At 58.9% G+C, this 54,301-nt stretch carries 51 protein-coding genes, 1 tRNA gene and 1 pseudogene; 27 read left to right on the top strand and 26 right to left on the bottom strand.

Going from position 1 to position 54,301, the window contains the following annotated elements; translation table 11 throughout:
* Window positions 1-103: 103 nt before the first annotated feature.
* Window positions 104-331 (bottom strand): DUF6555 family protein, encoded by a 228-nt coding sequence (locus tag AC1RO5_RS23070; protein WP_493177856.1) that lies wholly within the window; start codon window positions 329-331, stop codon window positions 104-106.
* Window positions 332-476: 145 nt separating this feature from the next.
* Between AC1RO5_RS23070 and AC1RO5_RS23065 the strand changes: the two genes are divergently transcribed.
* The 3 genes from AC1RO5_RS23065 to AC1RO5_RS23055 all read left to right on the top strand — a co-directional run bounded on the left by AC1RO5_RS23065 (window position 477) and on the right by AC1RO5_RS23055 (window position 2,519).
* Entirely contained in the window at window positions 477-1,265 is a 789-nt protein-coding gene (locus AC1RO5_RS23065; protein WP_493177854.1) for an AraC family transcriptional regulator, read from the top strand.
* A gap of 95 nt (window positions 1,266-1,360) precedes the next feature.
* Window positions 1,361-1,534 (top strand): DUF1427 family protein, encoded by a 174-nt coding sequence (locus AC1RO5_RS23060; protein WP_493177853.1) that lies wholly within the window; start codon window positions 1,361-1,363, stop codon window positions 1,532-1,534.
* 28 nt (window positions 1,535-1,562) lie between these two features.
* Window positions 1,563-2,519, top strand: coding sequence for a quinone oxidoreductase family protein (locus AC1RO5_RS23055; protein WP_493177852.1), 957 nt, complete (start codon window positions 1,563-1,565; stop codon window positions 2,517-2,519).
* Window positions 2,520-2,611: 92 nt separating this feature from the next.
* On the opposite strand, the gene AC1RO5_RS23050 is transcribed toward AC1RO5_RS23055, so the two are convergent.
* Complete coding sequence (locus AC1RO5_RS23050; protein WP_493177850.1) at window positions 2,612-3,646, bottom strand: purine-nucleoside phosphorylase; 1,035 nt, start codon at window positions 3,644-3,646, stop codon at window positions 2,612-2,614.
* A gap of 24 nt (window positions 3,647-3,670) precedes the next feature.
* On the bottom strand, window positions 3,671-4,627 hold the full coding sequence (locus AC1RO5_RS23045; protein WP_493177848.1) for a nucleoside-specific channel-forming protein Tsx: 957 nt from the start codon (window positions 4,625-4,627) through the stop codon (window positions 3,671-3,673).
* Window positions 4,628-5,095: 468 nt separating this feature from the next.
* On the opposite strand from AC1RO5_RS23045, the gene selD reads away from it, so the two are divergent.
* Both selD and mnmH read left to right on the top strand, forming a co-directional pair.
* Window positions 5,096-6,130 carry a selenide, water dikinase SelD gene (selD, locus tag AC1RO5_RS23040; protein WP_493177846.1) on the top strand — a complete coding sequence of 345 codons (1,035 nt, stop codon included), beginning with the start codon at window positions 5,096-5,098 and terminating at the stop codon, window positions 6,128-6,130.
* Window positions 6,130-7,233: a tRNA 2-selenouridine(34) synthase MnmH gene (gene mnmH / locus AC1RO5_RS23035; RefSeq protein WP_493177844.1), complete on the top strand. Its 1,104-nt coding sequence runs from the start codon at window positions 6,130-6,132 to the stop codon at window positions 7,231-7,233. The genes selD and mnmH overlap by 1 nt, the downstream gene beginning before the upstream one ends.
* Window positions 7,234-7,278: 45 nt before the next feature.
* On the opposite strand, the gene AC1RO5_RS23030 is transcribed toward mnmH, so the two are convergent.
* Window positions 7,279-7,953 (bottom strand): histidine phosphatase family protein, encoded by a 675-nt coding sequence (locus AC1RO5_RS23030; protein WP_493177842.1) that lies wholly within the window; start codon window positions 7,951-7,953, stop codon window positions 7,279-7,281.
* A 307-nt stretch (window positions 7,954-8,260) separates the two neighbouring features.
* Here AC1RO5_RS23030 and AC1RO5_RS23025 point away from each other — a divergent pair, with 307 nt between their 5' ends.
* Complete coding sequence (locus AC1RO5_RS23025; protein ID WP_493177840.1) at window positions 8,261-8,968, top strand: glutathione binding-like protein; 708 nt, start codon at window positions 8,261-8,263, stop codon at window positions 8,966-8,968.
* Window positions 8,969-8,991: 23 nt separating this feature from the next.
* Window positions 8,992-9,834 (top strand): PhzF family phenazine biosynthesis protein, encoded by an 843-nt coding sequence (locus tag AC1RO5_RS23020; protein ID WP_493177838.1) that lies wholly within the window; start codon window positions 8,992-8,994, stop codon window positions 9,832-9,834.
* A gap of 43 nt (window positions 9,835-9,877) precedes the next feature.
* Here AC1RO5_RS23020 and AC1RO5_RS23015 read toward each other — a convergent pair whose 3' ends face one another.
* The gene (locus tag AC1RO5_RS23015; protein WP_493177837.1) at window positions 9,878-11,407 is read right to left on the bottom strand and encodes an FAD-dependent oxidoreductase; all 1,530 of its coding nucleotides are present in this window, start codon (window positions 11,405-11,407) and stop codon (window positions 9,878-9,880) included.
* A 177-nt stretch (window positions 11,408-11,584) separates the two neighbouring features.
* Between AC1RO5_RS23015 and AC1RO5_RS23010 the strand changes: the two genes are divergently transcribed.
* Together AC1RO5_RS23010 and AC1RO5_RS23005 are read left to right on the top strand one after the other, a co-directional pair.
* On the top strand, window positions 11,585-12,679 hold the full coding sequence (locus AC1RO5_RS23010) for a DUF1615 domain-containing protein (protein WP_493177835.1): 1,095 nt from the start codon (window positions 11,585-11,587) through the stop codon (window positions 12,677-12,679).
* An 81-nt stretch (window positions 12,680-12,760) separates the two neighbouring features.
* Window positions 12,761-13,381 carry a glutathione S-transferase N-terminal domain-containing protein gene (locus tag AC1RO5_RS23005; protein ID WP_493177834.1) on the top strand — a complete coding sequence of 207 codons (621 nt, stop codon included), beginning with the start codon at window positions 12,761-12,763 and terminating at the stop codon, window positions 13,379-13,381.
* A gap of 78 nt (window positions 13,382-13,459) precedes the next feature.
* Here AC1RO5_RS23005 and AC1RO5_RS23000 read toward each other — a convergent pair whose 3' ends face one another.
* Window positions 13,460-13,900, bottom strand: a complete 441-nt coding sequence (locus AC1RO5_RS23000) for a CBS domain-containing protein (protein WP_007939416.1) — start codon at window positions 13,898-13,900, stop codon at window positions 13,460-13,462.
* Window positions 13,901-14,385: 485 nt separating this feature from the next.
* On the opposite strand from AC1RO5_RS23000, the gene AC1RO5_RS22995 reads away from it, so the two are divergent.
* Window positions 14,386-19,170 (top strand): NEL-type E3 ubiquitin ligase domain-containing protein, encoded by a 4,785-nt coding sequence (locus tag AC1RO5_RS22995; RefSeq protein ID WP_493177832.1) that lies wholly within the window; start codon window positions 14,386-14,388, stop codon window positions 19,168-19,170.
* A gap of 65 nt (window positions 19,171-19,235) precedes the next feature.
* Here the strand turns inward: AC1RO5_RS22995 and AC1RO5_RS22990 are convergent, their stop codons facing one another.
* A complete protein-coding gene (locus AC1RO5_RS22990) occupies window positions 19,236-21,944 on the bottom strand; it encodes an RHS repeat-associated core domain-containing protein (RefSeq protein WP_493177831.1) in 2,709 nt (902 codons plus the stop codon).
* A 189-nt stretch (window positions 21,945-22,133) separates the two neighbouring features.
* Here AC1RO5_RS22990 and AC1RO5_RS22985 point away from each other — a divergent pair, with 189 nt between their 5' ends.
* Complete coding sequence (locus AC1RO5_RS22985) at window positions 22,134-24,494, top strand: DNA polymerase II (protein ID WP_493177830.1); 2,361 nt, start codon at window positions 22,134-22,136, stop codon at window positions 24,492-24,494.
* On the opposite strand, the gene AC1RO5_RS22980 is transcribed toward AC1RO5_RS22985, so the two are convergent.
* The 3 genes from AC1RO5_RS22980 to AC1RO5_RS22970 all read right to left on the bottom strand — a co-directional run bounded on the left by AC1RO5_RS22980 (window position 24,459) and on the right by AC1RO5_RS22970 (window position 27,110).
* The gene (locus tag AC1RO5_RS22980) at window positions 24,459-24,929 is read right to left on the bottom strand and encodes a DUF1810 domain-containing protein (RefSeq protein WP_493177829.1); all 471 of its coding nucleotides are present in this window, start codon (window positions 24,927-24,929) and stop codon (window positions 24,459-24,461) included. The two genes, AC1RO5_RS22985 and AC1RO5_RS22980, sit on opposite strands and share 36 nt — an antisense overlap.
* Window positions 24,930-24,959: 30 nt before the next feature.
* Window positions 24,960-25,781 (bottom strand): aldo/keto reductase, encoded by an 822-nt coding sequence (locus AC1RO5_RS22975; protein ID WP_493177827.1) that lies wholly within the window; start codon window positions 25,779-25,781, stop codon window positions 24,960-24,962.
* Between the two features lie 180 nt (window positions 25,782-25,961).
* Window positions 25,962-27,110 (bottom strand): aldose epimerase family protein, encoded by a 1,149-nt coding sequence (locus tag AC1RO5_RS22970; RefSeq protein WP_493177825.1) that lies wholly within the window; start codon window positions 27,108-27,110, stop codon window positions 25,962-25,964.
* A 249-nt stretch (window positions 27,111-27,359) separates the two neighbouring features.
* Here AC1RO5_RS22970 and AC1RO5_RS22965 point away from each other — a divergent pair, with 249 nt between their 5' ends.
* Entirely contained in the window at window positions 27,360-28,109 is a 750-nt protein-coding gene (locus AC1RO5_RS22965; RefSeq protein ID WP_493177824.1) for a hypothetical protein, read from the top strand.
* A gap of 414 nt (window positions 28,110-28,523) precedes the next feature.
* Here AC1RO5_RS22965 and AC1RO5_RS22960 read toward each other — a convergent pair whose 3' ends face one another.
* Window positions 28,524-28,841 carry a hypothetical protein gene (locus tag AC1RO5_RS22960; protein ID WP_493177822.1) on the bottom strand — a complete coding sequence of 106 codons (318 nt, stop codon included), beginning with the start codon at window positions 28,839-28,841 and terminating at the stop codon, window positions 28,524-28,526.
* 82 nt (window positions 28,842-28,923) lie between these two features.
* Window positions 28,924-29,733 (bottom strand): GIY-YIG nuclease family protein, encoded by an 810-nt coding sequence (locus AC1RO5_RS22955; protein WP_493177820.1) that lies wholly within the window; start codon window positions 29,731-29,733, stop codon window positions 28,924-28,926.
* A gap of 251 nt (window positions 29,734-29,984) precedes the next feature.
* Between AC1RO5_RS22955 and AC1RO5_RS22950 the strand changes: the two genes are divergently transcribed.
* A complete protein-coding gene (locus tag AC1RO5_RS22950) occupies window positions 29,985-30,770 on the top strand; it encodes a sulfite exporter TauE/SafE family protein (RefSeq protein WP_493177819.1) in 786 nt (261 codons plus the stop codon).
* Here the strand turns inward: AC1RO5_RS22950 and AC1RO5_RS22945 are convergent.
* On the bottom strand, window positions 30,752-31,147 hold the full coding sequence (locus tag AC1RO5_RS22945) for a VOC family protein (protein WP_105344134.1): 396 nt from the start codon (window positions 31,145-31,147) through the stop codon (window positions 30,752-30,754). The genes AC1RO5_RS22950 and AC1RO5_RS22945 overlap by 19 nt on opposite strands.
* Before the next feature lie 164 nt (window positions 31,148-31,311).
* On the opposite strand from AC1RO5_RS22945, the gene AC1RO5_RS22940 reads away from it, so the two are divergent.
* Window positions 31,312-31,848 carry a DUF4174 domain-containing protein gene (locus AC1RO5_RS22940; RefSeq protein ID WP_493177816.1) on the top strand — a complete coding sequence of 179 codons (537 nt, stop codon included), beginning with the start codon at window positions 31,312-31,314 and terminating at the stop codon, window positions 31,846-31,848.
* 308 nt (window positions 31,849-32,156) lie between these two features.
* On the opposite strand, the gene ampC is transcribed toward AC1RO5_RS22940, so the two are convergent.
* Window positions 32,157-33,311 (bottom strand): class C beta-lactamase, encoded by a 1,155-nt coding sequence (gene ampC, locus AC1RO5_RS22935; RefSeq protein ID WP_493177815.1) that lies wholly within the window; start codon window positions 33,309-33,311, stop codon window positions 32,157-32,159.
* Between the two features lie 160 nt (window positions 33,312-33,471).
* Here ampC and AC1RO5_RS22930 point away from each other — a divergent pair, with 160 nt between their 5' ends.
* On the top strand, window positions 33,472-34,344 hold the full coding sequence (locus AC1RO5_RS22930) for a LysR family transcriptional regulator (RefSeq protein ID WP_493177813.1): 873 nt from the start codon (window positions 33,472-33,474) through the stop codon (window positions 34,342-34,344).
* A 193-nt stretch (window positions 34,345-34,537) separates the two neighbouring features.
* Here the strand turns inward: AC1RO5_RS22930 and gudD are convergent, their stop codons facing one another.
* Window positions 34,538-35,881, bottom strand: coding sequence for a glucarate dehydratase (gene gudD, locus AC1RO5_RS22925; protein WP_493177811.1), 1,344 nt, complete (start codon window positions 35,879-35,881; stop codon window positions 34,538-34,540).
* Window positions 35,882-35,904: 23 nt separating this feature from the next.
* Entirely contained in the window at window positions 35,905-37,251 is a 1,347-nt protein-coding gene (locus tag AC1RO5_RS22920) for an MFS transporter (RefSeq protein ID WP_493177810.1), read from the bottom strand.
* A gap of 283 nt (window positions 37,252-37,534) precedes the next feature.
* On the opposite strand from AC1RO5_RS22920, the gene AC1RO5_RS22915 reads away from it, so the two are divergent.
* Window positions 37,535-38,251: a FadR/GntR family transcriptional regulator gene (locus tag AC1RO5_RS22915; RefSeq protein WP_007940425.1), complete on the top strand. Its 717-nt coding sequence runs from the start codon at window positions 37,535-37,537 to the stop codon at window positions 38,249-38,251.
* Window positions 38,252-38,355: 104 nt separating this feature from the next.
* On the opposite strand, the gene trhP is transcribed toward AC1RO5_RS22915, so the two are convergent.
* On the bottom strand, window positions 38,356-39,681 hold the full coding sequence (trhP, locus tag AC1RO5_RS22910) for a prephenate-dependent tRNA uridine(34) hydroxylase TrhP (RefSeq protein WP_493177809.1): 1,326 nt from the start codon (window positions 39,679-39,681) through the stop codon (window positions 38,356-38,358).
* A 175-nt stretch (window positions 39,682-39,856) separates the two neighbouring features.
* Between trhP and AC1RO5_RS22905 the strand changes: the two genes are divergently transcribed.
* On the top strand, window positions 39,857-40,918 hold the full coding sequence (locus AC1RO5_RS22905) for an AI-2E family transporter (protein ID WP_493177807.1): 1,062 nt from the start codon (window positions 39,857-39,859) through the stop codon (window positions 40,916-40,918).
* Here the strand turns inward: AC1RO5_RS22905 and AC1RO5_RS22900 are convergent.
* The 3 genes from AC1RO5_RS22900 to AC1RO5_RS22890 form a co-directional block, all read right to left on the bottom strand.
* Window positions 40,915-41,097: a hypothetical protein gene (locus tag AC1RO5_RS22900; RefSeq protein ID WP_258669746.1), complete on the bottom strand. Its 183-nt coding sequence runs from the start codon at window positions 41,095-41,097 to the stop codon at window positions 40,915-40,917. The two genes, AC1RO5_RS22905 and AC1RO5_RS22900, sit on opposite strands and share 4 nt — an antisense overlap.
* Before the next feature lie 101 nt (window positions 41,098-41,198).
* Window positions 41,199-41,393: a hypothetical protein gene (locus AC1RO5_RS22895; RefSeq protein ID WP_493177805.1), complete on the bottom strand. Its 195-nt coding sequence runs from the start codon at window positions 41,391-41,393 to the stop codon at window positions 41,199-41,201.
* 192 nt (window positions 41,394-41,585) lie between these two features.
* Window positions 41,586-41,933 carry a hypothetical protein gene (locus AC1RO5_RS22890; RefSeq protein ID WP_493177803.1) on the bottom strand — a complete coding sequence of 116 codons (348 nt, stop codon included), beginning with the start codon at window positions 41,931-41,933 and terminating at the stop codon, window positions 41,586-41,588.
* Between the two features lie 240 nt (window positions 41,934-42,173).
* On the opposite strand from AC1RO5_RS22890, the gene AC1RO5_RS22885 reads away from it, so the two are divergent.
* Together AC1RO5_RS22885 and AC1RO5_RS22880 are read left to right on the top strand one after the other, a co-directional pair.
* Window positions 42,174-42,992 carry a shikimate 5-dehydrogenase gene (locus tag AC1RO5_RS22885; protein ID WP_493177802.1) on the top strand — a complete coding sequence of 273 codons (819 nt, stop codon included), beginning with the start codon at window positions 42,174-42,176 and terminating at the stop codon, window positions 42,990-42,992.
* A gap of 198 nt (window positions 42,993-43,190) precedes the next feature.
* Window positions 43,191-43,708, top strand: a pseudogene (locus AC1RO5_RS22880) (cupin domain-containing protein).
* 152 nt (window positions 43,709-43,860) lie between these two features.
* Here AC1RO5_RS22880 and AC1RO5_RS22875 read toward each other — a convergent pair.
* Window positions 43,861-44,508, bottom strand: a complete 648-nt coding sequence (locus AC1RO5_RS22875) for a YceH family protein (RefSeq protein ID WP_305480573.1) — start codon at window positions 44,506-44,508, stop codon at window positions 43,861-43,863.
* Window positions 44,509-44,635: 127 nt separating this feature from the next.
* Here AC1RO5_RS22875 and AC1RO5_RS22870 point away from each other — a divergent pair, with 127 nt between their 5' ends.
* Window positions 44,636-45,145, top strand: a complete 510-nt coding sequence (locus AC1RO5_RS22870; protein WP_095633963.1) for a DUF1993 domain-containing protein — start codon at window positions 44,636-44,638, stop codon at window positions 45,143-45,145.
* A gap of 76 nt (window positions 45,146-45,221) precedes the next feature.
* On the opposite strand, the gene sstT is transcribed toward AC1RO5_RS22870, so the two are convergent.
* The gene (gene sstT, locus AC1RO5_RS22865) at window positions 45,222-46,454 is read right to left on the bottom strand and encodes a serine/threonine transporter SstT (protein WP_493177800.1); all 1,233 of its coding nucleotides are present in this window, start codon (window positions 46,452-46,454) and stop codon (window positions 45,222-45,224) included.
* A gap of 334 nt (window positions 46,455-46,788) precedes the next feature.
* On the opposite strand from sstT, the gene AC1RO5_RS22860 reads away from it, so the two are divergent.
* Complete coding sequence (locus AC1RO5_RS22860) at window positions 46,789-47,943, top strand: MFS transporter (protein WP_028941214.1); 1,155 nt, start codon at window positions 46,789-46,791, stop codon at window positions 47,941-47,943.
* Between the two features lie 4 nt (window positions 47,944-47,947).
* Here the strand turns inward: AC1RO5_RS22860 and nhaR are convergent, their stop codons facing one another.
* Entirely contained in the window at window positions 47,948-48,847 is a 900-nt protein-coding gene (nhaR, locus tag AC1RO5_RS22855) for a transcriptional activator NhaR (protein WP_018925414.1), read from the bottom strand.
* Between the two features lie 162 nt (window positions 48,848-49,009).
* On the opposite strand from nhaR, the gene AC1RO5_RS22850 reads away from it, so the two are divergent.
* Window positions 49,010-49,252 carry a hypothetical protein gene (locus tag AC1RO5_RS22850; RefSeq protein ID WP_007940414.1) on the top strand — a complete coding sequence of 81 codons (243 nt, stop codon included), beginning with the start codon at window positions 49,010-49,012 and terminating at the stop codon, window positions 49,250-49,252.
* A 28-nt stretch (window positions 49,253-49,280) separates the two neighbouring features.
* Window positions 49,281-50,030: a TerC family protein gene (locus AC1RO5_RS22845; RefSeq protein WP_018925415.1), complete on the top strand. Its 750-nt coding sequence runs from the start codon at window positions 49,281-49,283 to the stop codon at window positions 50,028-50,030.
* A gap of 123 nt (window positions 50,031-50,153) precedes the next feature.
* On the opposite strand, the gene AC1RO5_RS22840 is transcribed toward AC1RO5_RS22845, so the two are convergent.
* A complete protein-coding gene (locus AC1RO5_RS22840; RefSeq protein WP_493177798.1) occupies window positions 50,154-50,324 on the bottom strand; it encodes a hypothetical protein in 171 nt (56 codons plus the stop codon).
* 174 nt (window positions 50,325-50,498) lie between these two features.
* Here AC1RO5_RS22840 and AC1RO5_RS22835 point away from each other — a divergent pair, with 174 nt between their 5' ends.
* From AC1RO5_RS22835 to AC1RO5_RS22825, 3 genes are all read left to right on the top strand, one after another.
* The gene (locus tag AC1RO5_RS22835; RefSeq protein WP_493177797.1) at window positions 50,499-51,227 is read left to right on the top strand and encodes a cysteine peptidase family C39 domain-containing protein; all 729 of its coding nucleotides are present in this window, start codon (window positions 50,499-50,501) and stop codon (window positions 51,225-51,227) included.
* A gap of 93 nt (window positions 51,228-51,320) precedes the next feature.
* Window positions 51,321-51,536 (top strand): DUF6021 family protein, encoded by a 216-nt coding sequence (locus tag AC1RO5_RS22830; RefSeq protein WP_493177796.1) that lies wholly within the window; start codon window positions 51,321-51,323, stop codon window positions 51,534-51,536.
* Window positions 51,537-51,548: 12 nt separating this feature from the next.
* Window positions 51,549-51,773 carry a hypothetical protein gene (locus AC1RO5_RS22825; RefSeq protein WP_019648403.1) on the top strand — a complete coding sequence of 75 codons (225 nt, stop codon included), beginning with the start codon at window positions 51,549-51,551 and terminating at the stop codon, window positions 51,771-51,773.
* Window positions 51,774-51,860: 87 nt separating this feature from the next.
* Here AC1RO5_RS22825 and pbpG read toward each other — a convergent pair whose 3' ends face one another.
* Both pbpG and folD read right to left on the bottom strand, forming a co-directional pair.
* On the bottom strand, window positions 51,861-52,799 hold the full coding sequence (gene pbpG / locus AC1RO5_RS22820) for a D-alanyl-D-alanine endopeptidase (protein WP_019648404.1): 939 nt from the start codon (window positions 52,797-52,799) through the stop codon (window positions 51,861-51,863).
* Window positions 52,800-53,058: 259 nt separating this feature from the next.
* A complete protein-coding gene (gene folD / locus AC1RO5_RS22815; RefSeq protein WP_007940405.1) occupies window positions 53,059-53,913 on the bottom strand; it encodes a bifunctional methylenetetrahydrofolate dehydrogenase/methenyltetrahydrofolate cyclohydrolase FolD in 855 nt (284 codons plus the stop codon).
* 275 nt (window positions 53,914-54,188) lie between these two features.
* On the opposite strand from folD, the gene AC1RO5_RS22810 reads away from it, so the two are divergent.
* Window positions 54,189-54,265: transfer RNA gene (locus tag AC1RO5_RS22810), tRNA-Arg, on the top strand.
* The last annotated feature ends 36 nt before the right edge of the window (window positions 54,266-54,301 follow it).

Below are 54,301 nucleotides of genomic sequence, written 5' to 3'. Positions count from 1 at the left end.
CCCCCCCCCCCCCCCCCCCCCCCCCCCCCCCCCCCCCCCCCCCCCCCCCCCCCCCCCCCCCCACGCCTGGCTCCTACATCTATGGTTACCCCCTTTTTAATACTCAACTCGTCGGTCGCCAGGTCACGTTCTCGACGCCGAATTTCTCCGCCACCGGTTTGCTGGTTTTTTGCACCCGCTCACGGCCAAAACGCGGGATCCGGCCCACTCCGGCGTCGCAACTTGCCCAGTGCCAAGCCTCTGCATTGTCCATTTTGTCCAGGCGGATGATGAAAGACTTGGGCTTGCCATGAAGGGTGTATTCAATGACGAAAAGTTTTGCATTGTTCATAAAGCCTGTATTCCTCCCTGTTGTAATAGAAGGATCGTTGGGCGCGCGGAAAATTCCGTCGGATTGTCAGTCGGTTACAGTGACTGGCGACACGCCGCACGCCTCGCTACCATGGAGCCTTTCCGTCCCCCAATGATCCTAGCCTATGGCCAAGGCCGCGCCGCCTGATTTGAGCGACACCGATGTGCCCGTGCAACCGCTGGCACGTACTTACCCGCGTGGGTTGTATATCGAGCCTCACGAACATGTGTGGGGCCAGTTGCTGTACGCGATGAGCGGCGTGATGTGGGTCGAGACGCCCCATGAAGCGCTGGTGGTGCCGCCGCAACGGGCGGTCTGGCTGCCACCGGGTGTGCCGCACGGGATTCGCGTGGTGTCTGATTTGCAGATGCGCAACATCTACCTGCGGCCGTCATTGGCGGCGACGCTGGACGACAGCGTGCAAGTGATTGAAGTCGGCGGCTTGCTGCGCGAACTGATCGTCGGGCTGGTGGAGCAGGGTGACGACGGTGCCCCGGATTACTACGACGCGCTGGTCGGCCTGGCATTGCTGGAGCTCAAGCGCGCCCGGCGTTCAACGCTGAAAATCCCGCTACCGGATGATTCCGACCGGCGACTGATGAACCTGTGCCAGGCGGTCATGGCCTCACCGTCGCTGGACATTTCCTTCGAGCAACATGCCGAAAATGCCGGTGCCAGCGTGCGCACCCTGGCGCGGCTGTTCAAGGACGGCTTGGGCATGGGCTTCGCCGAATGGCGGCGGCAGGTGCAACTGGCGACCGCGGCGGCCGAATTGATTCAGGGCGTACCGGTCAGCGCGATTGCCCGGGAGCTGGGTTATTCGCCGAGCAGCTTCAGCGACATGTTCCGCCGGGAACTGGGCGTCGCGCCTTCGCAGTTTTGCGTGAGCCAGCAACGGGGCGCAGGCGCGTAAAAAGCGCTTTGGCCGACATTCAGAAGTACTTGGCCGACGCCCGTGGCAACCTCTCTCTAGACTCTGCGCATACCCCTTATGCCACGGAGTCTGTCATGAACTACCTTATTTCGTTGGGTATCGGTCTGGGCGTCGGCCTGCTCTATGGCGCGCTGGATTTTCGTTCCCCCGCACCACCGGCCATCGCGCTGGTGGGCTTGCTGGGCATGCTCGCCGGTGAACAGTTGTGGCCCGTGGGCCGGCAACTGGTCGCGGGCTGGATCTCCTGAACCCTTTATCCATTTGGTGAAAATGCCCATGAAAGCACTGCAATTCGACAAAACCGGCGACCTCTTGGCCCTGCGCTACGTTGAGGTTCCCACCCCCGTTCCCGGCGCTGACGAAGTGCTGGTCCAGATCAAGGCGGCGGGGCTCAATCCCAGTGATGTGAAAAACGTACTGGGGCGCTTTCCCTACACCACGTTGCCGCGGATTCCCGGGCGCGATTTCGCTGGCGTCGTCGTTGAAGGCCCGCAGGCGCTGATCGGCCAGGAAGTCTGGGGCACCGGCCGGGAGCTGGGCTTCTTTGCCGACGGTTCCCACGCGCAATTCGTCAAACTGCCGGCCAATGGCGTGGCGCTGAAGCCGACGCATCTGAGCTTTGCCCAGGCCGCCAGCCTTGGCGTGCCGTACACCACGGCGTGGGATGCGCTGGAACGCAGCCTTGTCACCACCGGAACGCGGCTGTTGGTGATCGGCGGCGGGGCGGTGGGCAGCGCGGCATTGGCGCTGGCCAAAGTCCGGGGCGCCCAGGTACTGGCGGCGGCGCGGCGGCCGGAGCAGGTCAAGGATTTGCAGTCTCAGGGTTATCAGACACTGCAACTGGATAAACCCGAAGAGCTGGGGGCACAGGTCAACGCGGTATATACCGGCGGCGCTGACGTGATCTTCGACACCACCGGTTTCTGGCTGCCGGCCTCGGTCCCGGCGCTGGCCGCGTTCGGCCGCATCGCAATCATCGCCGCGCCGGCCGATGGGCACGTGCAATTGCCGGCCCTGGCGCTGTATCGCAAGGGCGGTTCGGTGGTGGGGATCAATTCGTTGCTGTATGGGGTTCAGGCGTGTGCGGCGATGCTCGAACAGTTCGGAAACTTTTTCGATCAGGGCCTGTTGCCGTTGCCGGAAGGGTTAGTTGAATCGCCGTTGGCCGAGGGGCTGGAACGGTATGCCGAGGTGAATCAGGGCAGCGGCGACAAAGTGATTTTGTTGCCGTAAAGAGCTTCGCGGGCAAGCCTCGCTCCTACGGGATTGGTGTCGATTTCCCCGTAGGAGCGAGGCTTGCCCGCGAAAGCGTCCTCAAATCAAACTCAAGCTTCGGGAACGCCTTTCTCCCAAGCCGACCAATTCTTCAGAATCTCCTGCACCAACGGATTCCCCGTGCGGTACAGGTTCTCCAGTGCTGGCACAAACCCGCCCTGATCGGCGTATTTGAGCAGGTTATCCACCTCGCTCTGCCCCGGCGCCGGTCGGTCGAAATCCGAACCGGCGCGCACTACCGCCAAACGCCGGACATCCACCAGACCTTCGCGACTGGCCCGCAGCAGTGCCTCGTAGGTGGAGTTGTCTTCCTGCTGAGTGGTGCAGTAGACACCTTCGTTGTTGGTCAGCAACCGGGTCCAGACTTCCGCCCGTTCACTCAAGCGCGTCCCGGAAAACCAGGTATTGCCCGCCAGTGTGTCGCACTGGGTCACCACCGGCGGCTGATTGGCCGGGGCCGACGGGTACTTCAAGCGCCACGCCGCCGATTCCTTGCTCTCGCTCAGTTCGACCTTGTGGCTCAGGGCGAAGGCCTTGGCCTGTAGCTTCGGATTGAGTTCGAAGACTTCGGTCTTGTAATCCAGCGGCGGTTTTTCGTTCGGGCCTTTGGTGTTGATGCCCAGGTAACCGGTCGGCCAGTCTTTCGGCGCGTCCCGGGAGTCCAGTTCCCACTGAGTGCCGAACTCCACCAGGTAGTGCGCCCACGCGGTGGTGCCGATGGTGCCGTGTTTTGGGCTGATGCCGGCAATCCCGGCGATCAGGAAGTAACTTTTGCGCAGGTCGAATTTTGGCGACAGCGCCAGGGCCAGGGTCGAGGCCGCCGCATTGGTCTGGCCCATGCCGGTGACCATCAGGCACACCTGTTGGGTGTTGCAGCGAATGTTCGGGTACTCGGCGGACAGGCCCGGTACGCGCACTTCTTGTTTGAGTTCCAGGCGATCGATCCAGTTCTGCGCCTCAGGGGCGAACATGGTGATCAGCATCACTTTCGGCTGGATTGGTGCTTCTACCGCCCAGACAGAGGAAGAGAGCAGGGTGCTTGCCGCAAAGCCGACAGACAGGGAAAGACGCGTCATTGCTTTCATAAAACCTCCTGATTCAAATGAGCCTTAAAACTGATAGCCGACACCGGCGTAGTAACCCCAGCCATTGGAACGGGCGCGGAAGTCGCCGTCGCCGAAATTCAACTCACTGCCGTCCTCCCAGTTGCCGCCGTTGTGGAAGTAACGGCCGACCAGGGTGAAACGCAAGTGGGTGAAGGCGTAGAGCAACACGTTGGTGGCCACGGTGGCGTTGGCGGTGCGGGCCGGGTTGTCTTTGTGCAGGTCAGAGCCGAAGTCGAAGTTGGTGAAGCCGATGTAGGTCAACGAAGCGCCGTTGCTGAAACTGCTGATGGGCACGATGTATTTGAGCTGGGCGCGGTAGCCGTCCCACGAATACTCGTTGCTGGCTCCGTAGTTTTCCCACTGGTAGCGACCGTAGAAGTTGGCCGACAGGTTGACCCGCGAATGGGTGTCGATGTCGGTGCCGAGACCGCTGTACAGCGTGTTGGCGCGGTTGGCACTGTTGCTGCCGTGATCGTAGATCCAGTCGAACGCCACGTACCATTCCTTGAACGGCCCGACGGCCAGGCTGCGGCCGGCCAGGTAGTCGATGGAAATCCGCGGTTCGTGTTCCATGAACACTGGCGAGCCGTGATCCCACACGCCTTTGTCATGGCTGTTGCCGATGTCGAAGATCTTCGGAATGTCGATGTAGCCGTACAACTCGAATGGCCCCTTGCGGCCGAAGTACTCGTATTCCAGGTAGATATCGTCAGCCGGTTGCGGGCCGAAACTGATGTCCTTGCTGCCGATGACGGTCAGGTCCTGATTGAACCAGTCCGACAGGTACGCGCCTTTTTTCGGTGGGCTGGCTTCAGGGCTGAGGGCTTCGCCCTGGGCGGATTCTTCGGCGGTGGCCGGTTGGGCCAAAACGTGGCTGCTGAGTAGTCCTGTAACGCTGACCAGCAGCAAGGAAACAGCAAAAGTGCGTGAGCGAGTCACGCGGCTGGAGGTGCAATGCATTAAAAGTCCCTTTTCGTGCGGATCCAAGTCCCGGTGGTACGGGCTTGCGCGGTTAAGTGGCGAACAGGCCGGTATCGGCGACTCGCAAACGTTTGCACAAGGCATACCAGTTTTTTCAATACGCTGAAAAATAGGAGAAATTGGCGGTTTTGCTGTCCTTTCGGTCAAGGAATTCGGGGGTAGGTAAAAGGAATGGAGTTCGGGGCGAAGGGGATCTGGACAGGACGTGCACCAAAGTGGTGTCACTTGATCTGTGGCATGAGCTTTTGTGGCGAGGGAGCTTGCTCCCGCTCGGGTGCGAAGCACCCGCAAACCTGGCGGACAGGGATTCCCTGAAACACCGTATGCAAGGTTTTGGGGCTGCTGCGCAACCCAGCGGGAGCAAGCTCCCTCGCCACAATGGATCACTGCTCCTACAAATGGGGGTTGCTGTAGAATCCAGGGCATTGACCTCACAAGGTGCATCCCATGAGCGAGCCGATTCGTCTGACCCAGTACAGCCACGGCGCAGGCTGTGGCTGCAAGATTTCACCCCAGGTGCTGGAGGTGATTCTGGCCGGCAGCGGGGCGCAGAACCTGGACCCGAAACTCTGGGTCGGCAACGCCTCGCGCGATGACGCGGCGGTGTATGCCATCGATGAAGAGCGCGGCGTGGTGTCGACCACTGACTTCTTTATGCCGATTGTCGACGACCCATTCGATTTCGGCCGTATCGCCGCCACTAACGCCATCAGCGACATTTACGCCATGGGCGGCGATCCGTTGATGGCGATTGCGATCCTCGGCTGGCCGGTCAATGTGCTGGCGCCGGAGATTGCCCGGGAAGTGATTCGTGGCGGGCGTTCGGTCTGCGATGAAGCGGGAATCCCCTTGGCCGGCGGCCATTCCATCGATGCACCTGAGCCGATCTTCGGCCTGGCCGTGACCGGGCTGGTGGAAAAGCGCCACATGAAGCGCAACGACACCGCCACCGCCGGATGCCTGCTCTATCTCACCAAACCCTTGGGCATCGGCATCCTCACTACCGCCGAGAAGAAGGGCAAGTTGCGTAATGCCGACATCGGCCTGGCCCGCGACTGGATGTGCACCCTGAACAAACCCGGCAGCCGTTTCGGCAAGCTCGACGGCGTAACCGCAATGACCGACGTCACCGGTTTCGGCTTGCTCGGGCACTTGGTGGAAATGGCCGACGGCAGCAACGTGACCGCCCGCATCGGCTATGACCGTGTGCCGCGCCTGCCGGGCGTCGAGTATTACCTCGATCAGGGTTGTGTGCCCGGCGGCACGCTGCGCAATTTCGACAGCTACGCCGGCAAGGTCGGCCGTCTCCAGGAGTTGCATAAACGTGTGCTCTGCGACCCACAGACCAGCGGCGGTTTGCTGATTGCAGTCACGCCCGAAGGCGACGCAGCGTTCCTGGCGGTGGCGGCCGAACTTGGGCTGGCCCTTCAGCCGATCGGCGAGCTGGTAGAGCGACAGACCCACGCGGTTGAGGTGGTTTGATGTCCAGAGACTTCACCGATTACCGCGACATCTTCCTCAACGACCGGGCGATGATGGATGTGCGCGCGCCGGTCGAATTCCTCAAGGGCTCATTCCCCGGCGTGGTCAACCTGGCGCTGATGAATGACCACGAGCGGCAACGGGTCGGCACTTGCTACAAGCAACACGGTCAACAAGCGGCCATCACGCTGGGGCATCAATTGGTGACCGGCGCGATCAAGGCCGAGCGCATCCAGGCCTGGGCCGACTTTGCCCGGGTGCATCCGGATGGCTATTTGTATTGTTTTCGCGGCGGGCTGCGTTCGCAGATCGTCCAGCAGTGGCTCAAGGACGAAGCGGGCATCGACTATCCGCGCGTCGGTGGCGGCTACAAGGCCATGCGTACGTTCTTGCTCGACACGCTCGAGCAGACCGTTGCCCAGTGCGATTTCGTTTTGCTGGGCGGAATGACCGGCACCGGCAAGACCGAGGTGCTCACGCAATTGAGCAACGCGCTGGACCTTGAAGGTCACGCCCATCATCGCGGCTCCAGCTTCGGCAAACGCGCCACCGGCCAACCTTCCAACATCGACTTTGAAAACCGCTTGGCCGTGGACGTGCTGAAAAAACGTGACGGCGGTATCGAGCAGTTTGTGCTCGAAGACGAGAGCCGCGCGATCGGCAGTTGCGCGCTGCCGTTGCCGCTGTATCAGGGCATGCAGCAGTTTCCGATGGTCTGGCTGGAGGACAGCCTGGAAGGGCGCGTCGAGCGGATCCTGCGCGATTACGTGGTGGATTTATGCGCCGAGTTCACCGAGGTGTATGGCGATGAAGGCTTCACGCTGTTTTCCGAGCGGATGTTGGCGAGCCTGAACAATGTCCAGAAACGCTTGGGCGGCGAACGCCATCGGCGGATGTTGAGTTTGATGGAAGATGCGCTGGCGGAACAGGCCAACAGCGGTGCGGTGGACTTGCACCGGGGCTGGATCGAAGGGTTGCTGCGCGAGTATTACGACCCGATGTATGTGTTTCAGCGGGAGAAGAAGGGCGTGCGGATCGAGTTTGTCGGGGATCGGAACGCCGTTCTCGAATATCTGCGGGAGCGGGGTAAACAGCGGGGGTGATGTTGTTTTTGCTGGCCTATCGCGAGCAGGCCGGTGCCCGACGGCTTACGTCGGACAAGTCTCCCGACCGTTATCCAGCCCTTGCTTGTAACTGTGGCTCTGCAGGCTGGCCTTGCCGTTGTGCCAGGTCAGTGTGAGCACGTACAGCGAGTCGTAGTCGCTGGATGCCCAGTCATCGGTGATGTGCTGTTTTGAGCCGACGGCTTCCCCGGCGACCTTGTTGATCAGCTCGGGCAGGTAGCCATGGGACCAGGCGGTATAGATGATCGAGTTGTGATACTTGTCGCGAAGCAGCTCATCGGCCAGGTCGCTGGTGTCGTTGGCCGAAAACTCGATGTTTACCGGCAAGCCGAGCTTGATCGCGCTGGGGCTGATGGTCATCAGGGGGCGAATGTAACTGTAGGAATTATCCAGTTCGCCTTCCTCGACATTGCGCGTCGGGTTGGCGGCAAACACGTAGTTGGCCTTGCCGAATTTTTCCGGCAGCAAGGTGGCCAGGTCGATGGCGCGGTTCAGGCCCTGGCAATTGAGCTGACCCAGGCCGCCGGCCGGTTTTTCCGCGTGACGCAAAAACACCAGCGTCTGTGTACCGTCCACCGGTTGGGCGCGGCTTTCACTGGACTCCAGCGACAAAAACAACGCGCCGGCCGCCAGCAGAGCGGGCAGGAAGATATAAGCGCAATGTTTGAAGCGGTTGGTGAATTTCAAAGGACTCATCATCGAATAGGTGTTCTTCAGCGCATTCGGTTAAGGCTGACAAACCTTGACACCGCAAGCTCCGAGCATAGGGTGTTTTCCATGTCGTTGACCCGGTCCATTTCTAACAGGGCAATGCTCAGAGTCCGCTGACGCCCTTTTGGTTCGATCCGAGCTTCGATCCGAGCGAGGTGCCTGGCACTTTAGCGGCAACCTTGAACGGATTGGGGGAAAGGTTATCGACAGGATGTTTCGGATTTATGGACACAGTACACATCGTAGCCCCGTCCCCTTTATGATCTTCACTCCGATTTTCCCGTGGAAGCTCCCGATGACCGACTTGTCTGCATTTCCCATCACTCGAAAGTGGCCGGCCCAGTATCCGGAGTGGATCCAGCTCTATTCCTTGCCAACGCCCAATGGCGTCAAGGTTTCGATCATGCTCGAAGAAATCGGGCTGCCCTACGAGCCGCATCGTGTGGGCTTCGACACCCAGGATCAGCTGTCCCCTGAGTTTCTGTCGCTGAACCCCAATAACAAGATCCCGGCGATCCTCGACCCCCACGGCCCGGGAGATCAACCGCTGGCGCTGTTCGAATCCGGGGCGATTCTGATTTACCTCGCCGACAAGAGCGGGCAACTGCTGGCCCAGGAGTCGGCGGCGCGTTACGAGACCCTTCAGTGGCTGATGTTTCAGATGGGCGGTATCGGGCCGATGTTCGGCCAGCTCGGTTTCTTCAACAAATTCGCCGGCAAGGACTACGAAGACAAGCGTCCGCGTGATCGCTACGTCGACGAAAGCAAGCGCTTGCTCAACGTTCTCGATGACCGCCTGCAAGGGCGCGACTGGATCATGGGTGAGCGCTACACTATCGCCGACATCGCGACCTTTCCGTGGGGGCGCAACCTGATCGGCTTCTACGAGGCCGGCGACCTGGTGGGCATCCAGAATTTCCCCAACGTCACCCGCGTGCTGGAGCGTTTCCTGGCGAGGCCGGCGGTGATTCGCGGGCTGGAAATCCCCAAGCAATCCTTTTGATTCCCTCATCACCAAGGCAGGCAATGAGCGCGTTCGCTTTCAAGCAAGTAGATGTTTTCAGCCACGTCGCGCTCAAGGGCAACCCGTTGGCGGTGGTGTTCGGCGCAGACAGGCTCAGCGATGAACGCATGGCGGCGTTCGCGAACTGGACCAACCTCAGCGAAACCACGTTCGTGCTCGAACCTCGAGACCCCCGGGCCGACTATCGGGTGCGTATCTTCACCACCCTGCAAGAGTTGCCGTTCGCCGGTCATCCGACGCTGGGCACGTGCCATGCCTGGCTCGAGGCCGGTGGCGTGCCCAAGGGTGAGGAGATCATTCAGGAGTGCGGTGTCGGCCTGGTGCGGGTGCGTCGGCAGGGAGCGGAGCTGGCGTTTCTCGCGCCACCGCTGCTCAGGTCCGGCCCGGTGGACGCCGAGCTGGTCGAGCGCGTGCGGCTGGGCCTCGGATTGGCGCAGGGCGCAATTGTGTGCACGCAATGGGTCGACAACGGTGCCGGTTGGCTGGCGGTGATGGTCGAAGACCGCCAGCAGGTGCTGGGCTTGCAACCGGATCATTCGCAGATGCTCGGCCTCGCCGTCGGTGTCATCGCGCCGTGGCACCCCGAGCGCGATGGTGCTGACGTGCAGTTCGAAGTGCGTGCATTCATCTCCGGCGACGGCATGCCGGAAGACCCGGCCACCGGCAGCCTGAACGCCGGCATCGCCCAATGGTTGCTCAGCGAAGGGCTGGCCCCGGCGTCTTATGTCGTCAGCCAGGGCCTGACCATGGGCCGCGCCGGGCGGATTCGGGTGGAGCAGGTGGGGGATGAAATCTGGATTGGCGGTTCTGTGGCGACGTGTATCACAGGGACGCTGACGATCTAACGATGGACCTGGCCCTGGCCGGGATCTAAAAATCAAAAGATCTTCAGACGATAAAAGGCCGTATCCCATGATCGCGGAAATACCGTTCGATCACCTTCGGATCGGCGCTGTAATCGGCGATCGCCACATAGGTATCCGGCCGCAGCAGGTAAAACCCGTTGCGCGCCAGCCCCACGGTTTCAAACACCGGTCGCCAGTCGAACACCTGTAATGGCAGGCGATGCTCGTTGCACCAGGCGATCATCTCGTCGCTGGTGTCGCCATACACATGCACCTGCCAGGTCAGGTATTTCAGCGATTCGAAGTTATCCCATTCTCCGTCGTGGGCCCAGGGCAGGCGATCACCGCCGTGAATATGGCCGGTAACGCCCTCGCTCAAGGGCATGCCACGATAGTTGAGGGTGGTTTGCGACACCGTGCGAAACATGAACTCTCGGACCGCCTCGAACGAGATCATTTTCGGGATCAGAAAGGGTGCCACACGCATGCGCATCACGTCGGCAATTGGCCCATCGGCCGTGACGAAGTTGAACACCCGGTCAGTGGTCGCCACCAGACGCAGGGCAAAGGCGATGCGTTCGGTTTCATAACTGTCGAGCAGTTTGGGCGTGGCGCTGCCGCTTAACACCGCCGCGAGCTTCCAGGCCAGATTAATCGCGTCGCCAATCCCGGTGTTCATGCCCTGGCCACCCGCCGGGCTGTGGACATGGGCGGCGTCACCTAACAGAAACGCGCGTCCGGTGCGAAAGTGATCCGCAACACGGTGATGCACGCGGTAGGTCGAGAACCAGTTCACCTGATCGATCTGCAGCTTTAGATTCTCGATAGCACGGCTGCTGACGTCTGCAAACTGCAGGGTTTCGGCGCGGTCGGCGCGTTCATCGCGAACCGTGCCGATCAGACGGGCGCGACCTTCGCTGGACAAAGGAAAAATGGCGAGGAAGTCGGCTTCGTCGAGGTCCACATGCAGTTCGCCGTTGAACGTCGGGCCGCGGGCCTGCACATCCGCCACGTAGAAAATCTGCTGGTAGGTGCCCCCCGGGAAACCGGTGTCCAGGGTTTTACGCACAATCGAGCGGGCGCCGTCGCAGCCTGCAAGGTAACAGGCCTGACAGGTCTGCTGCTGGCCATCGGGCAAGCGCAGCGTTGCAGTAATGCCGTCGCCGGTTTCCTCGAAATTTTGCAGTTCGGTGTTGCGTTCCACCGTAATGCCGAAGGTCTCCAGACGTTCGATCAGCAACTGTTCGTGCTCGTCTTGCGGATAGATTTCCAGGAACGCATAGGGCGTCAAACCCTCGCCGATGGTGCTCAGCGGCAGGTGTGCGACCGGTTCGCCCTTGACCCAGAAATTCGCGGCGCACACTTTATGGCCGTTCTGCACCACGGCGTCGCTGAGGTCGAGCTGGCGGTATAGCTCCAGCGTTCTGGCCTGTACTGCCAACGCGCGTGAGGTGGTGCCGGGGGCCGAGGTCTTGTCGATGATCCGTACCCGAATTCCCAGTTTGCTCAGCCACAGCGCCAGGACCAACCCGGTCGGGCCGGCACCGATGATCAGCACGTCGCTACGGTTCATGAGCCTGTCCTCCTCGGTGTGTGGATCAAGTATGGTTCAACCGGGGGGCACTCGCAGGCTCGACAGCTGCTACGGCGAACGAGTTGCTACGGAACAGGGAGAGGGCGGGATAGTCATAGCCTGCGCCATGCCATTGATCGTATGGTTAACCCGGCTCAACGGATTTGATGGAGCACCATGCAAGCCAATCGATTGATCATGAGCGTGGCCGCGCTGTTGGTACTGGCCGGTTGCGGCACTCAGCGCCCTCAGGAACCGCCGGCCCGCAAGCCTGCCGAGGTCAAGGCCGAGATCGTCAGCCTGCTGCCGGCCAAAACGGTCGACCGCCAGGGCTGGGCCACGGACATCTACGCGGCGTTTGCCGCGCAAAAAATTGCGCCGACCACGCAAAACCTGTGTTCGGTACTCGCGGTCGCTGAGCAGGAATCGACGTTTCAGGCTGATCCGTTGGTGCCAGGCCTGGGCAAGATCGCCCGGGATGAAATCGACCGCCGCGCCGATAAGGCCCACATCCCCAGCCTGCTGGTCAGCGCTGCCTTGCAGGTGCGCTCACCCAACGGCAAAAGCTACAGCGATCGACTGAATACCGCGCGCAGCGAAAAAGAGCTCAGCGCGATTTTCGATGACTTCATCGGCATGGTGCCCATGGGCCGGACCTTGTTCGGCGGGTTCAACCCGGTGCACACCGGCGGGCCGATGCAGGTCAGCATCGACTTTGCCGAGCAGCAGGCGCGGGATTATCCCTACCCGGTGGACGGCTCGATTCGCCACGAAGTGTTCACCCGTCGTGGTGGCCTGTATTTCGGTATCGCCCACTTGCTCGGTTATCCGGTGAGCTACAAGCAGCCGCTGTATCGCTTCGCCGATTTCAATGCCGGTTGGTACGCCAGCCGCAATGCAGCGTTCCAGAACGCGGTAACTCGTGCAACGGGTATCCCGCTGGCGCTGGATGGCGATCTGGTGCGCTACGGTTCGATCATGCCCGGCACCACGGAACTGGCGGTGCGCACCCTGGGCAAGCAGTTGGACATGCGCAACCCGACCATTCGGGATCAACTGGAGGAGGGTAAAAGTCTTCAGTTCGAGGACACCACGCTCTATCAGCGGGTTTTCGCTTTGGCCGAACAGGCCGAAGGCCGGCCATTACCCCGGGCGGTGTTGCCGGGGATCGTGCTGCAAAGCCCGAAGATCACCCGCAAACTCACCACGGCGTGGTTTGCCAAGCGAGTCGATGAGCGTTATCAGAGCTGTATGAGGCGTGCGGGAGGGTAACCGGGCAAGCTCGCTCCCACAGGGTTCGCGCGCATTCTTTGGCATCTGCTACAAAGAGAGAGTCGCAGAGGAGATTTAGTCATGTACCAGCTCTATGGGTATCAGAATTCGGGTGCGGCCGCCATCGAAGCCGCGCTGGAACTGTGCGAGGTTCCTTATCGCTTCATCGACGTATCATCGTCCCCGGAGGCGGTGCATGCGCTGGAGAAGCTCAACCCGCTCAAGCAGGTTCCCACTCTGCAACTGCCCGATGGCGGCGTTCTTGCCGAGAGTGCGGCCATCCTGATTCACCTGGGCCTTACGTTCCCGGAGTCGAACCTGTTGCCGGAAAACCCGATCAAGCGCGATCAGGTGATTCATGGTCTGGTGTACATCGTCAGCAATTGCTACAGCGTCATCGGCATCATCGATTACCCCGAGCGCTGGCTGGGCGAGGCGGACGAGTCGTCCCGGCAAAACCTCATGGCCGGTGCCCGTCAGCGCCTGCACTGGAATTGGGAGGTGTTTGCCGATCAATTCGCCGGCAAGTTGTACCTGGGCGATGGAAAGCCGGGCGCACTGGATATTCTGGCGGCGGTGGTGACGCGGTGGGCGGGCACCCGGGAACACTTGCGCGTTGCGCGGCCGGGGTTCTTTGCCTGGCTCGAACGCTTCGACCGCCACCCGGTATTGGCGCCGGTCTTCTCGCGGCATTGGCCATAGGAACACATCAAACCAATGTGGGAACGAGCCTTTGTGGGAGTGGGGCTCGCCACAAAAGCCCCCTCGCACAGTGTGAAATCACTCCCCGCGGATGTACTGCTCCAGCTGTCGAATCAGTTCAGCCTGCTCGGCAATAGCTTCCTTGACCAGGTCGCCGATCGACAGCAAGCCCATCAGCTCACCGTCCTCCACCACCGGCAAGTGCCGCAGGCGTTTGTCGGACATGATGCCCATGCAGGTTTCGACGGTTTGATGGGTGTCCACGGTGATCACCGGCGACACCATGATGTCGCTGACCGGTGTGCCGACGGAGGAGCGCCCCTTGAGCACCAGTTTGCGCGCATAGTCCCGCTCACTGATGATGCCGACGACCTTTCCATCTTTCAGGACCGGTAACGCGCCGACGTTTTTTGCGGCCATCACCATCAGCGCTTCCAGCACCATTTGATGAGGCGCAATGGTGTGGACTGCCTGATTCTGTTGGGCCTTTAACTTGAGCAACTGGGCGACGGTTTTCATGACGGCTTCTCGGGTGTTGTCGTTGTCCTTGAAGAATCGTAGAGACACGCTCACAGAGCAAGGCGCAAAGCGGCAGATAACACGCAAATAGCGTCATTCAGTGATTTTTCTTTCGTAAACCTCCCGATCCGTCGAGAGAGCGTCGGTTGGCCGGATAGACTGAGGCCTGTAGGGCGTTCAGTTTTGTCGCGTGTCGATCCGGGAGCCCAGGTAATGGGGGCGTATGGATTTTTTGGTTAATACCTTGAAATAGAGAGAGGGAAATCGAATAAAGAAGTTCGGGTAGGCTCGCACCTCCAATAAGTCACGGATGACTCGTCATTATGTTTGATGCTCTAACGGCTGCTAGATCTACGCAGCGTTCACTTCCTGAGTCTATGACTCAGAGTCCGCACACACCTTTCATTGCCCAGTCTCTTCCAGACTGGCTATTGAGCACCCGTGCAGAAAATCGCGTCGCTTTAAAACAGAATGTCGGACCTGCCATGCCCTGGTATGACAGGGCATCGGCGCAATTACGTGGAGAGATGAAAAGGGCGTTTGAGGACAGTTGGGTATCACAAAACGAAACTGATAAAACCCTGAACAAAATTCAGGAAGTCGAAACGTTCGCAGAACAGCTTTTAATCACTGCACTGAAGGACAAGTACGGCATTACCCTGGATGTCAAAGCGACCTACCTGCGGCTTTACTGCCCCAAGGGCATTGTCGTCGGGTTTGATGTGCGGACGCTGTCGCTGCTTGAGGCCTCGCTGCATAACTTCGAAGTTAAAGAAACCCGAGCGGGTTATTTCGACAGGGCGAGTGACTTCATTACGAAGCCTTCTGCTTCCGGGCAATTCGACGTCGTGCCGATCAAACATAAACTGTCTGTCGAGGCCTTTGCAGCGCTGTGTCGTGAACTGGATATCGGGGCTCGATACCAAACTTACTTGAAGGTGTTCATGGGCTTCACCAACCCGGTGGCGAGGGCGGTGTTACAACATAAAGTACAGACCAGCCAACAGGATGCGTTGCGTGCGGCCAGTGTTCTGGCGCTCATGAAACAAGACATCGATCACGAAACTCACCGCCTGCTGTTGAATCTGGTTGCGGGGCATCAAGCACTGACTTTGCGCGGCACACCGATGTACCGCTACGAGTTGACGATGATGGATACGGCCCTGACAGGCATTGTTCTGATTGCGGCGGACCTCGATCGCAGCCGTCAGCTCGAACAAGTCATCGCCTATGTCCCCCATGATCCGGAGCATCCGGTCAAACAATACCCCTCGCTGGCCAGCTTCTACAGAGAGCTGATCACTCAATTACGCGTACCTGAGTATCAGCGCTTTTTCAGCCGGTTTGTCCCTCACCAACAGCGGGGCACCTTCTTTTTCCAGCTCAATAACCGGCTTTCAAGCATTCAATGGCATGCATCCTTGCCGTTTGAGCAAAAGCCGGCGTGGCGTGAGGAGCCGAATATCAATCCTGATTTGCGGATGACCTATCTGCGAAACAGCGGTGACTTCTGGACCCATGACTTTCACCAGAAACTGAACAAGATCCTCGATGATGCTCGGGCTATGGCGGTCCCCACTGACGATGAGGATGAAAAATCTCGTTGGGCGCGTTGGGATAGTTTTCAAAAAGTTGCCGTCGCCGTTCTTGAAGTGGCCACTTTTGTGGCGACGCCCTTTGTACCGTTGCTTGGCGAGCTGATGCTGGCCTATACCGCCTATCAACTGCTTGATGAAACGTTCGAAGGGATTGTCGAGTGGTCAGAAGGGCAGCGAAGCGAAGCCGCCGGACATTTGATCGGTGTGGCTGAAAGTCTGATCCAGTTGGGCGCATTCGCGGCAGGAGGCAAAGTAGTGGGCACCCTGTTGCCGCTCAAGTCGTCGCCCTTTATCGAGGGCATGAGGGTCGTAGAAATGAGCGATGGCCGGTCGCGGTTATGGGAGGCGGATCTGGGGCGCTACGCACAGTCGGTTACCCTTGACGAGTCTGTCCGGCCGGATGAAAAGGGTATTTATCGACATTCCGGGCAGGAGGTGCTGCCGCTCGAGGGCAGGCAGTTTGTGATTGAGCCTGATCCAGGATCGGATCAGTACCGCATCCAGCATCCCCGTCGACCCGACGCCTATGCCCCCCGTCTTGTACACAATGGCGTTGGTGCGTGGACGCATGAGGCTGAGCGCCCTCAGGCCTGGCAGGGCGTCACCCTGATGCGACGCCTGGGACATCGTCTCGATTCGTTTTCCGATCAAACCCTGGAGCAGATCCGGATCGTCAGCGGTGTCGACGACGCGGTATTGCGCAAACTGCATGTCGAACATGAGCGGCCGCCGGCCTTGCTGGTGGCAACCATCAAGCGTTTTACCGCTGACCAGGAGGTTAAAACCTTCATCGAGCGGATGAGCAGCCATGATCCGCAGGTGTATGGTCAGGCCGATGTGCAGACTCAACTGGAACTGCTGACGCGTCTTCGCACGTGGCCGAAGAACCGTACTGTGCAGTGGCTCGACGCTCAAGACAAGGTGCTCTGGCAATCTTCGCCAGACCTGGGCGAACCGATAATCAAGGTCAGATCCGGGCAGGCCGGTTACCACGATCTGCCCGCAACGATGCTGTCCCAACTGCAGGAACAGGAGGTCAAGACGCTGCTGGATGAAGCGTTTGGCAATGGAACCATCGCCCTGGATGTGCGGGCGGCCAGACTGCGTGCGCTCATCGCCGCGGCGGCCAGGGAGCAAAAAACGACCTTGGTGGATGCTCGCTTCAGACTCGATGAAGCACCTGTCGGCCCTGACGTTGCGACGCACGTTGAATGGTTGCGTAGCGAGTTTCCGCAAATGCCGGGTGCCATCATGGATGAGTTGCTGGTCGGTATCACCGAGGCGGAACAAACACAGATGAGCGATCGACAGCATTTGCCGTTGCGTCTGCGCCAGGAGGTCCGCATGGCGATGCGTGAATGGCGGATTGTCCGGGCGTACGAGGGGTTGTATTTACCGTCGAGCGCGAATCTGGATACCAGTCGGCTGGCGTTGCACAGTCTTGAGCGACTGCCAGGCTGGTCGCCCGAGGTGCGCATCGAGATTCGCAACCAGTCGTTCGAAGGGCCGCTACTCGACAGTATCGGGCCGGAGCATGCGTCCATTCGCAAAGTGCTGGCGCGAACCCTGGAGAACACCTTTCAGCCCCATGACGAAGTGGGTAATACGCTGCACGGCGCCGACGATTTCTATACCGCCCTGTTACAAGCCTTGCCCGACGCCGCGCGCAGAAAACTGGGCCACGAAATCGGCCAAGGCATCCAATTGCGACAGACATTGCAGAACGCACCGCTGACGCATGCGGCGTTGCGCGAAATTCTCCCGGATCCCTCTGTTCAGCAGGTTTTGGACACCGCGGCCGCAACACGTTTGCGCGAAGCGGTTCAGGGATATGCGCGGATCAGTGAACCTGTGCTCGGTACGGGGGAGACGTTGAGCCTGGAGGACCGGTTTAAAGTGCTATATCCGCAGGCAACTGCGCAGACGTTTGCCGACTTTGTCCGTTTATCCGGCTCGCAGACTCAGGCGTTGGGGGGCATTGGCGAACGGGAGTTGGAGTTCGAGGAACTGACCAAAACGCTGGATAGCTGGGTGGCGGTCGAGAGAGGCGAGCTTCTGCCCATGGATCAGCGCTACCACAAGGGGCGTTTTGCCAAAGCGATCAAGCAATGCTGGCAGGCGGCACAAATATCGGGGCCGGACGGCTACGCCCTGGATTTGAATTTTCACTGGACGAGTGATTTTCTGGAGTGTCTGCCAGCGTTGAACGCTGATTTCCGGCATGTCAGTTCGCTGCAATTCCGCCATGTCGAATTGCGTACTGATATCACCGGTTTTCTTGGTTATTTTCCCAATTTGAGGGCGCTGGATTTGAGCGATAACGCGCTGGTCGCCGCCCCTCGCTTGCAAGAAAGTCTGCCAGTGCTCGAGCATCTGAACCTTTCCAATAACCAACTGACGCTGACCGCTGACAGTGCGGCGGATCTGGCCGGCCTGACCCGTCTGCAAACGCTGAGACTGGCCGGTAACCCGGCGCTGTCGCAGATGCCGGATATCAGCAGGATGGCCGAATTCTACCTGTTGGATCTGCACGATACCGGTATCACGGAGTGGCCCACCGGCCTGCTCACGCAGCCGCGACCGCGCGCCTTTGAACTGGATCTGCAGGGCAATCCGATCGAACAGGTTCCCCAAGTGACACCCGGTTCGGAGCAGGCACGGCTTGTTGCCCGCACCCGTTTGAGTCGCGACCGGTTGTCTGATCAAGGTCGTGAACAATTTCAGAGCTATATGCGCTCGGTAGGGTATGACCCGGCACGCAGTTACCCGCCCAAGGGCGAGGAGACCAGTGTGCACTGGCTGGAAGGTTTGTCTGACGTACAACGAGAAGGCAGGCAAGCGAGCTGGGATGAGCTTGAAGGGGAGCCGAATGCCCAGGGATTTTTCGAGGTGCTGGAGCAACTCACCGACTCAGCCGATTACGTCGAGCAAGCCAGCCGCCCCGGGCTGACACAACGAGTGTGGCGCATGCTCGATGCCGCTGCCCGGGACACCCCGCTGCGCGAAGAGCTGTTTCGTATGGCGAGCAACCCTGATTCCTGCGCTGCCGCCGGTGCGCAGATTTTCAATGAAATGGGGATCAAAGTACTGGTTCACGAAGCGTATCTGGCCGGCAGCCCTGAGCAGGTCGAAACCAGCCTGATCAAGTTGGCGAAGGGCAAGTCCCGTCTGGATCAGGTCAATGAAATCGCCCGCGCCACCGTCCAGAGCCGATTGCAGGCCGGTGAAAGCTTTATGGCGGTCGATGAAGACGGGGACGTCACGGGTACCATTGATGAGGTGGAGGTTTATCTGGCGTTTCAGACCGGCCTGGCGGATCGGCTTGATCTGCCATGGCAATCGAGAGGGATGTTGTTCCGGGAGATGGCCGAGGTGAGTGATGCGCAGATAGACCAGGCGTATGAATCGGTTTTGACGCTCGAGGCGGGTGAGGGGGGGCTGAACCGGATCATTGAACAGCGGTTCTGGCGCAAGTACCTGAAGAGTCGCCACGCGCAAGCGTTTGCGCAGAATTCGACGGTGTATAACGCCAGATCAGAAGAGCTGCTCAATCGGCATTTGGCGGGCAGCGTCTCACAGCAGGAGTATGAGAGTGAACTTCTTGAGTTGGCCGAGGGGCGTGAGGGGTTGTTGAAGGCCTTGACGCTGGAGGTGTTGAAGAGGGTGCAATAGCCCTGCGCTGAAACAAGTGGCCGGCCTGTTCTTGCGAACAGGCCGGTTTTTCAGGTCTTTAAAACTTATTGTTGCCGAGCAGGTAGCTGACCAAGCTGGGTTTTCCAAGCTTGATGATCCATGCTCGTAGAACCCGTCAAAACGCCAAAGGGTTTAACAGCATTATCGTAAGTTGCAACCAAATGACCGACGCAGCTGAAACAGGCTTCAAATGCTTCCGCGTGCTCGATGTTTTGGAGTCGCTGCGTCACGAGTTCAATTGCCTCCGGGTCGGTTGATCCTGTTAATTTTTGCTGAATATAAAGTGCCGCACTGGCCGCTTGGACTTCTGCGTGTGCGGCCGGGAGGCCACGGCCTACAGGTAACTGCCTGCCACTTGCTTCAATATGAAGAAGCATACGTTGCTCTATTTGTTCATGCATCGCTGGAACTTCATATTGCATCCCGGACAAGCTTTCATATTCTGCTGATGACCCTTGGTAGATTTTTACAGCAGTGCTCTTATCTGCTAGTCGCGCGATATATCGTTCTTTCATATATTCCTTCAGGCGGCCAGGATCGGTGACCTCGTAGACTCCAAGTGAGGCGGGATGTTCTTGTCCGAGATCGTAATCCACCGGTCTGACTTGGTGTATGCCATGTTTGGTTGACGTCAGCGGTATACTTTCCAAAGGGATATTAATAAAGTCGGTGATGTAAATAGTTTTATCTCCGCCTGGAATCGACGCGCCCGCGTGTGCGGCAGCGACAGTGTCTCTGTATTTTTTTGAATACCGCGAATCCGGTTCTGCTTCGAGTCGTTTTTTTTGTTTTGCAGGTGAACCTGTTGGCGGATTCTTGCCCGCAGTGATCATTTTGGTAGTTCGATAACTTACCAACTGATTAAGATCTCCACTAAGCCCAAGCCTATCCACAAAACTCATCGGGTTATTCCCCACCATCGCATACAGATTCCACCCGTCCACAGCCCCCGCCGGGTCGGCACTGATCCAGCGCTGCAACCAGGGCGCGTAATAGCGCCATCCATAGTAGTAAAGTCCGCTGTAATCCATCTCCTTGCCCGAATAGCGGATGGTTTTATAACTGACTTCCCGTTCCGAACCCGCTGTCAGCGAGGAAGTGCCGCCGAAGGGATAATATTCTTCGCGGCTGATCAGATGGGCCGTTTGATCGAGTTCGATGAGGCTGGAACCCTGGCCGTCGTCGAGGCAGTAGCGCACCTGGTCGGCATCGATGTTATCCGGCTGACCGCTGAGCCAATGCAGGCAACGCACGTTGCCGATCACGCTCGGCAAGGTGATGACATGCAACTCCTCACCCGTTTCACGGGTGCGTATTTCCAGCCCGGGAAAGTAGCGTACGTCGTGAAAATGGCGGGTCCTTGACGTATGGGTTTCGTGGCGTTTATGGACACGTTCGCCTTTGCTGTAGCGATAGGTTTCCTTATCGTCGAGGCCTGTCTCGCGCGTGATCAGCGTGACGGAGGCCAACTCATCAAGGATGTTCCAGTGCAAGGCCTGACCCGGTTGCAAGACCTGGAGATTGCCATGAGGGTCAAACAGCTTGGGAAAATCGGGTGCAGGGCCTCCCTTTTTCCAGCGCACGCCACGGTTGCTTGAGGGGTCAATGCACATCTCATGGGTGTAGCCGCCCACCGCGCGACAATGAGTCAATTTAGTCAGGTTGCCGCCCGTGTCGTACTCGTAGCATTGTGTGTAGTTCAGGATATTGTTGGGGGCGTTCGGCAACGGACGCCCCGGCATGCTGGATGGCGGAGTGGTGTCATGGCCGGTGGCGCTGACCAACCGGTATAGCGAGTCTTGGGTGAATAGGCGGGTTCCATCAATGTGCTGGTTGGCGAAAAACACCGGTTTAAAGGTGTGATCTTTAATGCACAGCACATTACCGACGTTGTCATAGCAATATGACAGATCTTGCCGCAAGGCCTGGCCAGGCACGCCGGCATTCATGTTCGTCAGGCGATCGTTCGCCGGGTCGTAGATCCATTTTTTGGTCACGCCGTTGCCGAGTCGTTGTTCGATGACCTGGCCGGCAGCGTTGTACTGCGCGTCCTTGAGAATTTCCTGAATGGTATCGCTGGCGTCGATTTTCAGCGTTACCTGCTGGAGTTGCCCGGCGATGTCATAGAGTGAACACTGCTGATGGTTGCCGGCATCCGTCTGGCTCAGCGCCTTGCCGTCTGCACCGTAGCGCCATCGTGTGGTGTAGGCGCTGCCATCGAATAAGGTGCGGGTTTCTTCAAAAGGCAGGTAATGGAGGCTAAAGGAGCCGAATGCCATCGAGCCCGAAGGATCGTCTTTCTTGATCAACTGACCACGCAGGTTTCGCCCTGGATCCGCATCGGCCTGCCCATAGGTCAAGACCTCGACGTTCGGTTGAGCATTGACGTCAACCGCCAACATGCGCAATTGATCATCGTAGGTATTTCGCCATTGATTACCGCGCTCATCCCAGCGTCTGAGGACTTCACCGGCCACTCCGAACAGGCTCAGACGCCAGCCGGAGTCGACGCTGTCGACCTTCAGCGCTTGACCGGCCAGCCCATGGACCGTCGTCAGGTTAGACCTCAAGCCGTACAGGCGTGGATCCCAGTGCTCCACCGCTCTGCCTGCGACGTCATGACGCTGTCGGGTGATGAGTGTTTCCAGTGGAGTGACAGTGCTCTTGCGCAGGTAGGCTACCTGGCGAACCGCCAGGCCGCGGCCATCATAGGCAGTCACTGATGGGGTGTTCCGATGCACGGTGAGATCCATCTCTCAACCTCCTTCGATGCATTGCATCGGTCATGGCAAAGGGGTTTCTCCAAGCCTCGATGCTATCAACGTGCGAGAGGCGTGTAACCTGTCATATATGACAGGTGAAGCGACCTGTCCCGGAGCATCCACACGGTTGCCCAATGGCGCGTAGAATCACGCCTCTGTATCAATTTTGAGGTTGCAGTGGTGGATTTACAGCAGGGCTTCGTCCTGACCCGGCATTGGCGCGATACCCCGGCCGGCACCGAAGTCGAGTTCTGGCTGGCGACCGATGCCGGTCCCCGGCGCATCCGTCTGCCGCATCAACCGTCGGTCGCGTTCATTCCACAGGCCATGCGCGAGCCAGCCGAAACGGTGTTGCGCGGCGAAAAGAACGTCGAGCTGCGGCCATTGGCGCTTCTGGACTTCGAGCACCGCCCGGTGCTCGGCCTGTATTGCCAACAGCACGGCCAGCTGATGCGCCTGGAAACCGCGCTGCGCAAATCAGGCGTCGAGGTGTTCGAAGCCGACATCCGCCCGCCGGAACGCTACATGATGGAGCGGTTCATCACCGCGCCGGTTTTGTTCGGCGGCACGCCCGGTGCCGACGGCCTGCTGCTCGACGCGCAAATGAAACCCGCCCCCGACTACCGGCCGAACCTGCGGCTGGTCTCGCTGGACATCGAAACCACCGCTCAGGGTGAGTTGTATTCCATTGCCCTGGAAGGCTGCGGCGAGCGTCAGGTGTACATGCTCGGGCCGCCCAATGGCGATGACAGCGGGGTGGATTTCCAGCTCGAATACTGCGATTCGCGAACCCTGCTGCTGAAAAAACTCAACGAATGGTTCGCCCGGCACGACCCCGACGCGATCATCGGCTGGAACGTCGTACAGTTCGACCTGCGCGTATTGCACGAACATGCTCGCCGCCTGGCGGTGCCGTTGAAACTGGGGCGTGGCGGCGAAGAAATGCAGTGGCGCGAGCACGGCAGCCGCAACCATTACTTCGCTGCGGCCGCCGGCCGATTGATCATCGACGGCATCGAGTCGCTGCGTTCGGCGACCTGGAGCTTCCCCTCGTTCAGTCTGGAAAACGTCGCGCAAACCTTGTTGGGCGAAGGCAAGTCGATCGACAACCCGTACCAGCGCATGGACGAAATCAACCGCATGTTCGCCGAGGACAAACCGGCCCTGGCCAAGTACAACCTCAAGGACTGCGAACTGGTGACACGGATCTTCGCCAAGACCGAGTTGCTGACCTTCCTGCTGGAGCGCGCCAGCGTCACCGGTTTGCCGGCGGACCGCAGTGGTGGTTCGGTGGCGGCGTTTACGCATCTGTATATGCCGTTGATGCACCGTCAGGGCTTCGTTGCGCCGAACCTCGGCGGCAAACCACCGGAGGCCAGCCCCGGCGGTTTTGTCATGGACTCGCAGCCGGGACTGTACGAATCGGTGCTGGTGCTCGATTACAAAAGCCTCTATCCGTCGATCATCCGCACCTTCCTGATCGACCCGGTGGGCTTGATCGAAGGGCTCAAGCATCCCGACGATAGCGAATCGGTGCCGGGTTTTCGCGGTGCCCGTTTCTCACGGACCCGGCATTGCCTGCCGGCCATCGTCGCCCGGGTTGCCGAAGGCCGCGAAACTGCCAAGCGCGAGCACAACGCGCCGCTGTCCCAGGCTCTGAAAATCATCATGAATGCCTTCTATGGCGTACTCGGCTCCAGCGGTTGCCGCTTCTTCGATACCCGGTTGGCCTCATCCATCACCTTGCGCGGGCACGAGATCATGTTGCGCACCCGCCAACTGATCGAAGCTCAGGGCCACGCGGTGATCTATGGCGACACCGACTCGACCTTCGTCTGGCTGCGTCGCCCCCACGGTCAGGCCGAAGCCGCGCAGATCGGCCACGCGCTGGTGGACCACGTCAACCAATGGTGGCGCGAACATGTGAAGCAGGAATACGGGTTGGAAAGTGCCCTGGAGTTGCAGTTCGAAACACACTACAAACGCTTTCTGATGCCGACCATTCGCGGCGCCGAGGAGGGCAGCAAGAAGCGCTATGCCGGGTTGGTCACCCGCGCCGATGGCACCGACGAGATGGTCTACAAAGGCCTGGAAACCGTGCGCACCGACTGGTCGCCGCTGGCCCGGCAATTTCAGCAGGAGCTGTACCTGCGCATCTTCAATCGCAAGCCCTATCAGGATTATGTGCGTGATTATGTGCGCAAGACCTTGGCCGGTGAATTCGACGAGCGCCTGATCTACCGCAAACGCCTGCGTCGGCCCCTCGATGACTATCAACGCAACGTGCCGCCCCATGTGCGGGCCGCGCGGATCGCCGATGACTACAACGACCAACAGGGGCGGCCGCGGCAATATCACAACGGCGGCTGGATCAGTTATGTGATCACGGTCGCCGGCCCCGAGCCGCTGGAAGTGCGCAGCGCGCCCATCGACTACGACCATTACGTCACCCGGCAGCTGCAACCGGTGGCGGATGCGATCCTGCCGTTCGTGGATGACGATTTCTCAACGCTGATTGGTGGGCAACTGGGCCTGTTTTGAGTCCAGCAGCGACAGCGTCCAGTCATCCGGTATGCCATGAAAATACTGATCCAGCGCCTGATGGAACAGGCTGCCTTTTGGCGAAACCTGGGCGAACAGCGTCATTGATGAATGAAACTTGAGGTTGTCGGGGTGCCCGAAAATCTTGGTGATCGAGCGTTGCGGAACATCCAGCACCAGTTGCGTGCAGGTGCGCAAGCGCGGACCCAGTAGCGGATGCTTCAGGTACGCCACAGCTTCCTCGCTGGAGTGAATGGCAAAGTAGCGGGACATTTCGCTGTCACCCAACCCGGCAAACTGCGGAAAGATGAACCACATCCAGTGCCGGCGCTTCTGGCCGGCGCGCAGTTCATCCTGAACCCACTCGAACACAGGATCCTGTGCCTGGATAAAGCGTGGCAAGTTGAAAGAGTCGAGCTGATCGGTACTTCTCATGCCGATGCCCTCTGATAGCTCCGCGATGGCTCAGACCATGGCCAGCCGCTGCTTGCGTTGTGGCGCGCGAAACGCTTGGTCCAGCGCCTCCAGATCCCCGACTTCAAGCTGCAATTGTGCCGCTTGCGCGTTGAGCCGCACATGCTCGGGGTGGACCGCTTTGGGGATGGCGATCACCCCGTTCTGACGCAGAATCCATGCCAGCGCTACCTGCGCCGGTGTCGCCTGGTGACGGGCGGCAACCTGCTTGAGCGTCGGATTGGCCAGCATATGCCCGCCCTGGCCGATCGGACAGTAAGCCATCACCGGCATTTTTTGCTGTTGGCTCCAGGGCAGCAGATCAAATTCGATGCCGCGCTCTTCCAGGTTGTACAGCACCTGATTGGTCGCGCAGGCCGGTGAGGCCAGTTCATCCAGGTCGTCCAGGTCGAAATTGGACACGCCCCAACGGCCGATCTTGCCGTCTTCGCGCAGGCGTTCGAAGGCTTCGACGGTTTCCTCGAGGGGATACTCGCCGCGCCAGTGCAACAGGTACAGATCGATGTAATCGGTATTCAACCGCCGCAGGCTGCGTTCGCAGGCCTGGGGGATGCCTTTGCGGCTGGCGTTGAAGGGGTAGACCTTGCTGACCAGAAAAACCTGGTCGCGCAGGCCTGTGATGGCTTCACCCACCACCTCTTCGGCGCCCCCTTCAGCGTACATCTCAGCGGTGTCGATCAGGGTCATGCCCAACTCGATGCCCAGGCGCAGCGCTGCAACTTCCTTGGTGTGTCGGGAGCGTTCCTCTCCCATGTGCCAGGTGCCTTGGCCGATGACCGGCACAGGGCGGCCGGCCAGCTCAAGAGTACGCATGAATCCTCCTTGTCGAAGTCCGATCGATACTACAGTTGGCAGCAAAATAGCAGGGTGGTTCCGTCTGGCAAGGTCAAAAAATCGCAGCCTGTGGCAGCTCCTGCGAGGGCGGGGCACACCCGCAATATCACGGGTGTACCCAACCCCTGTAGAAGCTGCCGCAGGCTGCGATCTGTTGATCTACCGGGCGGAGAACCTGAACACCGTGGTCTGGGCATAAGTCTTGCCCGGATCCAGCCGCGTGGACGGGAAGGCCGGCTGGTTCGGCGAGTCCGGATAATGCTGGGTTTCCAGAGTAAAGGCACCCCAGTGCGGGTAAATCTTGCCGGCCTTGCCCTTGACCGAGCCGTCGAGGAAGTTGCTGGTGTAGAACTGTACGCCAGGTTCGGTGGTGTAGAGCTGCAAGCGACGGCCGGATTGCGGATCGCTGACATCGGCGGCGAGTTTGCCCAGGTCGCCCTTGGCATCCAGCACCCAGTTGAAGTCAAAACCGCCGTGTTTCGGTTCGGCGAATTTCAACTGCGGGTGATCGGCCTTGATGTGTTGACCGATGGCGGTCGGTTGGGTGAAGTCCATGGGCGTGCCGGCGACCGGGGCCAGTTCACCGGTGGGGATCAGTTTGCCGGTGACTGGCGTGTAACGGGTGGCGTGCAAGGTCGCCAACTGCTTCAGCACATCGCCGTTACCCGCGCCGGCCAGGTTAAAATAGCTGTGGTTGGTCAGGTTCAGCACCGTGGGCTTATCGCTGCTGGCCTTGTAGTCGATGCGCAGCTCATTGTTCTCGGTGAGGCTGTAGGTGACCTCGGTTTTCAGGTTGCCCGGAAAGCCCATTTCACCGTCCGCCGACAGGTACGTCAGCGTCACGCCCACCGAATCCTTGCCCTTGCTCGGTTCGGCTTTCCACACTCGCTTGTCGAAACCTTGAGCGCCGCCGTGCAGCGAATTGCTGCCGTCGTTGAGCGGCACTTGAAAGCGCTTGCCATCCAGTTCGAAGGCGCCGTTGGCCAGGCGATTGCCGAAGCGGCCGATGGTCGCGCCGAAGAACGCCGTGCCGCTTTGATAACCCTGCACGTCGTCGAAACCGAGCACCACATCGTCGAGCTTGCCGTTCTTGTCCGGCACTTTAAGCGACTGGAGAATCCCGCCGTAGGTAATGACCGTGGCTTGCAGGCCATGGCTGTTGCGCAAAATGTATTGCTCGACGGGCGTGCCGTCATTGGTTTTGCCGAAGGCTTTTTGTTCGCTGGACAAGCCGGTGGCGTGAGCGGGGAGGGTGGCGATCATCAGGGAGAGTCCGAGGCCGGAGAGCAGGTGTCGGGATTGAAGCATGGTTGACCTTCCTTTTTGTTGTTTTTAAGAAGTAGTCATACTAATGATCGTGCTTTAACGCGATAAAGGAAGGATTTATAGCTTATGCATCGGGTATTGCAATTATAAAGTATTACTAATTTGTGAGCGCTTTCGCGATGATCCGTGCTTACGGACCACCGGCACTGCACTTTTTCAGCTCTCACGGTTCTATTCTTGGCCAGCCTGCGGCGATCCCCACCGCCGGCCCATGCCCAAGTTCAAGAACCCATGGCTCGAGTTTTGCCCCGCGTTACCCTGAAAATTCGCCGTCATTACTTGCTGCTGATTAGCCTGTCGATGCTCCTCGCCAGTGGCTGTAGCCATCAGCCGGGCAACGATGTGGTCAGCCAATTTCGCAATGGCAAACCCCAGGAACTCCTCCAGACCAGCGTCGACCGCATGGCGACCCTGACGATGCGCGACAACCTCGAAAGCCTCTACCTGCTGATGAACAAGCTCTACCTGCGCAACCCGGACGAACTGAAAAAATCCGGCTTCCTCGATGTCGGCACCGCAGAAAAACAAGTGCGCATGGCCATCGAACAGCAGCAGCCGCTACCCACCCTCGGCGGCAAAAAAGACCTGGCTGCGCTGAGCTTCGCCATGAGTCCGGAGTTTCTCGGCGACCGGGTCGGCGCGTTCATCTATGCCATCGGCAGCATGCTGGTGACGGCCCATGGCAATCGGCTGGAGTTCTACATGACGGATGCGCTCAACCCGACCTTCGTCAGCAATGCCGCGCGCAACATCGAAAAAGCCACCTGGATCTTGAGCCAGCGGCAAAACAGGCAAGGCGAGCCATTGCTGTTTTCCAACGAAATTTCGGAGGAGGGCAGCAACCTGAGTTTTGCCGTGGAGTTCGGCAAAATCGTCGCGCGGCTGGACCTGCTGACCCAGATGCTCGACGAGCGGTACCGGCGGATCGGCCTGAACTACGCCCAGAGTCTGCTGTTTTTGAATTTTTTGCCGGTGCAGTGAGCCGCGTGGATTTTTACTGCGGTTATGCGGCTGGTTGATCCGGAGGAAGTTTGCTCCTGATGCGGTCAAGCTCACACATGAATTCTGTTAAGTCGTCAGATGGGATTTCCAAGACAAAGGATAATTTGTTTCCATAACCCCCAAAAGACGTCCCCATGAGTGTTGCTGTGTCGTTGTCTCTTATGATTACGCGGTCATGAATTTCAGTGGTTTCATGGCATAAGATTTTAGTGCCTTGTGACTTTATTCTCTGATTGAATTTTTTTTGGATACCGCTGTTGGGGCCTGGGAGTAAGAATAGTTCTAGTTTTTTTAAGTGTGGTGGGACTAGGCTGGCAATAAAATCAATGTAGTCATTTTCGGTTTTATAGACTCTGTTTGGGCCGCTCCACTGAAAAAAATAAGGGTCGCATATTATGAGTAAGTCGTTGGAATAAGCCTTTTTTTGATGTGTTTTTGGGCTTTTGCAAGTTTTCCTGACGCACCAACAAGCAGCTCGGTGTAGCCTCCTTGACTGTCCGCTAGGGCACAGCGGGCTGGCTTTTCATGAATCGCCTGCCGAAGACTATATAGCTGCTCTTCTATTTCGCTCAGTCGGTCGATTAAGTGTCGGGGTGAAGGATACCCAAGGTAGATTTCTTCCTCGATAAAATCTGTAGGGACTTCTGGGTTCTTAAGTATCTCTAGTGTGCGGGTTAAATGTTCAATCAGCTTTTGTCTACGATAGTTCATGCGAGTTTCCAGGTTGGTGGGGCCGTATATGGTTGGTAAGCGTTGTGGTGAAGGTTTGGCTTGGTGTGCTTTTTTGTTGGGGCTAGTTTCGATTCAAGCCGAATTCGCGCGTCATAAGTTTGGATTTCCATAGCCCTTCAGCTCTGATGATTTCCGCTTCCGATGCGGCAGATGAAGCAACTTCAAGTATCGAAACTTTAAAGTCATGATTGTCGAGTAACTTCATTTCCACGTTTCCGCCATGGCCGCTGGACCGGTAATACTCCCACCGCGCCCAGAACCCTCCAGTGCCGTAAGCAGAGCCAACATATTGTTTCCCGGTTACCCGGCAGGTGATCAGATAAACTCCAGACACCGCAGAAAGCGCTCCTCGCCAGGACACCGGCACAGACGCTAGCTCATTGATTGAATGGCTGAACGTATCAAAACCAGGGAAGGGAGGTTCGATGGCTGTTCTGCGTATCTCGACGATAGTTTTGTCCTGGTTGTCGGCTCGCTGGACCCATGATCGTAAGCCCGGCCCCCAGTCGAATACGATTTTGCCAACCATATCCAAGAATCGAGGGTCGGGTTTCATCTCATAAAAGTGATGGCCTTCAACGTTGATACCAGTTACTGGGTCTTTTGATCCTTCCGGTGCAAAACCTTTGTGGGTGATTTCATAAACACCCACAAACAGTGTTTCTCCAAGAGGGGTCCCAACGCAGGAGATAATCCAGTCGCAGGCCTCAAACACATTGCGTGATTGCAGTGACTGGTAGAACTCAAAACGCCCGTCTCCTGCAGTCCAAAGCGCGTGAGGCGAAAGCTCTTTTCCACCTCTGTGATCCTGATGGCGCACATAGCGCGTTCTGGCAAGGTCTAGCCCCTTGGCGATCAGTAGCGAGTTCATTCCAATCACAGCTCTTGCTCCATGCATAATCGATTTTGATCCATCACATGCGCGCTGGCCGTAACTCTTGACTAGCGGCTACTTGATATCAGATGTGGGACATCAACCACAATTCTTCCTGAAGGAATTTCTCTGAAACCGTCTGCTCCTCAGAGAAAAAGCATAACGATAGACCGCATCGATATATGTGGTTATAAGAAAAATCGCTATGCTGCGTCCGGTTTATTTCCTGCGATTTTCTGGGCGTATTAATGGAATTCGGTAATTTCGGGTTGGTCGTTGCAGGTCTGGTGGTCGGCTTTATTGTCGGCATGACCGGGGTTGGGGGCGGTTCGTTGATGACGCCGATCCTGCTGTGGTTCGGCGTTAATCCGGCCACGGCAGTGGGCACGGACTTGCTGTACGCGGCCATTACCAAATCCAGTGGTGTGCTGGTTCATCGCAAGAACAAGAACATCGACTGGGCGATCACCGGTTGGCTGACCCTCGGCAGTGTGCCGGCGGTAGCCCTGACGCTGTGGTTCCTGAGCACTTTGCAAACCTCGCCCGAGGCGATGAACGCCGTCATCAAACAGGCGCTGGGCTTCGTATTGTTCGCCACTGCGCTGGCGATTTTCTTCAAGAAACGCCTGCTCGATTTCGCTCACAAACGGGCGGGTGGCCAATACAACCCCAGCGGCTCTCGGTTGAATGTGCTGACCGTGATCACCGGCCTGGTGCTCGGTACCATGGTGGCCCTGACTTCCATCGGTGCCGGCGCCCTGGGCACCGTCGCGCTGTTCATCCTGTATCCGCTGCTGCCCACTCGTCGCCTGGTCGGCACCGAAATCGCTCACGCGGTACCCCTGACCCTGGTTGCCGGCCTGGGCCACGCGAGCATGGGCAACATGGATTGGCACGTGTTGGGCTTCTTGCTGGTCGGTTCGCTGCCAGGGATTTACCTGGGCAGCCATTTGACCGGGCGTATTTCCGACGAACTGCTGCGTCCGTGCCTGGCGACGATGCTGGTGCTGATCGGCTACAAACTGGCGTTCTGATCTGATACCGCTTCCCGAGTAAAAATCTCCAGCAGATGCCCGTCCGGGTCATCGAAATACACCCGCCGGCCACCGGCGTAATCGTTGATCTCGTTGGGCCGCTGCTTGCCGGGATCGGCCCACCATGGCTGCTTGAGCGCTTGCAGGCGAGCGAAGGCCGCATCGAAGTCGTCGTCACCAATCAAGAACGCATAGTGCTGGGAGGCGATGGGCGGGTCGTTGTTGTAGAAATCCAGCGACACCCCGTTATCGAACTTGACCACCAGCATCGGCCCGAACGGCTCGGGATCGGGCAGGCCGAGGAGGTCGGTCAGGTAGCGTGCCGAAACCTGTTTGTCACGGCACCAGACGATGGTGTGGTTCAGCTGAGCGCTCATGGAGAAACCCTCACGATGAATCAGCTATGAGATTAGCTCAGGCTGTTGCGCAATGACCGCCCTGACCTAAGCTTGGGCAAGGCGGAACACAATCGCGGTGCATCGCCCGGAACGATCACCGCGATGCGCAATCATTAGAGCGTGGATATCAAAAGGAGATGCGCATGCTCATCAGGTCTTTGACCCTGGCTACTCTGCTGGCTTTCGTCGGTCCTTCATTCGCCGCCGATGACGATTCCCCTCTGGTTAAAGACGTGGGCCGGGCTCGACCCCTGATTGTCATCGCGCCCAGTTCGGTCGACCCCGCTTGGCTCAACCTGAAAAAATCACTGGACGACTCCGCCAACCGCAAGGGCTTCACCGATCGAAACATGGTGCTGTACACCGTGATCAATACGATGGGCCAACGGGACGGCAAAGACCTCGACCCGCAATCGACGATGGCGCTGATCCGCTCGCTCAAGCTGGGCGCCGGGGCGAAGAGCAAAATCATCCTGATCGGCAAGGATGGCGAAAAGAAGCTTGAGCAGTCGGATGCAGTCGAGTTGAAAGAGATATTCAACACCGTCGACCAGCTGCCGACGGCCGAGAAGGAAGCAACGGTACCGGTGCCAGCGCCGGTGGCTGAAGTCGCACCGGCCAAAGGTGCTAAAGGCAAACCGGCGAAGCCTGCCAAACCGGCTGAGCAACCGGATGATTGAATTGCGCTGAATCCTTGTGGTGAGAGGGCTTGCCCCATTGGGCGACCTCAACAGGTCGCCCATTTTCTGCCAACGGAAATCTGAAACTTGGTGACCCATTGTGGCGAGGGAGCTTGCTCCCGCTCGGCTGCGCAGCAGTCGTAAATCCGCCATCCGGGGTCTATCTGATGCAACGCGGTGACGGTTTTGGGGCCGCTGCGCGCCCCAGCGGGAGCAAGCTCCCTCGCCACAGGTTCTGTGCCGATCCAGTCAATGATTTCCAGGCGAACCTCGCGGGCTCAGCGGCTGCTACGGGGCGTCACCCTCGGTTATTTGGCCAGCGCACTCAAAATCTGGTTAGCGATTTTGATCCGCTCCGGATTCGGGTAGTTTTTGTTGGCCAGGATCACGATGCCGATGTCCTTCGCCGGGATAAAAGCGACGTAGGCGCCGAAGCCGCCGGTTGAGCCGGTTTTGTTGATCAGCACAGTGTCGCGTTGAGGTTGTGGCGGGGTCAGCCACTGGACTTCATGGGCCTCAAACGCCATCTGCGACGAGTTGCCAGTCAGCAGTGTGTCGAGCGTCACCGGGTAGTTGTAGAGCTCCCATCCCAACCCTTGAGTCATCTCGCCAACCCGGTAATAACCGGTGTGAGTGGTGGCGATGGCTTGCTGCAAAGGTTTTTCCAGCGAAGCGGGATTCATGTTCGCCTCAACATAGCGAAGCAAATCTGCGGCGCTGGTTTTCACGCCATACGCTTCGGAATCCAGCGCCCCCGGCTCGACCCGCACAGGTTTGTCGTTCTTGTCGTAACCCCACGCGTAAAGCCCCATCTGATCCTTCGGCACCTTGAGGTAGCTGTGTTTCAGGCCGAGTTTCGGCAGCAAGGTTTTTTCCATCAGATCATCGAACGGCGCCCCCATGCTGTGGGCCGCCAGATAGCCGAACAACCCAAGGCTGGGGTTTGAATACTGGCGATGAGTGCCGGCAGCGTAAGTTGGTTTCCACTGTTTGAAATAGCCGAGCATTTTGTCCTGATGGCCTGCCTCACTGGGGAATTGCAGGGGCAGGCCGCCGGCGGTGTAGGTGCCGAGTTGCAGCACGCTGATGTTGTCGAACGCGCTGCCGCGCAAGACCGGCAGCACCTGACTGGCGTTGTCCGACAGGGACAGTTTGCCGGTCGCCTGCGCGTAAGCGGCGAGGGTGGCGGTGAAGGTTTTGCTCACCGAGCCGATCTCGAACAAGGTGTCTTCGGTGACGGCTTTGCCGTTCTCTTTTGAGGCCACGCCGTAATTAAAGTAATGCGGCTGGCCGTTGACGGTGATCGCGACCGCGACGCCGGGGATCTGCTGTTGCTGCATCACCGGTTCGACGGCGGCTTTCACGATGGTTTCGATGCGCTCGTCAGCAAAGCTGTGGCTGGCACCGAGGAGAAGTGCGAAAGCGCTGCAGGATATGAGTTTCTTCTGATTTCTTTTAGGCATGATTGAGACACTGTCCATGATTGTTCGTGGTGTTAACCGCTACACTTCGAGCGGTTTTCCAAGCCGGTCCGCTGTTGGGCGAGCCAAATCTAGGCAGTTTGGCGAAGACCGGCAAACGACGATATTTCGGATGAGCCATTAGAAAATCTTTGGAGTGGGCATGATTCGACCTCATTTGCCGCTGAATGCGCTGCGTGCTTTCGAGGCGTCGGCGCGCCATTTGAGCTTCACCCGGGCGGCGGTGGAGTTGTGCGTCACGCAGGCGGCGGTGAGTCATCAGGTCAAAAGCCTTGAGGCCCAGCTTAACGTAACCTTGTTCAAACGCCTGCCTCGCGGCCTGATGCTGACCAGCGAAGGTGAAACCCTGCTGCCGGTGTTACGCGAATCCTTCGACCGGATTGCCGAAACCCTGGGGCGTTTCGAGGGCGGGCATTTTCGTGAGGTGTTGACGGTGGGCGCCGTGGGGACGTTCGCGGTCGGTTGGCTGTTGCCGCGATTGGCGGATTTTCAGAAGAAACATCCGTACATAGATTTGCGCCTGTCGACCAATAACAACCGGGTGGACGTGGCCGCTGAAGGTCTTGATTACGCCATTCGCTTTGGCGCGGGGGCGTGGCACGGGATTGAAGCGGTGCGGTTGATCGAGGCGCCACTGTCGGTGCTCTGCGTGCCGGAGATCGCCCGGCAATTGCACACGCCAGAGGATCTGTTGCAACAAACACTGCTGCGCTCCTATCGCACGGACGAATGGCCGGAGTGGTTTCAGGCGACCGGTCTTTCGGCCCATGCCGTGCTGCCCCGGAGCATCGTCTTCGACTCGTCGCTGGCGATGATGGAGGCTGCGTTGCAAGGGGCGGGAGTGGCATTGGCGCCACCGCTGATGTTTGCCCGGCAACTGGCGGCGGGCGCAATCGAGCAACCGTTCGCCATCGGGATCACCACCGGCAGCTACTGGCTGACCCGCTTGCAGTCGCGCCCCGAAACGTCGGCGATGGCGGTGTTTAAGGATTGGTTACTGCAAGCTTCGCTTTAATACAAAAGCCTGTGGGAGCGGGCTTGTGTGGCGAGGGGGCTTGCCCCCGTTGGAGTGCGCAGCACTCCCAATGCCATCACCGGGTTATGTCTGAAAGAACCGATTAGCCATTTTTGCGACTGCTTCGCAGTCGAACGGGGGCAAGCCCCCTCGCCACACAGGCTCTCCACAGGATTGTGGTGCTATCAGAATACTACCGCACCAGGCACGGCCGCTTGTTATCGAACTTCCACCCCGGAATCAGAAACTGCATCGCCACGCTGTCATCCCGTGCGCCCAATCCCATGCCTTTGTACAGCTCATTAGCCTTGGCCAGCTGATCGACGTCCAGCTCAACCCCCAGGCCAGGTTTTTTCGGTACTTGCACGCAGCCGTCGACGATTTGCAGCGGCAACTGGGTCAGGCGCTGGCCATCCTGCCAGATCCAGTGGGTGTCGATGGCCGTGATCTCGCCCGGCGCGGCGGCCGCGACGTGGGTGAACATGGCCAGGGAAATATCGAAGTGGTTGTTGGAATGCGAACCCCAGGTCAAGCCCCATTCATGGCACATCTGCGCCACCCGCACCGAGCCCTGCATCGTCCAGAAGTGCGGGTCGGCCAAGGGAATGTCCACCGACTGCAGCTGGATCGCGTGGCCCATTTCCCGCCAGTCGGTGGCGATCATGTTGGTCGCGGTTTTCAGGCCCGTGGCCCGACGAAACTCGGCCATGACTTCACGGCCCGAGTAACCGTTTTCCGCCCCGCACGGGTCTTCGGCGTAAGCCAGAACGTGATGCTGATCCCGGCACAGGCGGATCGCTTCCTTGAGCGACCAGGCGCCATTCGGGTCGAGAGTGATGCGTGCATCGGGGAAGCGTTCGGCGAGGGCGGTGACCGCTTCGATTTCTTCGTCGCCGCTCAACACGCCGCCCTTGAGTTTGAAGTCCTTGAAGCCATAGCGGGCGTGAGCGGCGACCGCCAGGCGCACCACGGCGTCGGCGCTCATGGCTTTTTCGTGACGTACGCGGAACCAGTCATTGTCGGCATCCGGTTCATCGCGATAAGCCAGATCGGTTTCGTTGCGATCACCGACATAAAACAGGTAGCCGAGCATCTTCACTTCATCACGCTGCTGACCTTCGCCGAGTAAAGCGGCGACCGGCACGTCCAGGTGCTGGCCAAGCAAGTCGAGCAGGGCGGCTTCCAGGCCGGTGACCGCGTGAATGGTGATGCGCAGGTCGAACGTCTGTAAACCGCGACCACCGGCATCGCGATCGGCGAAGGTCTGGCGCACTTGATTGAGGATCTTCTGGTAAGTGCCGATCGGGCTGCCGACCACCAGTGCGCGCGCGTCTTCCAGGGTCTGGCGAATGCGCTCGCCACCAGGCACTTCGCCGACGCCTGTGTGGCCGGCGTTGTCCTTGAGGATCACGATATTGCGGGTGAAGAACGGGCCGTGGGCGCCGCTCAGGTTGAGCAGCATGCCATCGTGGCCGGCCACCGGCACAACCTGCATGCTGGTGATGATCGGGGCTTTTGCGGCTTCTTGTGGGTTCATTTTTTTGTCCTTTAAACCAATGTTCAAGCGTGATTCGGCGCTGGTTTGCCCAGTGCAACGGCCGGTGCGGGTTTCGGTTTATTGCGCGCGGCGAAGACGATGATTGCGGCGATGATCGAGGTGGCGGCCAGGCCGTAGAGCCCGCCCTGGATTGAACCGGTGTGCTCTTCCAGCAAACCGAAGGTGGTGGGCGCCACGAAGCCGCCGAGGTTGCCCACCGAGTTGATCAGTGCGATCACGCCGGCGGCGATCCGCGCATCCAGGTATGCCTGGGGAATCGGCCAGAACAGCGACGAAGCCGATTTGAAACCCAATGCGGCGAAGCAGATCGCAACGAACGCGAAGATCGGCCCGCCGGTGGTGGACATGAACATCCCCGCAGCAGCGATCAGCAGGGCAGTGGCGACCCAGGCTTGCTGGTGCTTCCATTTGCCCGACAGCGAGGCAAAGGCGTACATGCCGACGATCGACAGCAGCCACGGAATCGAGTTGAACAAGCCGACCTGGATGTCACTCAAATCGCCCATCTTCTTGATGATGCTCGGCAGCCAGAAGGTCGCGGCATAGATGGTCAATTGAATGAAGAAGTAGATCAGGCAGAACAGGATGATCTGGCGATCCTTGAGCAGTGTGCCCAGCGACGGTTTGATCGGCGTCGCGGCTTCGCGGGCCAGTTGTTCGTCATCGATGGCTTTGACCAGCGCGTCCTGTTCAGCCAGGGTCAACCATTTGGCGTCGTGGGGTTTGGAGTCCAGCCAGCACCAGACGAACACGCACAGCCCGACCGAGAACATGCCCTCGATGAAGTACATCCACTGCCAGCCGTGCATGCCCCAACCGTTGATTTGCAGCAGCAGCCCCGACAATGGGCCGGAGATCAGCGACGCAATCGCCGAACCGCTGAGGAAGATCGCAATCGCCTTGCCGCGGTCCACACCGGGCAACCAGCGGGTGAAGTAATAAATCACCCCGGGAAAGAATCCGGCTTCGGCCACACCGAGTAGAAACCGCAGGATGTAGAAGTGGGTTTCGTTCTGGATGAATGCCATGCAGGCGGCCACCAGGCCCCAGGTCAGCATGATGCGGGTCAGCCAGATTCGCGCGCCGACTTTTTGCAGGAGGATGTTTGAGGGGACTTCGAACAGCGCGTAACCGATGAAGAACAGACCGGCACCGAGGCCGTAGGCGGCAGCGCCAATCCCTAAGTCATGTTCCATGTGGGCGCGGACGAAGCCGATGTTCACGCGGTCGATGTAGTTGACGATGAACATGATCACGAACAGCGGCAGGACGTGGTGTTTCACTTTCGAGATGGCGGACTTCAGGACCGAATCAGCGCCATCGTGCATCCCGGGTATGGATGTATTCACTTGTTTTTCTCCCACTCGTTATTTTTATGCGGGGTGTGGCTGGATGTTGCGTTGTTGATAGACATCATACAACTGACTTTTTTGATTCGACAAGCGCTGTCGTCCAATAAAATGGCTATTTATTTGGTGGTTTCTATTCTTTTTCTGGTCGCATGTGGGGTTGTGATGGTGTTTGAATGATTAATTTGTTGAGTGTTGTCATACAAGTTGGCTATTGTTTTCTGAAGATTCCAGGCGATCCCGGTGCTACGATCCGGATAGCCCTGCTTTACGGATAATCACCATGCAAGAAGACATCGACGCACCCGCCCGCAAGCGCGCTCACAACCTGGCCCATGACCTGGTGGCCAAGCTGACCCAGAGCATCCTGCTCGGCCAGATGCTGCCCGGGGACAAGCTGCCGTCGGAGAACTCGATTGTTCAGGAGCATGGGGTCAGCCGCACGGTGGTGCGCGAGGCGATTTCGAAATTGCAGGCTTCAGGGTTGGTGGAAACCCGTCACGGCATCGGCACCTTTGTCATTGAGCGCGCGCCAGAGCAGGGGTTACGGCTGAATGTCGATACCGCGCTGGGGGTGCGCAGCATTCTGGAGCTGCGCATGGGCCTGGAAACCCAGGCCGCCGCGCTGGCCGCGGTGCGTCGCACCGATCAGCAATTGGCGCAGATGCGTGAAGCGCTGGATGACTATCAAAGCTTGCTGGCCAACAACGACAGCTGCGTCGAAGCCGACAAACGCTTCCATCTGCTGATCGCCGAAGCCACCGGCAACGTGTGCTTCACCGAGATCATGCAGCACTTGGGCAATGCGATGATTCCGCGCACCCGCGTCAATGCCGCCGAACGCGGATCAGCGGACTTGAGCAAGCTGGGGCAGCTCGCCAACCTCGAACACGAGGCGATTCTCAACGCCATCAAACGCCAGGATCCGGATGCGGCACGGGCGGCGATGTGGTTGCACCTGACCAACAGCCGCGACCGCTTTTCGGCGGGTGGCAGCTGATTCGTCAGTGTGTAGGAGCGAGGCTTGCCCGCGAATGCGATTTGTCTGACACACCGCTTTCGCGGGCAAGCCTCGCTCCTACAGGGGCTCGTCGCTCAGATTTCTTAACTCACACCAACATCGCGCATCAGCAATCCAAACCGCAAATCCACCGCATCCGGAATCGGCAAATACACCGTATGCCCATCCCCTGGCGCCACTTCTATCGTCTCGCCTTTGAGGTTCTGCAGTTGATGCAGATCGAAGTGGAAGTTGCCCTTGGGCGTCATCAGTTCCATGTGATCGCCAAGGGCAAAACGATTCTTTACCCGCACCTCGGCCAGCCGGTCACGGCGTTCGCCGGTCAACTCCCCAACGAACTGTTGGCGCTCTGAAACCGAGCTGCCGTTCTGGTAGTTCTGGTATTCGTCATGCACATGCCGGCGCAGAAAACCTTCGGTGTAGCCGCGCTGAGCGAGGGACTCCAGATCAGTCATCAAGCTGCGATCGAACACCCGGCCAGCCGCCGCATCATCAATCGCGCGGCGGTAAACCTGGGTGGTGCGCGCGCAATAGAAATGCGATTTGGTCCGGCCTTCGATCTTCAGTGAATGCACACCCATCTGCGTCAGGCGCTCGACGTGCTGGACGGCGCGCAAGTCCTTGGCGTTCATGATGTAGGTGCCGTGTTCATCCTCGAACGCCGGCATCAGTTCGCCAGGACGATTGGCCTCTTGCAACAGAAACACCTGATCGGTTGGTGTGCCGAGGCCCAGGGTCGGTTCGGGTGAGTAGTGCTGGACGATTTCACCCAGTTGATTTTCGCTGGCCGGTGTCGCCGAGTATTTCCAGCGACAGGCATTGGTGCAGCTGCCCTGATTGGCGTCACGCTTGTTCATGTAGCCCGACAACAGGCAGCGCCCGGAATAGGCCATGCACAACGCGCCGTGTACGAACACTTCCAGCTCCATCGCCGGGACGTACTGACGGATTTCGGCGATTTCTTCCAGCGACAGTTCGCGGGACAGGATGATCCGGCTCAAGCCCTGTTGCTGCCAGAACTCGACGCTGGCCCAGTTCACCGTGTTGGCTTGCACCGACAGGTGGATCGGCATCTGCGGGAAGTGCCGGCGCACCAGCATGATCAGGCCGGGATCGGACATGATCAGCGCGTCCGGCGCCATGCCGATCACCGGTTCCAGATCCTTGAGGAACGTTTTCAGCTTGGCATTGTGCGGGGCGATGTTCACCACTACATAAAAGCGCTTGCCCTGGGCCTGGGCCTCGCTGATACCGAGCGCGAGGTTGGCGTGATCGAATTCGTTATTGCGCACCCGCAGGCTGTAGCGCGGCTGGCCGGCGTATACCGCATCGGCACCGTAGGCGAAGGCATAACGCATGTTTTTCAGGGTGCCGGCAGGGGCGAGCAGTTCCGGGGGGATGAGTGGCATGGCGCAAGTCATGGCAGTGTCGATCGCAAAAGCCGGCAAGGATAAGCGGCTTGCCCGCGGGGTTTATTGATCTGGATCTATGCTTGACCAACAAACAGATGGCACTCGCGCCAACCGTGGCGGACTAAACATAAGGACGCGAATTTTCGCCTCTGCGCAATGGCATGGACCGGACATGAACGAAACCAAGCTCCAGAACACTTCGCTGATGGTCTTGCTAGCTGTGGTGACTATTGCCTTCGTCTGGATTCTGCTGCCGTTCTACGGTGCGGTGTTCTGGGCGGCCATCCTCGGCATTCTGTTTGCGCCCTTGCAGCATCAGTTGCAGCTGAGGTTCGGCTGGTCACGCAACCTGACGGCCCTGTGCACCTTGAGTCTGTGTGTGCTGATCGCGATCCTGCCGGTGATCACCATCAGTACCTTGCTGGTTCAGGAGGGCGCGGCGCTGTATGGCCGAATCGAAAGCGGCGAGCTGGACATTACCGGGCATGTATTGCAGTTCAAGCACAGCCTGCCGCCGTACGTTCAGTACTTGCTCGATCGTTTCGGCATGGGTGAGCTGAGTGGGCTTCGCGAGAAAATCATCAAGAGCATGATGCAAGGCAGTCAGTTTCTGGCGTCCCAGGCGTTCAGTTTTGGCCAGGGGACGTTCGATTTCGTGGTGAGCTTTTTCATCATGATGTATCTGCTGTTTTTCTTTCTGCGGGACGGGTCCGAACTGGCGCGCAAAGTACGTGCGGCGATACCGCTGGAAGATAACCAGAAGCGTCGCTTGCAACTCAAGTTCAATCGAGTGGTGCGGGCCACAGTGAAGGGCAGTTTGCTGGTGTCGATCACGCAAGGGGCGTTGGGCGGGTTGATTTTCTGGTTTCTGGATATCCCGAGCGTGCTGCTCTGGGCGGTGTTGATGGCATTCCTGTCGCTGTTGCCGGCGGTGGGGGCGGGCATCGTCTGGGTGCCGGTGGCAGCGTACTTTTTGCTCAGCGGTGCGATCTGGCAGGGCACGGTGCTCGCGTTGTTCGGTGTATTGGTGATCGGCCTGGTGGACAACGTGCTGCGGCCGATCCTGGTGGGCAAGGACACCAAAATGCCCGACTACCTGATTCTCATCTCGACCCTGGGTGGCCTGGCGATTTTCGGCCTGAATGGTTTTGTCATCGGCCCGTTGATTGCCGCATTGTTCATGTCGAGCTGGGCGATTTTCGTCGATACCAAACAGCGGGTTCAGCTGCCTTAAGCGCTGAGCTGGCCTGAACCGATGCGTTGCGACAGGGCCTGGGCGTCGGGAAGCGAAGTGAGCGGACCGCTGATCGGTTCGCCGTCCTGCACCAGATACCAGCAGGCGAGCAATCCCAGCGCTCTGAGTTGTGCGGGAACGGCGCTGCCGATAACGGACATAATCTGAACCTGAGCCATAAGTACCTCCATCAATCTATGGGGCTACCTTACGGATCGGACGCTTGAACGGACAATCAACGCTTTCGATAGTCGTCATTGATGCCGGTGAGTGTTGGCGGTCAGTCCACGACTTGATCGAGCATATGCATGACTTCCTGTTCATTGAGCAGGCCTTTGCGCACCAGGTTTTGCGTCAGCAGCGAGAGAAACTTGGCGCTGCGATGGCCTTCCAGGTGCTTGAGCTCGGTCAGTGCATTGTACACCTTGGTGGATGTGCACAAGCCGACAATGCGGTGCGGGTTTTGTGTGGGCATGGCGTCGTCCTTGTTTTTATCAAACTGTTGTTTATGGACAGATCAAGCTTGCGGGCCTGTGATGACATAAATATGACCAACTTTACCTGCCGGTACTGTCCCGACAGCGACCTTGACGAGATTTATTCAGACTCCGCTCGCCCTGCGGCCACAAAAAAGGCCCCGCTGTTGAGGCGGGGCCTGATGAGTCTGTTACCAGCGGTCGTCACGGTAATAACCATGGGGATGGCCATAGTAGCCGCGTGGTGGACCGTAATAAATCGGTGCCGGGCGGTAGTACATCGGTTGTTGGACGTAGACCGGCGCCGGTTGATAGTAGACAGGCGGTGGCTGTACGTACACCGGTTGAGGTTGAACATAAACCGGTTGTTCTACATACACCGGCCGGTCGCGACCGATAATTGCCGAGCCGATGATTGCCGAGCCGACGATCGCACCAAACACAGCCGGACCTTCCCAGCCACGACCACCTGCTTCTGCCTGCCCTGCGATAGCGAGAGCACCGATCAGCAAGGCTACTGTGGGGATTTTACGGATCATGATAAGTCCTCGGTTCTTCGACCCGGCGCTCGCGTCTGCAATAGACGCAAGTTGTCGCGGGGATACTTCTAAGACAGCGTTTTTTTGAAAATCAGCACAGCCGTTGGGTAAATTTTGTGTAAGGTCTGTACCGGTTTCTTTACGGTGCTGTCTGGTACAGACGTACCCTTATGATCGACCACAATCGGGTGGAATTGTTAATTCCGTCCATCTGAAAGTGCTATTGAAGGAGAGATTCGGATGCAGATGAACCCCAACAAAGACACCCAGCTGTGCATGTCACTCTCGGGGCGCCCCGGCAATTTCGGCCTGCGGTTTCACAATCATCTGTACGAACAACTGGGACTGAATTTTTACTACAAGGCTTTCAGCAGCCAGGACCTGACGGGCGCGGTCAGCGGCATTCGTGCGTTGGGCATTCGGGGTTGCGGCGTGTCGATGCCGTTCAAGGAGGCCTGTATCGCGCTGGTCGATGAGCTGGATGCATCGGCTGAGGCTATTCAATCGATCAACACTATCGTCAACACCAACGGCCACCTCAAGGCCTACAACACTGATTACATCGCCGTCGCCCAGTTGCTTGAAACCCACCAGGTGCCCAAGGATTCGACCTTTGCCTTGCGCGGCAGCGGCGGCATGGCCAAGGCCGTGGCCAGTGCCTTGCGCGATGGCGGCTACAAAAACGGCCTGATCGTGGCCCGCAACGAACGCGCCGGGCGTGCCCTGGCCGAATCGCTGGATTACCAATGGCAGGCGGAACTGGGCGCTCAACGCCCGCAGATGCTGATCAACGTCACGCCAATCGGCATGACCGGCGGCCCGGAAGCCGATCAACTGGCGTTCGCCCCTGAAGCCATCGCTGCTGCCGAAACTGTCTTCGATGTGGTGGCGATCCCCTCGGAAACACCGCTGATCGTGCGCGCTCGTGCCGAAGGCAAACGGGTGATCACCGGGCTGGAAGTGATTGCCATCCAGGCGCTGGAACAGTTCGTGTTGTACACCGGCGTGCGGCCGACCGATGAGCAGTTTCAGAAGGCCGTGGCGTTTGCCCGGAGCTGATCATTCCCAAATGTGTTGGCTGTACTGGCCCCTTCGCGGGCAAGCCACGCTCCTACAGGTCCTGCGCTGACCTTGTGGGAGCGTGGCTTGCCCGCGATTGCCGCGACTCGGTCACCCGCCATTGCCGCGAAAATCCCGGCCTATACTGCTCGCCAGCAAGCGAAGACTTGCTCTCCCGTCACCGTGACCGAGGTTCTCATGCATCCCGCCATTCTCAACCTGGATCAGGTCGAACTTGTACCGCTGCCCGAAGGTTTTGCACCCACCGGTGAAGCCGCCAACCGCTATCAGCAACGCCAGGCCCGCATCGGCCAGCAACTGGGCGCGCAAAAGCTGGGTTATCGGTTGTATGCCCTGGAGCCTGGCATGCGCGGCAGTCCGTTTCATAGCCATCGTGTCAACGAGGAGATGTTCTACATCGTGGCCGGAGAGGGGAGGTTCGCCTTGGCGCCGAACGCTTCCCGATTCGCGCCGGGGACGTGATCGCCTGCCCCGCGGGCGGTCCTGAAACCGCGCACCAGATCATCAACAACAGCCAGGGCGAGTTGCGCTATCTGGCGGTCAGCAGCCAGCAATCACCGGACATTTGTGAATACCCGGACTCCGGCAAATACGTGGTGATGGACGACTTCAAGGTCGATGCCAAGGGCAATGCGTCAGGCTTCGTTGCCGTCGCGAGGCAGGCCGATGGCGTGGATTATTGGGACGGGGAGTAGCATTTCAGACTGTGGCGAGGGAGCTTGCTCCCGTTCGGCTGCGAAGCAGTCGCAAGTCCGGCAAACTCGGTGTGCTGACTGCTTTGGGGCCGCTTCGCGACCCAGCGGGAGCAAGCTCCCTCGCCACAGGGAGCTCGGCACATCGGGAACGGTTATTCGAGGCGCGCCAGGCGTTCTTCCAGCGCCGCGATCCGCGCTTCAAGTTCTTCGATTCGCTCAACCGACACACCGCTGCTGGCGCCGCGTTCCACCGGGTTCTGCCGGGCCGCCAGGATCGCTTCGATATCCGCCGGATCACCCAGCGCATGCATGTAACGATCTTCGCGCTGGCCGGCCTGGCGCGGGATCAACAGCGCCAGGCCTCGGGCGATCAAGCGCTCCAGTTGATGCACCACCTGCTCGGCATCTTCGAAGTCATGCATGCGGCCGCTGCGGGTCAGCAGTTCGTTGACCGTCTGCGGACCGCGCAGGAACAACAGCCCCGTCAGAATCACCTGGGCCGGCACCAGTTCCAGCGCCTTGTCGACCCGATGTTCCCAGCGGTCGGCACGGCTGCCCATCACCAGTCGGGTGAAGCCACGACCTTCAAGGGCCCGCAGGCTCTGGCCGACCTGGCCCTGGCTGAGGTTCATCACCGGTTCGCGGCTGGTTTTCTGGTTGCAGGCAATCACCAGGGCATTGAGGGTCAGCGGATAGGTTTCCGGGCTGGTGGCCTGTTTCTCGATCAACGAGCCCAGAATGCGGATTTCCGTGCTGTTGAGCCGCGGTTCGTCGAAGGTCGTCTCTTGTTCAGTGCTCATCGCGCTTTTCCCTAGGCAGTCGAGCCGCCTAGCCTAATCCTTGCTGGATAAAAGACAAGTCGCAGGGCGCGCCGGCATGGCTATAATCGCTCCACGTTTTTTACTCCTGTCACCACACGAGACTGCCATGACTATTTCCCTGTACGCCGCTTCCGTTCCGGTTTTCCAGCAAATGCTCAACGCCCTGAGCAACAACCTGAGCAAGGCAGAAGCCCACGCCACTGCGAAAAACATCGACCCGAACGCGTTCCTGCAGGCCCGTCTGTACCCGGACATGTTCCCGCTGGTGCGTCAGGTGCAGATCGCCGTTGATTTCGCCAAGGGTGTTTCGGCGCGTCTGGCTGAAGTCGAACTGCCGAAATACGACGACACAGAAACCACCTTCGCCGAACTGCAAGCATTGATCGCCAAGGTCCTGGCCTTCATCGGCGAGATCAAACCCGAGCAAATCAACGGCAAGGAAGGCATCGAAATCGTGACCCGTCCAGGCACCCCTAAAGAGAAGCGCTTCACTGGCCAGGCTTACCTGCTGAGCTACGGTCTGCCGCAGTTCTTCTTCCACGTCACCACTGCTTACGCGCTGCTGCGTCACAACGGTGTGGAAGTGGGCAAGCGCGATTACATGGGCGCGTTCTAAACCACCCAGGTACAAAAAAGCCCGCCAAGGTGTAAGCCTCCGCGGGCTTTTTCGTTTTGCCCTTCGTAGGTGCGTTTTACGCCAAACGCTGCGCCTTCAACTCTTCACCCTGGCACGCCGCCGCGGTGAACAGCACATCGGTGGAGGAGTTCAGCGCGGTTTCCGCCGAGTCCTGCAACACACCGATGATGAAGCCGACCGCCACCACCTGCATGGCGATTTCGCTCGGGATGCCGAACAGGCTGCACGCCAGCGGAATCAGCAGCAACGAACCGCCAGCCACGCCCGAAGCGCCACAGGCACAGATCGCCGCGACGATGCTGAGCAGAATGGCCGTCGGAATATCCACGGCGATGCCCAGGGTATGCACGGCGGCCAGGGTCAGTACGGTGATGGTGATCGAGGCGCCGGCCATGTTGATGGTCGCGCCGAGCGGGATCGATACCGAATAGGTGTCTTCGTGCAGGCCCAGGCGTTTACTCAATTCCAGGTTGACCGGAATGTTCGCTGCCGAACTGCGGGTGAAGAACGCGGTGATGCCGCTCTCGCGCAAGCAAGTGAGGACCAGCGGATACGGGTTGCGACGCAGCTTCCAGAACACGATGGCCGGGTTCATCACCAGCGCCACGAACAGCATGCAGCCCAGCAGCACCGCCAGTAGGTGCATGTAACCGATCAACGCGCCGAAACCGGAAGTGGCGAGGGTCGAAGCCACCAGACCGAAGATCCCCAGCGGCGCAAAACGGATCACCAGACGCACGATCAATGTCACGCCATTGGACAGGTCGCCCAGTACTTCGCGCGTCGTCTCGCCGGCATGGCGGATCGCAACGCCCATGCCGATCGCCCACGCCAGAATGCCAATGAAGTTGGCGTTCATCAGTGCGCTGACCGGGTTATCAACCACGCTGAGTAGCAGGCTTTGCAGCACTTCGCTGATGCCGCCCGGCGCGGTTACCGCAACGTCCTGGGTCGACAGCACCAGGCTCGACGGAAACAACGTACTGGCGATCACCGCCACCACGGCTGCGGCGAAGGTGCCCAGCAGATACAGGAACAGAATTGGCCGGATATGAGTTTCCTGGCCGTGCTTGTGGTTGGCAATCGAAGCCATGACCAGCACGAACACCAGAATCGGTGCAACAGCCTTGAGCGCCGACACGAATACTTTGCCGATGAAGGCGGTGGATTTGGCCACCTCAGGCGCGAACAGGGCCAGGGCAATCCCGGCGATCAGGCCGATGATGATTTGCGTGACCAGGCTGCTATGTTTCAGGCGTTGAAAAAGAGAAGGGGATGAAGCGGTCATAACGGTATCTCTGATTTTATTAGGGTGCAGGGTTCCTTGGCTCATACAGCAAAAAGCCGGGCAGGCCACATGGAGGGAACCGAAGGGGTCGCCACATCAATGCCAATCAATGGCCGATGAGCAAGGTGTCAATCTCGCGGGTCGCGGACTTTATCACAGCGTAGCTGCGATCCTTCAGACCTGTGACGATCTGCCACCCGATTGTTCAACGCGATTTGCAGGTTCGTGCAACTTCGTTTGGAAACACTCTGTTAAGCTTCGCCATCCTCATTTTCATGTTCTGCCAGTGGGCCTTCGGGCTGTCGCTGGTGTCGTCGTTTTCCTGGAGTTCTGCATGCTGTTGCCCATTCTTCTGTTGTCTGCCGCCGGTTTCACGGTGCTGACCACGGAATTCATCATCGTCGGCCTGTTGCCGGCAATCGCTCGTGACCTGGACGTCAGCATCCCTCAAGCGGGTTTGCTGGTGACCCTGTTTGCGTTCACCGTGGCCGCGTTCGGGCCGTTCCTGACGGCGTATTTCGCAAGGTTTGAACGACGCAAGCTGTTCATCAGCGTGCTGATCATGTTTGGCCTGGCCAACACACTGGCGGCATTTGCACCGAACATTTGGGTGATGGCCATTGCCCGGTTGATTCCGGCGCTGGGGTTGCCGGTGTTCTGGGCGTTGGCCAGTGAAACCGCGGTGGACATCGTCGGGCCGGACTACGCCGGGCGGGCGATTGCCAAGATCGGTTTCGGCATCGTTTGCGCCACGGTGTTCGGCATTCCGGTCGGCACGTTGATATCCGATGCATTCGGCTGGCGCAGTGCTTTCGGCATTCTGGCGGTGATCGCGTTTGCCAAGGCGCTGCTGCTGTTTATCTACCTGCCGAAAACCAGCTTGCACCAGCATCAGGTGAGTTTCCGTTCGCAGTTCAAGATCCTGCGTAGCCCGCTGATGCTGGGTCATGTACTGCTGTCGATCCTGGTGTTCAGCGGCATGTTCACCGCCTACACCTACCTGGCCGACATTCTTGAGCGCCTCGCCGGTTTCAACGGCACGGTGGTCGGCTGGTGCCTGATGGGCTTCGGCGCGGTCGGGCTGATCGGCAACTCGCTGGGCGGCCGCGCGGTGGATCGTCACCCGCTGATCGCTTCTGTGACGTTTTGCGCGTTCATGATTGCCGGCATGGTGACGCTGGTGCCGAACATTCATTCGCCGCTGGGGCTGGCGGCGGCGATGGGGATTTGGGGCGTGACCCAGGCTGCGTTGTTCCTGGTCAGTCATGTGCGTTTGATGAAGGCTGCGCCTGAAGCGCCGGCCTTTGCGGCGTCGTTGAACATTGCCGGGGCCAACCTCGGGATCGGCCTGGGCGCCATGGTCGGTGGCCGGGTGATCGACAGTGTGGGCCTGGGCGGACTGGGTTTTGCCGCAGCCGGTTTTATCCTGGTTTCGATTCTCCTGGCCATGGCGCTGATGACCTTCAAGCCTCGCGAAATCTGCGCCTGAGGCTTCACATCTCGGTGAACAGCTCGCGTCGGGCACCTTCGGTAATGGCGACAATGCCGGGGTGCTTGACCTTGCGTTCCACCGAAATGGCGTAGAACGACTCGCGCACCGCGTCGGTCTGGCCGATCAACTCCACGCCGCATTGGCGTTTCACCTCGTCGGCAATCACACTCGGGCCGATGAAAATCCCGCTGCCGGATTGGCCGAAAGCCTGCATCAAAGCGCTGTCGTCGAACTCGCCGACGATTCGCGGCTGGATCTGCTGTTCGGCAAACCAGCGTTGCAGGCGACTGCGCACCACGGTTTCCGGCCCGGGAATCAACAACGGGGCGCCGTGCAGGCTGCGGGGGAAATCCTGGCCGTATCGCGCCGTCAGTTCAGCTGTGGCGAAGAAGCTGATACCGCATTCACCGAGCTTCTGGCTGTAGCCCTTGATGTCCAGGTGCGAGGGCATCGGGCTGTCGGAAATCACCAGGTCGAGGCGTTGAATCGCCAGGTCGGCGAGCAAACGTTCCAGTTTGTCTTCGCGGCAGGTGATGCGTAGCGGCTCGCTCAGCTCCATGGTAGGCGCGATCAGGCGATAGACGATGGATTTGGGCACCACATCGGCGACTCCCACCCGAAACAGAATCTGTTGCTCATTGGGCTGCGCCCGCAGCATCAGTTCCAGCTCGCCCCCGAGTTGAAACATCTGCTCGGCGTAGGGCAGGGTCTGACGCCCGGCTTCAGTGAGTTCCAGCTGCCGACCGACCCGGCGAAACAATTCGATGCCATAGGTTTGTTCGAGCAGGGAAATCTGCCCGCTGATGGTCTGTGGCGTCAGGTTCAGCTGCTCGCAGGCGCGCACGATGCTGCCGGTCTTGGCCACCACCCAGAAATAATGCAGTTGTCGGTAATTCAGCATTGTTTTATGCCCCCCCAACGCATGGCGATTGGGTATGGATTCGTAAAAACCGAAGTATAACCGCTGAAAATACGAATTTTCCTGAAGTATTTGCTTCCTTAGAATGCCTCGCTATCGACGGATCGCCTTTCGGGTTCTGTCTGTTCTATCGAGGAAAGCATCATGAAGCTTAAAACCACCGCGCTGCTGATCACCTCTTTACTGGTGTTGGCCGGTTGCGACCAGGCCGAGAAAAGTGCTCAGCAATTGATGGGCAAGGCTGCCGAAAGCGCCAAACAGGCGATTGACGATACCCACAAAGCCGCCGAACAAGCGTTGAGCGAGGCCACGAGTGGCCTGATCAGCAAGAAAGAACAACCGGCCAAAGAGACGGGCAAAACCGACTCTTCGTCCCAGGAAATCTAAACCGTCTACAACGAGTCAGGACTGACCCATGGAATACCTTTTAGAACTTGCTGCTAGCCCCACTGCCTGGGTCGCCCTGGCCACGTTGGTGGTGATGGAAATCGTGCTCGGCATCGATAACCTGATCTTCATCTCGATCCTCACCAACAAGCTGCCCGAACAGCATCGCCAGAAGGCGCGGCGCATCGGTATCGGCATGGCGTTGATCCTGCGCCTGGCGCTGTTGAGCACCATCGCGTTCATCGTCCAGTTGACTGAGCCGGTGATCGATATACTCGGCCACGCGTTCTCCTGGAAGGACATGATCCTGATCGCCGGCGGCCTGTTCCTGTTGTGGAAGGCGACCACCGAGATCCATCACAGCATGGACCCGTCGCCGGAAGATCCGACGTCGGCTACCTCGACTGTGACCCTGGGCTTTGCCGCCGCAATCGGTCAGATCCTGATGCTGGACATGGTGTTCTCCATCGACAGCATCATTACCGCTGTCGGCATGACCGAGCATTTGCCGATCATGATCATCGCGGTGGTGGTGTCGGTCCTGGTGATGTTGCTGGCCGCTGACCCGCTGGCCAAGTTCATCAACGACAACCCGACGGTGGTGATGCTGGCGCTGGGCTTCCTGATCATGATCGGCATGACGCTGATCGCCGAAGGTTTCGGCGCCCACGTACCGAAAGGCTATGTCTACGCGGCCATGGCGTTCTCGGCGACAATCGAAGGCTTGAACATGCTGTCGCGACGGGCCAAACAGAGGCGCGTAGCCGCAGAAGCTTAATCGCCGATAAACGAAACGGCCGCCTGAACTCGCTGTAGGAGCCAGCGGTGCGGCGATCCGACTTGCCGGCGAAGGCGTTCTCGAGGGCGCCTTCGCCGGCAAGCCTGGCTCCTACATGTCCAGTCAGTGCGCGGTGGCGGGGCGTGTAGCCGGTTTATCGGTTTTTGCCACGGGCGCTGATTGAGCCGGGTGGTGATGGTGCCGGCGGGTAATGCGCAAAACGCCCCACAACATGGCGGCGGCCACTGCCAGCCAGCCGGAAATCAACATCAAAATGGTCATTGTCAGGCTCATCAGTGCCGCCTCCTCTTTGCCCTGCAGCGGGCGCACACTCTTCCTTGGTAGATGACAGTCTAGCCGCTGCTGTGTTTCAGGCTATTGACCAAAGGTCGCCTGTCATCAACCGGTTCGCTCTATCAAATGCAATCAACTGCCGGTTAAGGCTATACCGCTGCCGCGCGGCATCCTATGATCGACGGCCAAGCCGGCTGCGTGATCGCCTGGCGTCTGAACAAGAGAGTGATGATGGTGCGGGTATTTTCTCGAATTCGATCTTTGGCACTGATCGTTGGCTGTGTTGCCGGCCTGGCTGGCTGCGCGGGGAGCGTGGCGCCTGAGATCAAGCGTCTGCCGGAGCGTGTCGAACTCAGTGGTACGTTCTACCGTGGGCAAAGTTATCAAAGCGGGCCTCAAGTGCTGGCCAGCCTGTTGTCCCAACAGGACATCGTGATAACTCCGGGGCTGCTCGAAAAGCCCCTGAATTTACCGGGTGCCGAAGACCGGTTGCAACAGAACATGCAAAACCTCGCCCGCGAATACGGAATGGTGGTCTATCCCCTCGACAGCCAATTGCCGGCATTGCTGACCCAGGTCGCGGCCGGTTATCCGGTGATGGTGCGCATCACCGAAGGCTTGGCGTTCTGGGCCGGACCGCGATACGCCATTCTTGCCGGGTACAACCGTCAGAAGCAGACCGTATTGCTGCGCACCGGGATGGATCGTCGGCTGCTGATGGGGTTTAGCGCCTTTGAGTCGGCGCTCGAGAATGCCGGCGGTTGGGCCGTTTTGATCCAGAAGCCGGACCAGATTCCGGCCAACGTCGATCAGCAGCGTTGGCTGAAAGCGGCGAACGATCTTGCTCAGTCAGGTCAGGAGCAAGCGGCAGCCAAGGCGAAGAAGGCGCTGACCGCGCAGTAGTTTCCGCTCGTCATCTGGAAGGCACGACTCAGCGTTTTTGGTCTCTTATGTAAAGGGTCCGGGTTTTCGCCGGGTCGTGACCAGGAGGCGTCCATGGCTCATCCCAATACCCCCGTCGGCCCGCATTCGTCCGAGCATTCGTCCGATAATGAGTTGGGGTTCGATCCCGACTCTCCGGACGTTGCCGATCCTCAGGTCGACCCCATCGGACCTGCCAGGGCGCCCAGGGATATAAAGCCGGGTGAGGAGGGCAAGAAGAAGCCGGCCAAGCCTTACGACCCGCTCGGTAATCTGAGACCCAAGTCTTAGTGAGAGGTGCATATGTCTACCGATTCGAGCTTTGATGACAAACATCCGGATCCTCCCGACAGTGTTCCGACAACCCTCGAACCGGACGTGGACCCAGTGATGGATCCGGACAGTCCGTTAAGGGACCCCTTGGCCAGGCCGACGGTGGTGCCGACGAAGCATCCACAGGGCTGGAGAGACCCGAGTGCCGGGGATGGCATTCCGGATGACGATCAGATGCCGTTGCCCAATGATTGACCGCCGGACGAAAACCGCCCGCCAACAAACCGCCCGCCAACAAAAAGCCCCGATTATTCGGGGCTTTCGTTGGCGGGTGTTTCGACCTTATTTCGAGGCTTCAACCACACCGCTCTGGCGATGTTTGAGGTTCTTCTCTGACTTGTATTGCAGGGCGACGGACGGCACGTTGGTGCTCTTGCCGGTTTCGACCCAGCTACGAATCCGTGTCGCATCGGCAAAGTGCGTGTACTTGCCGAAGGCATCGAGAATCACCAGCGCAACCGGACGGTTGCCCATGCTGGTCACCAGCACCAGGCAGTGACCGGCCTCGTTGGTAAAACCGGTTTTCGTCAGCTTGATGTCCCAGTTCGGCTTGTTGATCAAATGGTCGGTGTTGTGGAACCCCAGGCTGTAGTTGGGTTTACGGAAACTGACGGTTTTTTCCTTGGTGGTGCTCAGCTCGGTCAATAGCGGGTACTTGTGCGCGGCGATCAGCAGTTTGCTCAGGTCGCGGGCGGTGGACACGTTACGCGGGGAGAGGCCCGTCGGTTCGACGAAGTGGGTACTGGTCATGCCCAGCGCCTTGGCTTTGGCGTTCATGGCGGCAATGAACGCGACATAACCGCCCGGATAGTGATGCGCCAGCGTCGCGGCGGCACGGTTTTCCGATGACATCAGGGCGATCAGCAGCATCTCGCGGCGCGACAATTCGCTTTTGAGTTTGACCCGGGAAAACACGCCCTTCATTTCCGGGGTGTCGCTGATGTTGACGGGAATGTATTCGTCCATGTTCTGCCGCGCTTCCACGACCACCAGGCCGGTCATCAGTTTGCTGACAGAGGCGATGGGTACGACGACATCAGGGTTGCTGGCATAAATGACTTTGTTGGTTTGCAGATCCATCAGCAAAGCGCTGCCGGACGCGATCTTCAGTTGTGAATTGTCTCGTGGTGCCGCGGTGGTTTCACCGGCGTTGACCGTTGGCGTGATGAAAGTTCCTGTAACTGCAAAAACTAGGCTCAGGATGGAAAGACGGATTTTCACGCTGGCAGACTCATAAAGGGTGGATATGCCGTTCTGTAACGGGCTGTTTCTTAAAAACGTCGCATTTTAGGAGTATGTGCCAGGAAAGCCATAGGCGCCTGTAAGACAGGGGGTAAAAGTGAAGAATATTTAATGCGGTGGCCCTTTTTCAGCCATCCGGTCTTGCTGTTTTGCGATGGTGGTCGAGCTTTTCTACAGGCAAAAAGAACCCCGCGATGGACGGGGTTCTTTATATGCGACGCTGGGTGCGAACGTGAACTCAGCTGTGCAGTGTTTCGGCAGCGTACAGCGTGTTTTCCAGCAGGCAGGCGCGGGTCATCGGGCCGACGCCACCCGGTACCGGCGTGATCCAGCCGGCGCGGGCCAGGGCAGATTCGTAAGTCACGTCGCCGACCAGTTTGCCGTCTTCCTGGCGGTTGATGCCGACGTCGATCACGATCGCGCCTTCCTTGATCCACTCACCTTTGACCAGGCCCGGCTTGCCGGCGGCAACCACCACCAGATCGGCGCGACCGACGTGGCCGGCCAGATCCTTGGTGAAACGGTGGGTGACGGTCACGGTGCAACCGGCCAGCAGCAGCTCCATCGCCATCGGACGGCCAACAATGTTGGACGCTCCGACAATGACCGCGTCCATGCCGTAAAGATCGGCACCGGTGCTTTCCAGCAAGGTCATGATGCCTTTGGGCGTGCATGGGCGCAGCAGCGGAATGCGCTGGGCCAGACGACCGACGTTATAAGGGTGGAAACCGTCGACGTCCTTGTCGGGACGAATGCGTTCCAGCAATTTGGAGGCGTCCAGGTGTTCAGGTAGAGGCAGTTGCAGCAGAACGCCGTCGATCGCCGGGTCGTCGTTCAGGCGATCGATCAGATCGGTCAGCGCTGCTTGAGTGGTGTCGGCAGGCAGGTCATAGGCTTGGGAAAGGAAGCCGACCTCTTCACAGTCTTTACGCTTGTGCGAGACATAAACCTGAGAGGCGGGATCGCTGCCGACCAGGATCACCGCGAGGCCGGGCGTGCGCAGGCCTTGCTGGCGACGCTCGGCGACTCGTTGGGCGATCTGCTGGCGCAGGCTGGCGGCGATCGATTTGCCGTCGATTAGTTGTGCAGTCATTGCGCGTGATTAACCATCGAGAGGGGAAAAAAAGAGTGCGCATTCTCGCATGTCATGAGGTGAGGGCAAAGGCGCTTGGTCTGCAAATTCCCCTAACTCCTTTAATTAAATGAATTTTTTTTAAAAAGGATTTGACGACCTTCGGGGGGCTCTATACTATTCGTCGCACTTGTCGGGCACAGCCTAGCACTGGTTAAGAAGGTCGAGCGGAGTTACGGTTCCGCAAGACTGAAAAGCACTTAGTTTGTAGTCCTTCAAGGGTACAGATTAACAAGGCGCCCGTAGCTCAGCTGGATAGAGCATCCGCCTTCTAAGCGGATGGTCGCAGGTTCGAGTCCTGCCGGGTGCGCCATTAGGCAGCATTGGCACAAGTAGCGCGATATGGTGG

The organism is Pseudomonas sp. GW822-FHT02G04 (assembly GCF_058802085.1).
The sequence above is the reverse complement of the archived record's forward strand: the minus strand, read 5'-3'. Positions and strand labels throughout refer to the sequence as shown.

What these genes read in the sequence shown, in the direction of transcription:
- AC1RO5_RS23070 (WP_493177856.1), bottom strand. Translation starts at nt 331, where the DNA reads ATGAACAATGCAAAACTTTTCGTCATTGAATACACCCTTCATGGCAAG.
- AC1RO5_RS23065 (WP_493177854.1), top strand. Translation starts at nt 477, where the DNA reads ATGGCCAAGGCCGCGCCGCCTGATTTGAGCGACACCGATGTGCCCGTG.
- AC1RO5_RS23060 (WP_493177853.1), top strand. Translation starts at nt 1,361, where the DNA reads ATGAACTACCTTATTTCGTTGGGTATCGGTCTGGGCGTCGGCCTGCTC.
- AC1RO5_RS23055 (WP_493177852.1), top strand. Translation starts at nt 1,563, where the DNA reads ATGAAAGCACTGCAATTCGACAAAACCGGCGACCTCTTGGCCCTGCGC.
- AC1RO5_RS23050 (WP_493177850.1), bottom strand. Translation starts at nt 3,646, where the DNA reads ATGAAAGCAATGACGCGTCTTTCCCTGTCTGTCGGCTTTGCGGCAAGC.
- AC1RO5_RS23045 (WP_493177848.1), bottom strand. Translation starts at nt 4,627, where the DNA reads ATGCATTGCACCTCCAGCCGCGTGACTCGCTCACGCACTTTTGCTGTT.
- selD (WP_493177846.1), top strand. Translation starts at nt 5,096, where the DNA reads ATGAGCGAGCCGATTCGTCTGACCCAGTACAGCCACGGCGCAGGCTGT.
- mnmH (WP_493177844.1), top strand. Translation starts at nt 6,130, where the DNA reads ATGTCCAGAGACTTCACCGATTACCGCGACATCTTCCTCAACGACCGG.
- AC1RO5_RS23030 (WP_493177842.1), bottom strand. Translation starts at nt 7,953, where the DNA reads ATGATGAGTCCTTTGAAATTCACCAACCGCTTCAAACATTGCGCTTAT.
- AC1RO5_RS23025 (WP_493177840.1), top strand. Translation starts at nt 8,261, where the DNA reads ATGACCGACTTGTCTGCATTTCCCATCACTCGAAAGTGGCCGGCCCAG.
- AC1RO5_RS23020 (WP_493177838.1), top strand. Translation starts at nt 8,992, where the DNA reads ATGAGCGCGTTCGCTTTCAAGCAAGTAGATGTTTTCAGCCACGTCGCG.
- AC1RO5_RS23015 (WP_493177837.1), bottom strand. Translation starts at nt 11,407, where the DNA reads ATGAACCGTAGCGACGTGCTGATCATCGGTGCCGGCCCGACCGGGTTG.
- AC1RO5_RS23010 (WP_493177835.1), top strand. Translation starts at nt 11,585, where the DNA reads ATGCAAGCCAATCGATTGATCATGAGCGTGGCCGCGCTGTTGGTACTG.
- AC1RO5_RS23005 (WP_493177834.1), top strand. Translation starts at nt 12,761, where the DNA reads ATGTACCAGCTCTATGGGTATCAGAATTCGGGTGCGGCCGCCATCGAA.
- AC1RO5_RS23000 (WP_007939416.1), bottom strand. Translation starts at nt 13,900, where the DNA reads ATGAAAACCGTCGCCCAGTTGCTCAAGTTAAAGGCCCAACAGAATCAG.
- AC1RO5_RS22995 (WP_493177832.1), top strand. Translation starts at nt 14,386, where the DNA reads ATGCCCTGGTATGACAGGGCATCGGCGCAATTACGTGGAGAGATGAAA.
- AC1RO5_RS22990 (WP_493177831.1), bottom strand. Translation starts at nt 21,944, where the DNA reads ATGGATCTCACCGTGCATCGGAACACCCCATCAGTGACTGCCTATGAT.
- AC1RO5_RS22980 (WP_493177829.1), bottom strand. Translation starts at nt 24,929, where the DNA reads ATGAGAAGTACCGATCAGCTCGACTCTTTCAACTTGCCACGCTTTATC.
- AC1RO5_RS22975 (WP_493177827.1), bottom strand. Translation starts at nt 25,781, where the DNA reads ATGCGTACTCTTGAGCTGGCCGGCCGCCCTGTGCCGGTCATCGGCCAA.
- AC1RO5_RS22970 (WP_493177825.1), bottom strand. Translation starts at nt 27,110, where the DNA reads ATGCTTCAATCCCGACACCTGCTCTCCGGCCTCGGACTCTCCCTGATG.
- AC1RO5_RS22965 (WP_493177824.1), top strand. Translation starts at nt 27,360, where the DNA reads ATGGCTCGAGTTTTGCCCCGCGTTACCCTGAAAATTCGCCGTCATTAC.
- AC1RO5_RS22960 (WP_493177822.1), bottom strand. Translation starts at nt 28,841, where the DNA reads ATGAACTATCGTAGACAAAAGCTGATTGAACATTTAACCCGCACACTA.
- AC1RO5_RS22955 (WP_493177820.1), bottom strand. Translation starts at nt 29,733, where the DNA reads ATGAACTCGCTACTGATCGCCAAGGGGCTAGACCTTGCCAGAACGCGC.
- AC1RO5_RS22950 (WP_493177819.1), top strand. Translation starts at nt 29,985, where the DNA reads ATGGAATTCGGTAATTTCGGGTTGGTCGTTGCAGGTCTGGTGGTCGGC.
- AC1RO5_RS22945 (WP_105344134.1), bottom strand. Translation starts at nt 31,147, where the DNA reads ATGAGCGCTCAGCTGAACCACACCATCGTCTGGTGCCGTGACAAACAG.
- AC1RO5_RS22940 (WP_493177816.1), top strand. Translation starts at nt 31,312, where the DNA reads ATGCTCATCAGGTCTTTGACCCTGGCTACTCTGCTGGCTTTCGTCGGT.
- ampC (WP_493177815.1), bottom strand. Translation starts at nt 33,311, where the DNA reads ATGCCTAAAAGAAATCAGAAGAAACTCATATCCTGCAGCGCTTTCGCA.
- AC1RO5_RS22930 (WP_493177813.1), top strand. Translation starts at nt 33,472, where the DNA reads ATGATTCGACCTCATTTGCCGCTGAATGCGCTGCGTGCTTTCGAGGCG.
- gudD (WP_493177811.1), bottom strand. Translation starts at nt 35,881, where the DNA reads ATGAACCCACAAGAAGCCGCAAAAGCCCCGATCATCACCAGCATGCAG.
- AC1RO5_RS22915 (WP_007940425.1), top strand. Translation starts at nt 37,535, where the DNA reads ATGCAAGAAGACATCGACGCACCCGCCCGCAAGCGCGCTCACAACCTG.
- trhP (WP_493177809.1), bottom strand. Translation starts at nt 39,681, where the DNA reads ATGCCACTCATCCCCCCGGAACTGCTCGCCCCTGCCGGCACCCTGAAA.
- AC1RO5_RS22905 (WP_493177807.1), top strand. Translation starts at nt 39,857, where the DNA reads ATGAACGAAACCAAGCTCCAGAACACTTCGCTGATGGTCTTGCTAGCT.
- AC1RO5_RS22900 (WP_258669746.1), bottom strand. Translation starts at nt 41,097, where the DNA reads ATGGCTCAGGTTCAGATTATGTCCGTTATCGGCAGCGCCGTTCCCGCA.
- AC1RO5_RS22895 (WP_493177805.1), bottom strand. Translation starts at nt 41,393, where the DNA reads ATGCCCACACAAAACCCGCACCGCATTGTCGGCTTGTGCACATCCACC.
- AC1RO5_RS22890 (WP_493177803.1), bottom strand. Translation starts at nt 41,933, where the DNA reads ATGATCCGTAAAATCCCCACAGTAGCCTTGCTGATCGGTGCTCTCGCT.
- AC1RO5_RS22885 (WP_493177802.1), top strand. Translation starts at nt 42,174, where the DNA reads ATGCAGATGAACCCCAACAAAGACACCCAGCTGTGCATGTCACTCTCG.
- AC1RO5_RS22875 (WP_305480573.1), bottom strand. Translation starts at nt 44,508, where the DNA reads ATGAGCACTGAACAAGAGACGACCTTCGACGAACCGCGGCTCAACAGC.
- AC1RO5_RS22870 (WP_095633963.1), top strand. Translation starts at nt 44,636, where the DNA reads ATGACTATTTCCCTGTACGCCGCTTCCGTTCCGGTTTTCCAGCAAATG.
- sstT (WP_493177800.1), bottom strand. Translation starts at nt 46,454, where the DNA reads ATGACCGCTTCATCCCCTTCTCTTTTTCAACGCCTGAAACATAGCAGC.
- AC1RO5_RS22860 (WP_028941214.1), top strand. Translation starts at nt 46,789, where the DNA reads ATGCTGTTGCCCATTCTTCTGTTGTCTGCCGCCGGTTTCACGGTGCTG.
- nhaR (WP_018925414.1), bottom strand. Translation starts at nt 48,847, where the DNA reads ATGCTGAATTACCGACAACTGCATTATTTCTGGGTGGTGGCCAAGACC.
- AC1RO5_RS22850 (WP_007940414.1), top strand. Translation starts at nt 49,010, where the DNA reads ATGAAGCTTAAAACCACCGCGCTGCTGATCACCTCTTTACTGGTGTTG.
- AC1RO5_RS22845 (WP_018925415.1), top strand. Translation starts at nt 49,281, where the DNA reads ATGGAATACCTTTTAGAACTTGCTGCTAGCCCCACTGCCTGGGTCGCC.
- AC1RO5_RS22840 (WP_493177798.1), bottom strand. Translation starts at nt 50,324, where the DNA reads ATGAGCCTGACAATGACCATTTTGATGTTGATTTCCGGCTGGCTGGCA.
- AC1RO5_RS22835 (WP_493177797.1), top strand. Translation starts at nt 50,499, where the DNA reads ATGATCGACGGCCAAGCCGGCTGCGTGATCGCCTGGCGTCTGAACAAG.
- AC1RO5_RS22830 (WP_493177796.1), top strand. Translation starts at nt 51,321, where the DNA reads ATGGCTCATCCCAATACCCCCGTCGGCCCGCATTCGTCCGAGCATTCG.
- AC1RO5_RS22825 (WP_019648403.1), top strand. Translation starts at nt 51,549, where the DNA reads ATGTCTACCGATTCGAGCTTTGATGACAAACATCCGGATCCTCCCGAC.
- folD (WP_007940405.1), bottom strand. Translation starts at nt 53,913, where the DNA reads ATGACTGCACAACTAATCGACGGCAAATCGATCGCCGCCAGCCTGCGC.